The organism is Pseudomonas sp. E6002 (assembly GCF_013385565.1).
Classification (GTDB): Bacteria; Pseudomonadota; Gammaproteobacteria; order Pseudomonadales; family Pseudomonadaceae; genus Aquipseudomonas.
Genome location: NZ_JACAPT010000006.1, coordinates 1 through 57,421, shown reverse-complemented (window position 1 = coordinate 57,421; position 57,421 = coordinate 1). Strand labels below are relative to the sequence as shown.

At 61.7% G+C, this 57,421-nt stretch carries 51 protein-coding genes (1 of these 51 cut by a window edge); 27 read left to right on the top strand and 24 right to left on the bottom strand.

The features are described 5' to 3' along the window. On the bottom strand, positions 1-466 hold the 5' portion of the coding sequence (gene mltF, locus HX815_RS05250; protein WP_087695124.1) for a membrane-bound lytic murein transglycosylase MltF. 995 nt of this gene lie to the left of the window's left edge; 466 of the gene's 1,461 nt are visible here — the first part of the coding sequence; it begins with the start codon at positions 464-466; the stop codon falls past the left edge of the window. A gap of 287 nt (positions 467-753) precedes the next feature. Here mltF and purL point away from each other — a divergent pair, with 287 nt between their 5' ends. Together purL and HX815_RS05240 are read left to right on the top strand one after the other, a co-directional pair. After that, positions 754-4,650: a phosphoribosylformylglycinamidine synthase gene (purL, locus tag HX815_RS05245; RefSeq protein WP_008438262.1), complete on the top strand. Its 3,897-nt coding sequence runs from the start codon at positions 754-756 to the stop codon at positions 4,648-4,650. Between the two features lie 4 nt (positions 4,651-4,654). After that, the gene (locus tag HX815_RS05240) at positions 4,655-4,966 is read left to right on the top strand and encodes an NGG1p interacting factor NIF3 (RefSeq protein WP_177027904.1); all 312 of its coding nucleotides are present in this window, start codon (positions 4,655-4,657) and stop codon (positions 4,964-4,966) included. Positions 4,967-5,145: 179 nt separating this feature from the next. Here HX815_RS05240 and nagE read toward each other — a convergent pair whose 3' ends face one another. The 7 genes from nagE to HX815_RS05205 form a co-directional block, all read right to left on the bottom strand. Next, positions 5,146-6,804, bottom strand: coding sequence for an N-acetylglucosamine-specific PTS transporter subunit IIBC (nagE, locus tag HX815_RS05235; RefSeq protein ID WP_218168906.1), 1,659 nt, complete (start codon positions 6,802-6,804; stop codon positions 5,146-5,148). A gap of 74 nt (positions 6,805-6,878) precedes the next feature. Next, complete coding sequence (ptsP, locus tag HX815_RS05230; protein ID WP_177027902.1) at positions 6,879-9,386, bottom strand: phosphoenolpyruvate--protein phosphotransferase; 2,508 nt, start codon at positions 9,384-9,386, stop codon at positions 6,879-6,881. A 36-nt stretch (positions 9,387-9,422) separates the two neighbouring features. After that, entirely contained in the window at positions 9,423-10,445 is a 1,023-nt protein-coding gene (locus HX815_RS05225; protein ID WP_023659131.1) for an SIS domain-containing protein, read from the bottom strand. Continuing rightward, the gene (nagA, locus tag HX815_RS05220) at positions 10,426-11,532 is read right to left on the bottom strand and encodes an N-acetylglucosamine-6-phosphate deacetylase (protein WP_087695120.1); all 1,107 of its coding nucleotides are present in this window, start codon (positions 11,530-11,532) and stop codon (positions 10,426-10,428) included. The genes HX815_RS05225 and nagA overlap by 20 nt, the downstream gene beginning before the upstream one ends. Before the next feature lie 10 nt (positions 11,533-11,542). Further along, positions 11,543-12,301 carry a GntR family transcriptional regulator gene (locus HX815_RS05215; RefSeq protein WP_003209609.1) on the bottom strand — a complete coding sequence of 253 codons (759 nt, stop codon included), beginning with the start codon at positions 12,299-12,301 and terminating at the stop codon, positions 11,543-11,545. 263 nt (positions 12,302-12,564) lie between these two features. Beyond that, the gene (locus tag HX815_RS05210) at positions 12,565-13,068 is read right to left on the bottom strand and encodes a murein L,D-transpeptidase family protein (RefSeq protein WP_003209608.1); all 504 of its coding nucleotides are present in this window, start codon (positions 13,066-13,068) and stop codon (positions 12,565-12,567) included. A 42-nt stretch (positions 13,069-13,110) separates the two neighbouring features. Then, on the bottom strand, positions 13,111-13,659 hold the full coding sequence (locus HX815_RS05205) for an NUDIX hydrolase (protein WP_003209606.1): 549 nt from the start codon (positions 13,657-13,659) through the stop codon (positions 13,111-13,113). Between the two features lie 146 nt (positions 13,660-13,805). On the opposite strand from HX815_RS05205, the gene HX815_RS05200 reads away from it, so the two are divergent. From HX815_RS05200 to purT, 5 genes are all read left to right on the top strand, one after another. Next, positions 13,806-14,408: a CoA pyrophosphatase gene (locus HX815_RS05200; protein WP_003209605.1), complete on the top strand. Its 603-nt coding sequence runs from the start codon at positions 13,806-13,808 to the stop codon at positions 14,406-14,408. A gap of 39 nt (positions 14,409-14,447) precedes the next feature. After that, positions 14,448-14,972, top strand: a complete 525-nt coding sequence (locus tag HX815_RS05195) for a gamma carbonic anhydrase family protein (protein ID WP_008438249.1) — start codon at positions 14,448-14,450, stop codon at positions 14,970-14,972. Continuing rightward, positions 14,969-15,184, top strand: a complete 216-nt coding sequence (locus HX815_RS05190) for a DUF1289 domain-containing protein (RefSeq protein WP_087695119.1) — start codon at positions 14,969-14,971, stop codon at positions 15,182-15,184. Before HX815_RS05195 ends, HX815_RS05190 begins: the two co-directional genes overlap by 4 nt. A 164-nt stretch (positions 15,185-15,348) precedes the next feature. Continuing rightward, positions 15,349-15,816, top strand: coding sequence for a hypothetical protein (locus HX815_RS05185; protein ID WP_003209599.1), 468 nt, complete (start codon positions 15,349-15,351; stop codon positions 15,814-15,816). A gap of 69 nt (positions 15,817-15,885) precedes the next feature. Next, positions 15,886-17,067, top strand: coding sequence for a formate-dependent phosphoribosylglycinamide formyltransferase (purT, locus tag HX815_RS05180; protein WP_023659130.1), 1,182 nt, complete (start codon positions 15,886-15,888; stop codon positions 17,065-17,067). 126 nt (positions 17,068-17,193) lie between these two features. Here purT and HX815_RS05175 read toward each other — a convergent pair whose 3' ends face one another. From HX815_RS05175 to HX815_RS05165, 3 genes are all read right to left on the bottom strand, one after another. Beyond that, positions 17,194-18,504: an MFS transporter gene (locus HX815_RS05175; protein WP_003209595.1), complete on the bottom strand. Its 1,311-nt coding sequence runs from the start codon at positions 18,502-18,504 to the stop codon at positions 17,194-17,196. 221 nt (positions 18,505-18,725) lie between these two features. After that, positions 18,726-19,964, bottom strand: a complete 1,239-nt coding sequence (locus tag HX815_RS05170; RefSeq protein ID WP_177027901.1) for a transporter associated domain-containing protein — start codon at positions 19,962-19,964, stop codon at positions 18,726-18,728. Between the two features lie 12 nt (positions 19,965-19,976). Continuing rightward, a complete protein-coding gene (locus tag HX815_RS05165; RefSeq protein ID WP_010176828.1) occupies positions 19,977-20,789 on the bottom strand; it encodes an inner membrane protein YpjD in 813 nt (270 codons plus the stop codon). Between the two features lie 234 nt (positions 20,790-21,023). On the opposite strand from HX815_RS05165, the gene ffh reads away from it, so the two are divergent. The 12 genes from ffh to HX815_RS05105 all read left to right on the top strand — a co-directional run bounded on the left by ffh (position 21,024) and on the right by HX815_RS05105 (position 34,928). Then, positions 21,024-22,400, top strand: coding sequence for a signal recognition particle protein (gene ffh, locus HX815_RS05160; RefSeq protein WP_003209589.1), 1,377 nt, complete (start codon positions 21,024-21,026; stop codon positions 22,398-22,400). Between the two features lie 250 nt (positions 22,401-22,650). Continuing rightward, positions 22,651-22,902: a 30S ribosomal protein S16 gene (gene rpsP / locus HX815_RS05155; RefSeq protein ID WP_003209587.1), complete on the top strand. Its 252-nt coding sequence runs from the start codon at positions 22,651-22,653 to the stop codon at positions 22,900-22,902. Between the two features lie 5 nt (positions 22,903-22,907). After that, positions 22,908-23,444, top strand: coding sequence for a ribosome maturation factor RimM (gene rimM, locus HX815_RS05150; RefSeq protein ID WP_003175898.1), 537 nt, complete (start codon positions 22,908-22,910; stop codon positions 23,442-23,444). A 43-nt stretch (positions 23,445-23,487) separates the two neighbouring features. Next, positions 23,488-24,198: a tRNA (guanosine(37)-N1)-methyltransferase TrmD gene (gene trmD, locus HX815_RS05145; protein ID WP_236260845.1), complete on the top strand. Its 711-nt coding sequence runs from the start codon at positions 23,488-23,490 to the stop codon at positions 24,196-24,198. Positions 24,199-24,243: 45 nt separating this feature from the next. After that, positions 24,244-24,594, top strand: a complete 351-nt coding sequence (rplS, locus tag HX815_RS05140) for a 50S ribosomal protein L19 (RefSeq protein ID WP_003175895.1) — start codon at positions 24,244-24,246, stop codon at positions 24,592-24,594. A gap of 84 nt (positions 24,595-24,678) precedes the next feature. Further along, positions 24,679-25,092, top strand: a complete 414-nt coding sequence (locus tag HX815_RS05135; protein WP_016977715.1) for an acyl-CoA thioesterase — start codon at positions 24,679-24,681, stop codon at positions 25,090-25,092. 136 nt (positions 25,093-25,228) lie between these two features. Continuing rightward, a complete protein-coding gene (gene xerD / locus HX815_RS05130; RefSeq protein ID WP_003209584.1) occupies positions 25,229-26,125 on the top strand; it encodes a site-specific tyrosine recombinase XerD in 897 nt (298 codons plus the stop codon). Between the two features lie 154 nt (positions 26,126-26,279). Beyond that, entirely contained in the window at positions 26,280-27,011 is a 732-nt protein-coding gene (dsbC, locus tag HX815_RS05125) for a bifunctional protein-disulfide isomerase/oxidoreductase DsbC (RefSeq protein WP_003209582.1), read from the top strand. Positions 27,012-27,137: 126 nt separating this feature from the next. Further along, entirely contained in the window at positions 27,138-28,442 is a 1,305-nt protein-coding gene (locus tag HX815_RS05120) for a homoserine dehydrogenase (RefSeq protein WP_177027900.1), read from the top strand. Between the two features lie 67 nt (positions 28,443-28,509). Beyond that, positions 28,510-29,919 (top strand): threonine synthase, encoded by a 1,410-nt coding sequence (thrC, locus tag HX815_RS05115; protein ID WP_003209579.1) that lies wholly within the window; start codon positions 28,510-28,512, stop codon positions 29,917-29,919. Positions 29,920-30,028: 109 nt separating this feature from the next. After that, entirely contained in the window at positions 30,029-33,610 is a 3,582-nt protein-coding gene (locus tag HX815_RS05110; RefSeq protein ID WP_177027899.1) for a transporter substrate-binding domain-containing protein, read from the top strand. A gap of 73 nt (positions 33,611-33,683) precedes the next feature. Next, positions 33,684-34,928 (top strand): EAL domain-containing protein, encoded by a 1,245-nt coding sequence (locus HX815_RS05105; protein WP_003209575.1) that lies wholly within the window; start codon positions 33,684-33,686, stop codon positions 34,926-34,928. Here HX815_RS05105 and HX815_RS05100 read toward each other — a convergent pair. Beyond that, positions 34,897-35,550 (bottom strand): response regulator transcription factor, encoded by a 654-nt coding sequence (locus HX815_RS05100; RefSeq protein WP_003209573.1) that lies wholly within the window; start codon positions 35,548-35,550, stop codon positions 34,897-34,899. The two genes, HX815_RS05105 and HX815_RS05100, sit on opposite strands and share 32 nt — an antisense overlap. A gap of 150 nt (positions 35,551-35,700) precedes the next feature. Next, the gene (locus HX815_RS05095) at positions 35,701-35,901 is read right to left on the bottom strand and encodes a hypothetical protein (protein ID WP_003209572.1); all 201 of its coding nucleotides are present in this window, start codon (positions 35,899-35,901) and stop codon (positions 35,701-35,703) included. A gap of 302 nt (positions 35,902-36,203) precedes the next feature. Between HX815_RS05095 and HX815_RS05090 the strand changes: the two genes are divergently transcribed. Continuing rightward, on the top strand, positions 36,204-36,488 hold the full coding sequence (locus HX815_RS05090) for a DUF3509 domain-containing protein (RefSeq protein ID WP_003209570.1): 285 nt from the start codon (positions 36,204-36,206) through the stop codon (positions 36,486-36,488). Positions 36,489-36,659: 171 nt separating this feature from the next. On the opposite strand, the gene HX815_RS05085 is transcribed toward HX815_RS05090, so the two are convergent. Beyond that, positions 36,660-37,538, bottom strand: a complete 879-nt coding sequence (locus tag HX815_RS05085) for a TIGR02285 family protein (protein ID WP_003209569.1) — start codon at positions 37,536-37,538, stop codon at positions 36,660-36,662. After that, positions 37,538-38,737 (bottom strand): CaiB/BaiF CoA-transferase family protein, encoded by a 1,200-nt coding sequence (locus HX815_RS05080; RefSeq protein WP_177027898.1) that lies wholly within the window; start codon positions 38,735-38,737, stop codon positions 37,538-37,540. Before HX815_RS05080 ends, HX815_RS05085 begins: the two co-directional genes overlap by 1 nt. Before the next feature lie 145 nt (positions 38,738-38,882). Between HX815_RS05080 and HX815_RS05075 the strand changes: the two genes are divergently transcribed. From HX815_RS05075 to HX815_RS05050, 6 genes are all read left to right on the top strand, one after another. Beyond that, positions 38,883-39,425: a YaeQ family protein gene (locus HX815_RS05075; protein ID WP_003209567.1), complete on the top strand. Its 543-nt coding sequence runs from the start codon at positions 38,883-38,885 to the stop codon at positions 39,423-39,425. A gap of 186 nt (positions 39,426-39,611) precedes the next feature. Next, positions 39,612-41,321, top strand: a complete 1,710-nt coding sequence (gene recJ / locus HX815_RS05070; protein WP_177027897.1) for a single-stranded-DNA-specific exonuclease RecJ — start codon at positions 39,612-39,614, stop codon at positions 41,319-41,321. 151 nt (positions 41,322-41,472) lie between these two features. After that, positions 41,473-42,579 carry an NADH:flavin oxidoreductase/NADH oxidase gene (locus tag HX815_RS05065; protein WP_177027896.1) on the top strand — a complete coding sequence of 369 codons (1,107 nt, stop codon included), beginning with the start codon at positions 41,473-41,475 and terminating at the stop codon, positions 42,577-42,579. Positions 42,580-42,771: 192 nt separating this feature from the next. After that, the gene (locus tag HX815_RS05060) at positions 42,772-43,272 is read left to right on the top strand and encodes an ATP-binding protein (RefSeq protein ID WP_177027895.1); all 501 of its coding nucleotides are present in this window, start codon (positions 42,772-42,774) and stop codon (positions 43,270-43,272) included. After that, positions 43,256-43,792, top strand: coding sequence for a GNAT family N-acetyltransferase (locus HX815_RS05055; protein ID WP_102368201.1), 537 nt, complete (start codon positions 43,256-43,258; stop codon positions 43,790-43,792). Before HX815_RS05060 ends, HX815_RS05055 begins: the two co-directional genes overlap by 17 nt. A 197-nt stretch (positions 43,793-43,989) precedes the next feature. After that, a complete protein-coding gene (locus HX815_RS05050; RefSeq protein WP_003209560.1) occupies positions 43,990-44,175 on the top strand; it encodes a hypothetical protein in 186 nt (61 codons plus the stop codon). Between the two features lie 45 nt (positions 44,176-44,220). On the opposite strand, the gene HX815_RS05045 is transcribed toward HX815_RS05050, so the two are convergent. The 9 genes from HX815_RS05045 to HX815_RS05005 all read right to left on the bottom strand — a co-directional run bounded on the left by HX815_RS05045 (position 44,221) and on the right by HX815_RS05005 (position 56,460). Next, a complete protein-coding gene (locus HX815_RS05045; protein ID WP_177027894.1) occupies positions 44,221-45,846 on the bottom strand; it encodes a glucan biosynthesis protein D in 1,626 nt (541 codons plus the stop codon). A gap of 361 nt (positions 45,847-46,207) precedes the next feature. Continuing rightward, positions 46,208-48,070, bottom strand: a complete 1,863-nt coding sequence (locus HX815_RS05040) for an NAD(P)/FAD-dependent oxidoreductase (RefSeq protein ID WP_177027893.1) — start codon at positions 48,068-48,070, stop codon at positions 46,208-46,210. A 177-nt stretch (positions 48,071-48,247) separates the two neighbouring features. Continuing rightward, positions 48,248-49,672: a gamma-aminobutyraldehyde dehydrogenase gene (locus HX815_RS05035; protein WP_003209554.1), complete on the bottom strand. Its 1,425-nt coding sequence runs from the start codon at positions 49,670-49,672 to the stop codon at positions 48,248-48,250. A gap of 116 nt (positions 49,673-49,788) precedes the next feature. Then, entirely contained in the window at positions 49,789-50,598 is an 810-nt protein-coding gene (locus HX815_RS05030; protein ID WP_003209553.1) for an ABC transporter permease, read from the bottom strand. Next, positions 50,588-51,517 carry an ABC transporter permease gene (locus HX815_RS05025; RefSeq protein WP_003209552.1) on the bottom strand — a complete coding sequence of 310 codons (930 nt, stop codon included), beginning with the start codon at positions 51,515-51,517 and terminating at the stop codon, positions 50,588-50,590. Before HX815_RS05025 ends, HX815_RS05030 begins: the two co-directional genes overlap by 11 nt. Position 51,518: 1 nt before the next feature. Further along, complete coding sequence (locus HX815_RS05020) at positions 51,519-52,553, bottom strand: ABC transporter ATP-binding protein (RefSeq protein WP_003209551.1); 1,035 nt, start codon at positions 52,551-52,553, stop codon at positions 51,519-51,521. A 180-nt stretch (positions 52,554-52,733) separates the two neighbouring features. Then, entirely contained in the window at positions 52,734-53,885 is a 1,152-nt protein-coding gene (ydcS, locus tag HX815_RS05015) for a putative ABC transporter substrate-binding protein YdcS (protein ID WP_003209550.1), read from the bottom strand. 72 nt (positions 53,886-53,957) lie between these two features. Then, a complete protein-coding gene (locus HX815_RS05010) occupies positions 53,958-55,415 on the bottom strand; it encodes a gamma-aminobutyraldehyde dehydrogenase (protein ID WP_177027892.1) in 1,458 nt (485 codons plus the stop codon). Between the two features lie 133 nt (positions 55,416-55,548). Further along, complete coding sequence (locus tag HX815_RS05005) at positions 55,549-56,460, bottom strand: LysR family transcriptional regulator (RefSeq protein WP_177027891.1); 912 nt, start codon at positions 56,458-56,460, stop codon at positions 55,549-55,551. A gap of 168 nt (positions 56,461-56,628) precedes the next feature. Here HX815_RS05005 and HX815_RS05000 point away from each other — a divergent pair, with 168 nt between their 5' ends. Next, on the top strand, positions 56,629-57,342 hold the full coding sequence (locus tag HX815_RS05000; RefSeq protein ID WP_003209547.1) for a tellurite resistance TerB family protein: 714 nt from the start codon (positions 56,629-56,631) through the stop codon (positions 57,340-57,342). The last annotated feature ends 79 nt before the right edge of the window (positions 57,343-57,421 follow it).

The window sequence follows — 57,421 nt, the reverse complement described above, 5'->3', positions numbered from 1 at the left end:
CCTTGAGCACCATGATCTTCTTGCCCACCAGGTCTGCCGCGGTGGTCGGCCGGGACTGGCCGTTGCGGTAGATGATCTGCGGGGTGACTTCCAGATAAGGGTGGGAGAAACGCACTTGCTGGCGACGCTGCTCACTGCTGACCAGGCCGGCGGCGGCCAGTACCGGGCCGTTGGGTTTGCCGATCTGCGAGAACAGGTCATCCAGGTTGTCGGCCGCCTCGATCTCGAGCTTTACCCCCAACTCGTCGGCAAAACGTTTCACCAGTTCGTATTCGAAGCCGGTTTCGCCGTTACGGTCCTGGAAATAAGTGGCTGGACTGTTTCGGGTGACCACCCGCAATACGCCATCCTCCTTGATTCGCTCGAGCGTGTTGGGTTTATCCACACACGCACTGAGCAGCAGGAAGAGTCCGGTAACGAAGAGCCATTTGGCGCATCGCGGGCGTAAAGCAGTAGGGGAGAACATCTGCGCAGTATACGCAAAGGACCCTCGGCGCCATATCTCGACAGCGGGGCACTTGTCTGCTAGCGCCCGTAAACCTTGGCTGCAGCCCGCAGAAACGGGGCTTGGCAGCCGATTGTGACGGTTAAAATAACTGCCCGGAATCGCCTGTATGGCCATATGATATCGTGCGATTTATGCCAACTGACGTCCGGCTGCGGCCACTGGTGCCGTTTCGGGTGCCGTTGGCGACGGTTTACGCTAGAATGCACGGCCTCAAAGCACACCCCCTTCCCGAGGCTGTCCCGAAGATGTTGATCCTGCGCGGCGCTCCTGCCCTTTCTGCCTTTCGCCACAGCAAACTCCTTGAGCAACTGAGCCAGAAGGTACCTTCTGTCAGTGGCTTGTATGCTGAATTTGCTCACTTCGCCGACGTTACTGGCGTTTTGACCGCCGACGAACAGCAAGTGCTGGCGCGCCTTCTGAAGTACGGTCCCAGCGTTCCTGTTCAAGAGCCTAACGGCCGCTTGTTCCTGGTCCTGCCACGGTTCGGCACCATCTCGCCCTGGTCGAGCAAGGCCAGCGACATCGCCCGCAACTGCGGCCTGGACAAAATCCAGCGCCTGGAACGCGGGATTGCCTTCTATGTAGCAGGCCAGTTCAGCGAGGCCGAGGCCGAGCTGATCGCCAGCAGCCTGCACGACCGCATGACCCAGATCATCGTCAGCCAGCTGGAACAGGCCGCCGGTCTGTTCAGCCACGCCGAACCCAAGCCGCTGACCGCGATTGACGTGCTCGGTGGTGGCCGTGCCGCCTTGGAAACCGCCAACACCGAGCTGGGCCTGGCCCTGGCCGAAGACGAAATTGACTACCTGGTCAACGCCTTCATCGGCCTGAAGCGCAACCCGCACGACATCGAACTGATGATGTTCGCCCAGGCGAACTCCGAGCACTGCCGCCACAAGATCTTCAACGCCAGTTGGGACATCGACGGCCAAAGCCAGGAAAAAAGCCTGTTCGGCATGATCAAGAACACCTACGTGATGCACAGCGAAGGCGTTCTGTCGGCTTATAAGGACAACGCCTCGGTCATCGTCGGCTCTGTCGCCGGCCGTTTCTTCCCGGACCCTGAAACCCGCCAGTACGGCGCGGTGCAGGAGCCGGTACACATCCTGATGAAAGTCGAGACCCACAACCACCCGACCGCGATTGCCCCGTTCCCGGGCGCTGCCACCGGTTCCGGCGGCGAGATTCGCGACGAAGGTGCAACCGGTCGTGGCGCCAAGCCAAAGGCCGGCCTCACCGGCTTCACCGTGTCCAACCTGCAGATCCCGGGCTTCGAACAGCCGTGGGAAGTGCCGTACGGCAAGCCTGAGCGCATCGTCACCGCGCTGGACATCATGATCGAAGGCCCGCTGGGCGGCGCCGCGTTCAACAACGAATTCGGGCGTCCGGCCCTGACCGGTTACTTCCGTACTTTCGAGCAATCCATCACCACCCCGCGTGGCGATGAAGTGCGCGGTTACCACAAGCCAATCATGTTGGCCGGCGGCATGGGCAACATCCGCGCCGAACACGTACAGAAAGGCGAGATTCTGGTCGGCTCCAAGCTGATCGTCCTCGGTGGCCCGGCGATGCTGATCGGCCTGGGTGGCGGCGCCGCTTCCTCCATGGCCACCGGCACCAGCTCGGCCGACCTGGACTTCGCTTCCGTACAGCGTGAAAACCCTGAGATGGAACGCCGTTGCCAGGAAGTCATCGACCGTTGCTGGCAACTGGGTGACAAGAACCCCATCAGCTTCATCCACGACGTCGGCGCAGGTGGCTTGTCCAACGCCTTCCCGGAACTGGTCAACGATGGCGACCGTGGCGGCCGTTTTGAACTGCGCAACATTCCAAACGACGAGCCGGGCATGGCCCCGCACGAAATCTGGAGCAACGAATCCCAGGAACGCTACGTGTTGGCGGTAGGTCCTGCAGACTTCGAACGCTTCCAGGCGATTTGCGAGCGCGAGCGCTGCCCGTTTGCGGTAGTCGGCGAAGCCACTGCCGAGCCGCAACTGACGGTCACCGACAGCCACTTCGGCAACAGCCCGGTGGACATGCCGCTGGAAGTGCTGCTGGGCAAAGCCCCGCGCATGCACCGTTCGGCCGTGCGTGAAAACGAACTGGGCGACGATTTCGACCCGTCGACCCTGGCCATCGCCGACTGCGTGGAGCGCGTCCTGCACCACCCGGCCGTTGCCAGCAAAAGCTTCCTGATCACCATCGGCGACCGCACCATCACCGGTCTGGTTGCCCGTGATCAAATGGTCGGCCCGTGGCAGGTCCCGGTGGCTGACGTTGCCGTCACCGCCACCAGCTTCGACGTGTACACCGGTGAAGCCATGGCCATGGGCGAACGCACTCCGCTGGCGCTGCTGGACGCCCCGGCATCGGGCCGCATGGCCATCGGCGAAACCCTGACCAACATCGCAGCGTCGCGTATTGCCAAGATCTCCGACATCAAGCTGTCGGCCAACTGGATGTCCGCTGCCGGTCACCCGGGTGAAGATGCGCGCCTGTACGACACCGTGAAAGCGGTCGGCATGGAGCTGTGCCCTGAGCTGGGCATCACCATTCCGGTGGGCAAGGACTCCATGTCCATGGCCACCCGCTGGAACGATGAAGGCGTGGACAAGAGCGTCACCTCGCCGCTGTCGCTGATCGTTACCGGCTTTGCGCCAGTCACCGACATTCGCCAGACCCTGACCCCGCAACTGCGCATGGACAAGGGCACCACCGACCTGATCCTGATCGACCTCGGTCGCGGTCAGAACCGCATGGGCGCCTCGATCCTCGCCCAGGTGCACGGCAAGCTCGGCAAGCAGGCCCCGGACGTCGACGACGCCGAAGACCTGAAAGCTTTCTTCGCCGTGATCCAGGGCCTGAACGCCGACGGCCACCTGCTGGCTTACCACGACCGTTCCGACGGTGGTTTGCTGACCAGCGCCGTGGAAATGGCCTTCGCCGGTCACTGCGGCCTGAGCCTGAACCTCGATGGCCTGGCAGAAACTTCCGCCGACATCGCAGCAATCCTGTTCAACGAAGAGCTGGGCGCCGTGATCCAGGTTCGCCAGGACGCAACCCCGGACGTACTCGCACAGTTCAGCGCCGCTGGCCTGGGCGACTGCGTGGCCGTGATTGGCCAGCCGATCAACAACGGTGAAATCAACATCGTCTTCAACGGCGAAACCGTGTTTGAAGGCCAGCGCCGCTTGCTGCAACGCCAGTGGGCCGAGACCAGCTACCAGATCCAGCGCCTGCGCGACAACGCCGACTGCGCCGAGCAGGAATTCGACGTGATCCTGGAAGAAGACAATCCGGGCCTGAGCACCAAGCTCAGCTTCGACGTCAACCAGGACATCGCCGCGCCTTACATCAAGAAAGGCATCCGCCCACAAGTGGCCGTACTGCGTGAGCAGGGCGTCAACGGCCAGGTGGAAATGGCGGCGGCGTTCGACCGTGCCGGCTTCAATGCGATCGACGTGCACATGAGCGACATCCTCGCCGGTCGCGTCGACCTCAATGAGTTCAAAGGCCTGGTTGCCTGCGGTGGTTTCTCCTACGGCGACGTACTGGGTGCCGGTGAAGGCTGGGCCAAGTCGGCCCTGTTCAACAGCCGTGCCCGTGACGCGTTCCAGGGTTTCTTCGAGCGTAACGACAGCTTCACCCTGGGTGTGTGCAACGGTTGCCAGATGATGTCCAACCTCAGCGAACTGATCCCGGGCAGCGAGTTCTGGCCGCACTTTGTGCGTAACCGCTCCGAGCAGTTCGAAGCGCGGGTTGCGATGGTCCAGGTACAGGAATCCAACTCGATCTTCCTGCAGGGCATGGCCGGTTCGCGCATGCCAATCGCCATCGCCCACGGTGAAGGCCATGCCGAGTTCGCCAGCGAAGAAGCACTGCTGGAAGCCGACCTGTCCGGTACCGTGGCCCTGCGTTTCGTCGACAACCACGGCAAGGTCACCGAAGGCTACCCGGCCAACCCGAACGGCTCGCCGCGCGGGATCACCGGGCTGACCAGCCGCGACGGTCGCGTCACCATCATGATGCCGCACCCGGAGCGTGTGTTCCGCGCCGTGCAGAACTCGTGGCGCCCGGAAGAGTGGAACGAAGACGGCGCGTGGATGCGCATGTTCCGTAACGCTCGCGTCTGGGTGAACTAAGTCGGTGTACAAGCTCAGCTTCTTTGTGCCCGACAGCCACGTGGAGACGGTGAAAGCCGCCGTCTTCGCAGCCGGCGGCGGGCGCATCGGCAACTACGACAGCTGCGCCTGGCAGGTACTGGGCCAGGGCCAATTCCGCGCGATGGACGGCAGCCAGCCGTTTATCGGGCAGGTGGGGCAGGTTGAAGTGGTTGAAGAATGGAAGGTTGAGCTGGTGGTGGCAGATGAGTTGATCGTGGCTGTGGTGGCTGCGTTGAAACTGAGCCATCCGTATGAGGCACCGGCGTATGAGGTGTGGCAGTTGGCGGATTTTTGATTCGCTGGCTGCAAAACAAGAAACCCGCTGGGCCAGTTTGGTCAGCGGGTTTTTTGTTGCCTGTCACGGCCATTCGCGAGCAAGCCCGCTCCCACATTTGACCGCGTTGCCATGACGGGCACCGATCAAAATGTGGGAGCGGGCTTGCTCGCGAAGAGGCCCTGATGCTCAGCAAGGATTCAGGCTTTTACCCCAACCTCACGGCCACTGACCAACCGCTCCAACGCCTCACCCAACCCCGAAGCCTTGTCACCAATCAGCAAGTGCCAAACCCCACTCTCAAGCTGGCTCACACCCTGGCAACCCAGCGCCGTCAGTTGAGATTCCGACAACACCGAACCATCCCCCAACTCCACCCGCAGCCGCGTCATCGCCACCGCATCCAATTGCAAAACATTGGCCCGACCGCCCAGCGCACTCAGCCATTTCTCGGCCTCATGCACGTTCACTGGCGTGCTCTTCTCAACCGGTGCAGCAGCGACCGGAGTGACGCCAACATACGAAGGCATCGCCAACCGAATCTCATCGGCAATGCTGTCCGCCATCGGCCCGACCACCACCTGCAAACTCCCGCCATTACCCGGTCGAACCACCGCCATCGCACCCAGCGCCTTCAACTCGGCATCCACCGCCTTGTTGCGATCCACCATGTCCAGCCGCAGACGCGTCGTGCAAGCACCCACACTCAGTAGATTCTCCGCACCACCCAGCGCGCGAATGTAAGCGCCGGCCCGCTGGTTATCAGTCATGGCCTCAGCCTGCACCACCTGAATATCCTCACGCCCGGGCGTCTTCAAATTGAAGCGACGGATGCAGTAGTTGAACACGCTGTAGTAGATCACCGCATACGCCAGCCCAACCGGGAATACCAACCAGCCGTTGGTGGATTTACCCCAACCCAGCACCATGTCGATAAACCCACCGGAGAAGGTAAAGCCCAGGTGAATGTTGAGCATGTTGGTGATCGCCATCGACAACCCGGTCAGCAGCGCATGCACCAGGTACAGGAACGGCGCGAGGAACATGAAGGCGAATTCGATCGGCTCGGTGACCCCGGTCAGGAACGAGGTCAGCGCCATCGACAGGAAAATCCCGCCCATGATCTTGCGCCGCTCCGGCAGTGCATTGCGGTACATCGCCAGGCACGCCGCCGGCAGGCCGAACAGCATTACCGGGAACATGCCGGTCATGAACTGCCCACCTTTCGGGTCGCCGGCAAAATAGCGAGTCAGGTCGCCGGTCACTACCGCGCCGGTCGTCGGGTCGGTGAAGGTGCCGAACACAAACCACGCCATGTTGTTGAGGATATGGTGCAAGCCGGTGACGATCAGCAGGCGGTTGAACACGCCAAACACGAACGCACCAAAACTGCCGCTTTCCATCAGCAGCACGCCGAAGCTGTTGATGCCTTGCTGCACGGGTGGCCAGATCAAACCAAAGATCACCCCCAGCGCCACTGCGGAGAACCCGGTGACGATCGGCACAAACCGTCGCCCACCAAAGAATGCGAGGTACTCCGGCAGCTTGATGTCCTTGAAGCGGTTATACAGCGCACCGGCCATCAAGCCGCTGGCGATGCCCGCGAGCATGCCCATGTTGATGCTGGCGTCCATCACCTTGAGGGTGGAGACCATCACCAGGTAACCGATGGCGCCTGCCAGGCCCGCCGTGCCGTTGTTGTCGCGGGCAAAACCCACGGCAATGCCGATGGCGAAGATCAGCGCCAGGTTGGCGAAGATCGCCTGCCCGGCGTCGTGCATCACCGCGATGTTCAGCAGGTCAGTGTCGCCCAGCCGCAGCAGGAGGCCGGCGATCGGCAGAATCGCGATCGGCAGCATCAGCGCACGGCCCAGGCGTTGCAGCCCTTCGATAAAATATTGGTACACGGCGTGTCTCCCTATTCTTGTTGTTTTCAGCTCAGCGGCCAGTGGTGTTGACAGGCTTGGCGAACGGCTTTGGCGCTGCTCAGGTTAAGCAGGCTTTGGCTCAGTTGCCGGCATTGGGCTGCGTCCAGGTGACGGACACGGTCCTTGATTTCTCCGATTTGCGGCGGGCTGACGGACAGCTCGCTGATGCCCAGACCGATCAGCACCGGCGTGGCCAGCGGGTCGGACGCCAGCGCGCCGCACACACCGACCCAGCGCCCATGCTTGGCTGCGCCGATGCACGTCTGGGCGATCAGCCGCAGCAGCGCCGGGTGCATGGCATCGACCCGGGCGGCGAGGCCGGCGTGGTCGCGGTCCATGGCGAGGGTGTACTGGGACAGGTCATTGGTGCCGATGGACAGAAAGTCCGCGTGCTCGGCCAGTTGTTCGGCCATCAGCGCCGCCGCGGGCACTTCGATCATCACCCCCAGTTCCGGGCGTTGGGTCAGTTCCAGCTCGGCGCACAGTTCATCGAGGCGCTGGCGAATGTGCAGCAGTTCGTCGACTTCGCTGACCATTGGCAGCAGGATGCGGCAACGTTCCAGCGGGCTGACCTGGAGAAGGGCACGCAGTTGCTGGTCCAGCAGTTCCGGGCGTACCTGGGCCATGCGAATGCCCCGCAGGCCCAGCACCGGGTTGGTCTCGAACGGCAGCGGCAGGTAGTCGAGTTGCTTGTCGCCGCCGACGTCGATGGTGCGGATGATCACTGATTTGTCGCCCATGGCATCCAGCACGGCTTGGTAGGCCTGGCGCTGCTCTTGCTCGTCGGGCGCGGTGCGGCGGTCGACGAAGAGAAATTCTGTGCGCAGCAGGCCGACGCCATCGGCGCCATTCTCGAAGGCCAGTTGCGCTTCGACGCTGGAGGCGACATTCGCGGCCACTTCAATACGCACGCCATCCTGAGTGCTGGCGGTGCCTTGAGCCTGCGCGTGCTGCTGTTGGCGCCGCAGTTTCTGTGCATCGCGCAACTGGTGAACCTGGGCGTGGCGCGCATCATCCGGCGTCAGCTCCAGGCGGCCGTTGGCGGCATCCAGCACCACGCGTTGGCCTTGGGGCACATCAAGCAATTCAGTGCCCAGTGCAACCACGCACGGCAAGCCTTTACCCCGCGCCAGAATCGCCACATGAGACGTCGCGCCGCCTTCGGCCATGCAGATACCGGCGGCGTGTTGATTGCTCAGTTGCAGCAGATCCGATGGGGTCAGCTCATGGGCCGAGACGATAGCGCCGGCCGGCAAATCAAAATTCCAGGCCTCGCCCAGCAACGCCCGCAGCACGCGTTGCTGCAAGTCGCGCAGGTCGTTGGCGCGTTCGGCGAACAACGGTTTACCCAGTGCCAGCAGCACCGCGCATTGGGCCTGGATCGCATCACGCCAGGCGTGAGTGGCGGCGCTGCCCTGTTCGATGGCGGCGGTGGCGGCCTCCAGCAACGTAGGGTCTTCCAGCAGGGCCAGGTGGGCGGCGAAGATCTCTTCTTCCTCCACATCCTTGCGCTGACGGGCCTGGTCCAGGGTGTGGCGGATTTCGCTACGCACCTGTTCCAGGGCGCTGTCCAGGTGCTGCAATTGTTCATCCGGCACGTTGTTGCCCGGGTCCACCGGCAGCTCGATTCCGTTCAGGCGGAACAACGGGCCGCAGACCAACCCCGGCGCGGCACACACGCCTTGCAGTACTCCGGCTTCGGTATTCGCGCGGCGTGGGGCGACGGCCACTGGAGCGTGATGCGCTTCGCCAACTTCCACCGACAGCGCAGCGATCAGTGCTTGCAGCGCCGCTTCACAATCCTTGCCACGACAGGTGACCTGCACCTCGTCCTGCTCACCAATCCCCAGGCCCATCAAGCCGATCAGGCTGTCGCACGAAGCCGACTTGCCGGCGAAATGCAGCTGCGACTGGCTGCTGAATGCCTGTGCGGTCTTGCGGATCAAGGCAGCGGGGCGCGCGTGCAGGCCGCCACGATGGGTGATGCGAATAGTCGCGCTGGCTTCGGTGACCGACTCATCAATCACTTTCGCTGCACCGGCCAACCGTGCAACCACATGCAGCAGCGGCTCGCCGACCTTCACTGTTTTCAAGGTGATCGGCCGTAGCTCAAACAGCTCGTTGTTGGTCAGGATAATCAGGCTGACCAGGCTTTTGCACTGGCGCGCAATCAGGTCCAGGTCAAACTGCACCAGTGCCTGGCCCTTGCTGACCCGCGCACCTTGCTTGACCAGCAGCGCAAAGCCTTCGCCATTCAATTCCACCGTGTCGATGCCCACGTGCATCAGCAATTCAGCGCCATTATCGGCGCGAATGGTCAGCGCATGCCCGGTGCGGGCGACGTGGATGATCACGCCATCACACGGCGCGTGCAGGCAATCGTTGAGCGGGTCGATGGCAATGCCGTCGCCCATGGCGCCACTGGCGAACACTTCGTCGGGAACGTCGCCCAGGGTCAGCACCGGCCCACTGAGGGGAGCGCTGAGGGTGAGGTCTTTATTATTGTGGGACATGGGCACGGTACTCATCAGGAAAACGCTGCAATCAACTCAGTGGGTGCGGGTCACTTTGCTCAAGTGACGCGGTTGGTCCGGGTCCATGCCCCGGGCCTCTGCCAAACCGGCGGCCATCACGTAGAAACTCTGGATCGCCAGGATCGGGTCCAGGGCCGGGTGTTCGGCGCGGCTCAGAGTCAGGTCGCGCTCGGCGATGTCATCGGGAGCGGCCAGCAGCACGCGGGCACCGCGCTGGCGCATATCGGCGGCCAGGCTCAGCAGGCCGGCTTGTTCGGCACCACGGGGCGCGAAAACCAGCAGCGGGTAGTTGTCATCGATCAGAGCCATCGGGCCATGGCGCACTTCGGCGCTGCTGAAGGCTTCGGCCTGGATCGCCGAGGTTTCCTTGAGCTTGAGCGCGGCTTCCTGGGCAATGGCAAAACCGGCGCCACGGCCGATCACCATCAGTTGCTGGCAGTCGCGCAGGGCGTCGATGGCCAGGCTCCAGTCTTGCCTGGCGGCTTCACGCAAACCTTCGGGCAGTGCCTTACAGGCTTGCAGCAACTCGTCTTCCTGATTCCAGTGGCCGATCAGCTGGGCGCTGGCGCTCAGGGTCGCGATAAAGCTTTTGGTGGCGGCGACGCTGCGTTCCGGCCCGGCGCACAGCGGCACATGGAATTCGCAGGCGGCTTCCAGTGGCGAGTCTTCGGCGTTGACCATCGAGATGCTCAAGGCGCCGCGCTTGCGCAACAGGCGCAGGCTGTTGACCAGGTCCGGGCTCTGTCCCGACTGGGAGAAACCGAACGCCACTTGCCCGCTGACCTTGAGCGGCGATTGCAGCATGGTCACCACCGACATCGGCAGCGACGCCACCGGAATCCCCAGGTGTTGCATGGTCAGGTAGGCGAAGTAACTGGCGGCGTGGTCCGAGCTGCCACGGGCGATGGTCATCGCCACTTGCGGTGGCTGGCGACGCAGGCGGCCGGCGACTTCCACCAGCAGCGGGTCCAGGCGTTGCAGTTGAGCCTCGACGGCCTCACAGGAGGCCAGGGCCTCTTCAAGCATTTTTGAAGTCAATGGTTTCTCCTTCGACCATTACGTCGGTGAGGTGCAGGGAGCGGTCCAGGCGCACGCAGTCGGCAAAGCTGCCGGGTTGCAGGCGACCGCGTTCTTCGAGGCCCAGGTAGTCCGCAGGAAATTGCGACAGGCGTTGTGAGGCTTCGCTGATCGGCAGGCCGATCTTCACCAGGTTGCGCAACGCCTGGTCCATGGTCAGGGTGCTGCCGGCCAGCGTTCCATCGGCCAGGCGGACGCCGCCCAGGCACTTGGTCACGGTGTGGCTGCCCAGCTTGTATTCGCCGTCGGGCATGCCGGCAGCGGCGGTGGAATCGGTGACGCAGTACAGGCACGGGATCGAGCGCAGCGCCACGCGCATGGCACCGGGGTGCACGTGCAGCAGGTCGGGAATCAACTCGGCGTATTTGGCGTGGGCCAGGGCCGCGCCGACGATGCCGGGCTCGCGGTGATGCAGCGGGCTCATGGCGTTGTACAAGTGGGTAAAGCTGGTGGCCCCGGCGGCGAGGGCGGCGACACCTTCTTCATAGCTGCCCAGGGTGTGGCCGATCTGCATGCGCACGCCACGTTCGCTGAGGGCGCGGATCAGGCCGTCATGGCCGGCGATTTCCGGAGCAATGGTGATCACCCGGATCGGCGCCAGGCGCAGGTATTCTTCGACTTCGGCCATCAAGGCGGTGTGGGCGAAGTTCGGTTGTGCGCCGAGTTTTCCCGGATTGATGTAGGGGCCTTCCAGGTGCACGCCCAGGACACGAGCGGTGCCGGTCGGGCGGCTTTCGCAATAGGTGCCGATTTCGCCGAGCACGCGGGAAATCTCATCCACCGGCGCGGTCATGGTGGTGGCCAGCAGCGAGGTGGTGCCAAACCGCACGTGGGTGCGGGTGATGGTGTGGAAGGCGTCGGTGCCTTCCATGATGTCTTTGCCGCCACCGCCGTGCACGTGCAGGTCGATAAAGCCTGGCAGCAGGTACGGCAGGTCGTTGTCAGCCGGGTTGCACGGGCTGCCTTCTACGGCAGTGACCTTGCCGTGCTGGTGCACCAGGCGGCCGCGAATCCAGCCGTGTGGCGTGAGGATATTGTCTTCGGACATGGGCAGTTCTCTAAATTCGCAGTTCAGCGGAATAGTCGTGGCGGCGCAGTTCTGCGACGAAGTCGTAGTAGTCGTTGCGGCAGTAGGTGTCGGTGATTTCAATCGGGGTGTTGTCGGCGGTGTAGCCCACCCGGGTCATCAGCAGCATGGCGGTGCCAGGGGCGATGCCCACCAGGGCTGCGAACTCGTCCGAGGCGTTGATCGCCTGGATGTGTTGCAGGGCGCGCACGATGGGCTTGCCGATGCTTTCCAGGTATTCGTACAGCGAATTGCCGATGGCCTGCGGGTGGGGGAGGACGGAGGCGGGCATGGCGGTCATTTCAATCGCCATCACCGTGTCGTCGGCCTTACGCAAACGCTTGAGCCGCGCGACTTTGTCGCTGGGTGACAGGCCCAGGCGAATCAATTCTTCATGGGTCGGCGGGGTGATGTCGCGCTCCAGCCACTGGGACGTCGGCACAAAGCCCTTGAGCCGGAGCATTTCGCTGAAGCCCGAGAGGCGCGACAGCGGTTGTTCCAGGCGTGGCGTGATGAAGGTTCCGGAGCCTTGGCTGCGACGGATCAGACCTTGTTCGAACAGCACTTCCAGCGCCTTGCGGGCGGTCACCCGGGAAATGCTCAGTTGCTCGCTGAGGGCACGTTCCGACGGCAAAGCCTGCTCGGATTTCCACTGGCCGGCATGAATCGCGGCTTCGAGGTTGCGGGCCAGTTGCAGGTACAGCGGCGTCGATTGTTTATCGTCGGGGCGCAGGGCCAGGATGGGGTTCATCGTGTCGGTTTCCGATGCGGTTATTGGAGTGTTGTCGCCCGGTAGTGATCGCAAGCTAATACCACTTAAATACCATGTCAATGCAGCGAAAACGGTGCAGGCGAGCGTTTACGGGCGCCTTAATAGTGCGCCAGTTCAAGTGGTATTAGAGAGGTCTTTGTGTCGGGCAGAAGCACGCAGCTTGCCGGGGTGAACTGGTATTCACCGGCAAGCGCCGTGTGGGGCGGGATTTTTTTTCGAATTATTTTACGAGCGGCAGGAAATTACGGACGAATCTCGATCATCGTGCCGTCTTTCACCAGGTTCCAGACTTCGCGCATGTCGACATTGCGCATGCCGATGCAGCCGTCGGTCCAGTCCAGGGTGTGGAACAGCTCTTCGGGGTAGTCCTCGGCGTCGGGGGTGCCGTGGATCATGATCATGCTGCCGGGCTTGACCCCTTCGCGGCGGGCGCGCGCGGAATCGCTGATATTGGGGTAGGAGATGTGCATGGCCAGGTTGAAGCGGTCGCTGGTCTTGCGCCAGTCGATCCAGTAGAAACCTTCCGGGGTGCGGCGGTCGCCTTCCATCAGCTTGGTGCCCTTGGGGTTCTTGCCCAGGGAAATGCGGTAGGTCCTGAGGGGCTTGCCGTCATTAATCAGTTGCAACTGATGGGCCGACTTGAGCACCAGGATTTTCTCGACGGGTTTGCCCCCCAGGATCACTTGGGTGGAGGCTGGCGACAGCGTGGCAAACGACAGGCAGATCAGAGCAAGCAACCAACGCATTGAAACGGTATCCCCTGAAAAGACTACGTGCCGCCTGGATTGTTATTTGGCCAACTGGGTCAGCGGCGGCACCGATTCGCTGCGCACCGGATACGACTGTTGCCGGCGGTCAGCAAAAAAGCATTCTAAGGTACGCCCGACCGTGCGGAAAGCCAGCTCGGACCAAGGGATGTCGGCTTCATCGAATAAGCGCACTTCAAGGCTTTCGGGGCCGGCGGCAAAATCCAGGTCGATCAGTTCGGCCCGGTAGAAGATGTGCACCTGGCTGATGTGCGGCACGTCGATCAGGGTGTAGATGCTCAGGTTGCGCACCCGGGCGCAGGCTTCTTCCAGGGTTTCGCGCATCGCGGCCTGCTCGACGGTCTCGCCGTTCTCCATAAAGCCGGCGGGCAAGGTCCAGAAACCCAGGCGCGGCTCGATGGCGCGCCGGCACAGCAGCACCTGGTCGCCCCACACCGGTACGGTGCCCGCGACGATATTGGGGTTCTGGTAGTGAATGGTCTGACAGTGATCGCAGACATAACGCAAGCGTGCGTCGCCTTCGGGAATGCGCTGAGTGACCGGTTTACCGCACTGGCTGCAGAAGTTCATGCTGGGGTTCCTGGAGAGTGCGCCTATCTTGGCGTGACCGGGTATGGGCTGCAAGTCGTCGTTTAGCGACATGGCCAGGGTTTTGGGGTTGGGCGTGCGCAAGGTTTGGTGCATGATGCAAGGTAGCCAACAGACCGAGATGACTCATGCTGGACGAGCTACTTCGCCGGGTAAGCAATCATACGCCCCACACGCTGGAGACCGACGGTCGTTTCCCGGAAGCGGCGGTACTGGTGCCGATCACCCGCAGTGACGAACCCGAGCTGATCCTGACCTTGCGCGCCAGCGGGTTATCCACCCATGGCGGCGAAGTGGCATTCCCTGGCGGGCGGCGCGACCCGGAAGACCCGGACCTGATCTTCACCGCGCTGCGCGAAGCCGAAGAAGAGATCGGCCTGCCGCCGGGCCTGGTGGAAGTCATCGGGCCGTTGAGCCCGCTGATTTCCCTGCACGGTATCCGTGTCACGCCTTATGTAGGCGTTATCCCCGATTACGTCGAATACCTGGCCAATGACGCCGAGATCGCCGCGGTTTTCAGCGTGCCCCTGGAGTTTTTTCGCCAGGACCCGCGCGAACATACCCACCGTATCGATTACCAGGGCCGCAGTTGGTACGTGCCCAGTTACCGGTTTGGCGAATACAAGATCTGGGGCCTGACGGCGATCATGATCGTCGAGCTGATCAATCTGCTCTATGACGATGCCGACATCAGCCTGCATCGACCGCCGAAAAGCTTCATCAATACCTAAGAGCCAGATGGCCATCGTTCCTGCCGTGAGGATCCACCTATGAAATACCGCCTGGGCGACGCCCGAGTCGAAACCCATCCCAACAGCTGGGTGGCCCCCAATGCCACGCTGGTGGGCAAGGTCAAGCTGGAGGAGGGCGCCAACGTCTGGTTCAACGCGGTGTTGCGCGGCGACAACGAGCTGATCCTGATCGGCAAGAACAGCAACGTGCAGGACGGCAGCGTGATGCACACCGACATGGGTTACCCGCTGACCCTCGGCACCGGCGTGACCATCGGCCATAACGCCATGTTGCATGGCTGCACCGTCGACGATTACAGCCTGATTGGCATCAATGCGGTGATTCTTAACGGGGCGAAGATCGGCAAGCACTGCATCATCGGCGCCAATTCGCTGATCGGCGAGGGCAAGGAAATTCCCGATGGTTCGTTGGTGATGGGCTCGCCGGGCAAGGTGGTGCGGGAACTGACCGACGTGCAGAAGAAAATGCTCGAGGCCAGCGCTGCGCACTATGTGCATAATGCCCAGCGGTATGCCCGTGATCTGGTTGAGCAGGAAGAATGAACCCGGTAGAACGACCCGTCGCCTCGCCGTGCGTGAGCATTTGTGCGCTGGATGACGATGATATCTGCACGGGATGCCAGCGCACGGTGGATGAAATCACCCGCTGGAGTCGCATGGACAACGCCGAGCGCCGGGTAGTGCTGGGGTTGTGCCATGAGCGGGCGAAGGCGAGTGGGCTGGTGTGGATGATTCCGGGGAAGTCCGGCGCCTGATAGACCGCTTTCGCGAGCAAGCCCGCTCCCACATTTGATTGCGTTTATCTTGGAGGAATGCGTTCAAAATGTGGGAGCGGGCTTGCTCGCGAAAGGGCCCGCCCAGACGACATATTTCCAAATGTGAAGTACCCTGTGCCCCTTGTTCACAGGTCCCTCGCCCCATGTTCTTCCTGATTGCCTACATCAGCAGCGTCGTGCTGATCAACTTTGCCTTTTCCACCGCTCCGCACCTGGATGTGATCTGGTCTGCCTGGGGCGGCCTGGTATTTGTCCTGCGGGACATGGTGCAAACCCGTTTCGGCCATGGCGCGATCATCGCCATGCTGGCGGCGCTGGTGCTGTCCTATATCACCTCCGATCCGTCCATCGCCCTGGCCAGCGCCACGGCGTTCGCGGTGTCCGAATGCATTGACTGGCTGGTGTTCAGCATCACCAAGCGCCCACTCCACGACCGCCTGTGGATAAGTTCGGCGCTGAGTATCCCCCTCGATACCTTCATCTTTTTCGGCCTGATCGGCGCCTTGACGCCCGCGGTCGCCGGCACTGCCCTGGTGTCGAAATTCGCCGGCGTTACCGTGGTGTGGCTGGCCATGGCCTGGCGTTTGCGCCGGCAGCGCGTCGCCAACTGAAGCCAATCCTTACAGTTCATGTAAAATGCCGGCCTTTCTCCCCACGATCCGCTCCCCTGAGGACCTGAGATGACCCGAATCGGAACTCCATTGTCGCCAACCGCGACCCGCGTAATGCTGTGTGGCTGCGGTGAGCTGGGCAAGGAAGTGGTAATCGAACTGCAACGCCTGGGCGTTGAAGTGATTGCCGTGGATCGCTACGCCAACGCGCCGGCCATGCAGGTTGCCCACCGCAGCCATGTGATCAACATGCTCGATGGCGCCGCCCTGCGTGCCGTGATCGAAGCCGAAAAGCCGCACTTCATCGTGCCGGAAATCGAAGCGATCGCCACCGCCACCCTCGTGGAGCTGGAAGCCGAAGGCTTCACCGTGATCCCGACCGCCCGCGCGACGTTGCTGACCATGAACCGCGAAGGCATCCGTCGCCTGGCCGCCGAAGAGCTGGACCTGCCGACCTCGCCGTACCACTTCGCCGACACCTTCGAGGACTACAGCAAGGCCGTCACCGACCTGGGCTTCCCGTGTGTGGTCAAGCCGGTAATGAGTTCGTCGGGCAAGGGCCAGAGCTTGCTGCGCAGCGCCGATGACGTGCAGAAAGCCTGGGATTACGCCCAGGAGGGCGGGCGTGCCGGCAAGGGCCGCGTGATCATCGAAGGCTTTATCGACTTCGACTACGAGATCACCCTGCTGACCGTGCGCCACATTGGCGGCACTACCTTCTGCGCGCCTGTCGGTCACCGTCAGGAGAAGGGCGACTATCAGGAATCCTGGCAGCCACAGGCCATGAGCCCGATTGCACTGGCGGAGTCCGAGCGCGTTGCCAAGGCGGTAACCGAAGCGTTGGGTGGTCGTGGTCTGTTTGGCGTCGAGCTGTTTATCAAAGGCGATCAGGTGTGGTTCAGCGAAGTATCGCCGCGCCCCCATGACACTGGCCTGGTGACCCTGATTTCCCAGGACTTGTCGCAGTTCGCCCTGCATGCGCGGGCAATTCTCGGCCTGCCGATCCCGTTGATCCGTCAGTTCGGGCCTTCGGCTTCGGCGGTGATCCTGGTGGAAGGCAAGTCGACCCAGACGGCGTTTTCCAACCTGGGTGCAGCCTTGAGCGAGCCGGATACGGCGTTGCGTCTGTTCGGCAAGCCGGAAGTAAATGGCCAGCGCCGTATGGGCGTGGCGCTGGCGCGGGATGAGTCGATTGAGGCAGCGCGGGCTAAAGCGACCCGTGCTTCGAAAGCGGTTGTTGTCGAGCTGTAACCCCCCGCCGATCGTTCCCACGCTCCGCGTGGGAATGCCGCGCTGGACGCTCCGCGTCCGCTCTTAAGGGCGTGACGCAGAGCGTCACCGGATGCATTCCCACGCAGAGCGTGGGAATGATCATCATTAGGCGACCTTGTTCAAATCGTTATTGCGCGTCTCTTTCAGGCACAACACAGCAATCAAGCTGATCACCGCTGCCGCCGACACATACCCGCCGACATAACTCAAACCGCCCATCGCCACCAGCTTGGTCGCGAAGAACGGTGCCGCCGACGCACCCACGATCCCACCCAGGTTATACGCCGCCGAAGCACCGGTATAACGCACGCGGGTCGGGAACAGTTCCGGCAACATCGCGCCCATCGGGGCAAACGTCACGCCCATCAGGAACAGCTCCAGCGCCAGGAACAGTGCCACGGCCCAGGTTGAACCGTGGGTCAGCAACGGCTCCATGGTGAAGCCGGAAAGGATGGTCAGGATCGCACCGACAATCAGCACCGGCTTACGCCCGTAACGGTCGCTGGCCCACGCCGCCAGCGGCGTTGCCGCGCCCATGAACAGCACTGCGAAGCACAGCAAACCCAGGAACGTTTCACGGCTGTAGCCCAGCGTAGACACGCCGTAGCTCAGGGAAAACGCGGTGGTGATATAGAACAGCGCATAACACACCACCATCGAGGCCGCACCCAGCAGGACCGGCAGCCAATGCTGGCTGAACAGTTCCACCAGCGGCACCTTCACCGGCGCTTCCTTGGCCACGGCGTTCGCGAACACCGGCGTTTCATGCAGTTTGAGCCGCGCATACAGCCCCACCATTACCAGCGCCGCGCTGAGAATGAACGGAATGCGCCAGCCCCAGCTGCGGAACTGTTCGTCGCTCAGGCTCATGGCCAGGATCAGGAACAGCCCGTTGGCCGCCAGAAAGCCAATCGACGGGCCCAGTTGCGGGAACATGCCGAACCAGGCGCGTTTGCCCTTCGGGGCGTTCTCGGTGGCCAGCAACGCCGCGCCGCCCCATTCGCCGCCAAGCCCGAGGCCCTGGCCGAAGCGCAGTACGCAGAGCAGGATCGGTGCCCAGGCCCCGATGCTGTCATAACCGGGCAGCAAGCCGATCAGCGTGGTGCACACGCCCATCAGCAGCAGGGAAGCCACCAGTGTCGACTTGCGGCCAATCCGGTCACCAAAGTGGCCGAACAGCGCCGAGCCCAGTGGCCGCGCGATAAACGCGATACCGAAGGTCAGGAACGAGGCGAGCATCTGCGCCGTGCCGGAGGTTTGCGGGAAGAACACCGGGCCGATCACCAGCGCGGCGGCAGTTGCGTAGATATAGAAGTCGTAGAACTCGATGGCGGTGCCGATGATGCTCGCGGTGGCGACCCGGGCCGTCGAGTTGGTCGGGGCGGCGGTCGCCGTCTCGTTATAGGTGGTGCTCATTGAGGTATCCCTGGCGGTCATTGCGCGTTTGGACGCGGATTATTATTGGTCGAACACCCATGGATCAGGGTTGTGCGCGGGGCGGCTCGGGATGGGAGCAAACACCGGTCAGACACGGTAAAGCGGTGCCTGGACGCGCTCAGTGCGGGTAGCACGCGGTCGGGCGGGGCTTGGGTAAGCCGCCCGATTATAGGAAGGGGTTTGCGGATCCAACAAGGGGCTTAAGCGGCGACCGGCACCGTGCTGGTGTGCCAGATCAGTACCTTGGCGACGCGGTTGTCCTCGGTCTCGAGGATTTCCAGGCGATAACGGCCGATTTTCAGGCACACGGCGCAGTCCGGGATGGTCTCCAGCGCTTCGGTCACCAGGCCGTTGAGGGTCTTGGGGCCGTCGCTGGGCAGGTGCCAGCCGAGGGTTTTGTTCAAGTCACGGATCGAGGCGGCGCCGTCGATCACGTAGCGGCCATCCAGTTGGGGCTGGATGTGCGGGTTGTCGAGGTGCTGCTCGTTTTCGAACTCACCGACGATTTCTTCAAGAATGTCTTCCAGGGTCACAATGCCCAGCACTTCGCCGTATTCATCCACCACCATGCCCAGGCGGCGCTGTTGCTTGTGGAAGTTCAGCAATTGCAGTTGCAGCGGTGTACTTTCCGGGACGAAGTAGGGCTCGTGGCAGGCGGCCAGCAGGGCTTCCTTGGTCAGGCTGGCGTCCGGCAGCAGGTGGCGGATCTGCCGGGTGTTGAGCACCGCCTCGACCTGGTTGATGTCGCTGTGAAACACCGGCAGCCGGGTGCGCGTGGAAACCCGCAGTTGCTCGATGATTTCCTCTACCGGGTCATCCAGGTTGATGCCGTCCACTTCGCTGCGGGGCACCAGGATGTCGTTGACGGTGATGTTGTCCAGGGCGTGGATGCCCGGCATGCCCGGCGCGCGGGTGTTGGGGATTTCGGCTTCCGGCTCGTCGTCCTGGTCCGGCTGCGGCTCGTCGCTCTTCTTGACCAGCCCGGGCTTGCGGGTGAACGGGCGCAGCAGCAACAGGCTGACACCGTTGAGCAGCCAGGCCAGCGGATAAAGGATTTTCAGCGGCACGCTCAGCAAGGTATTGCCGAAGCCAAGGATGGTTTGCGGGTGGCGAGTGGCCAGGGCACGCGGCAGATAGTCGGCCAGCACCAGCAGCACCGCGCTGGAGATCACCCAGCCGAGCCACGGGCCGTTTTGCGCCCAGGCGTAGATCGCCAGCAGGGTGCAGAGAATCACCACCACGGCGCGGCACAGGGTGTTGCAGAGGATCAGGCTGTTGCGCGGGAAGTTCAGGCGGGCGGCGGCTTTGTCACCCTGGCGGGTGCCGGGGCGCAGGGCCAGCAAATGTTGCTGGGCGGCTTCGATGGCGGTAAACAGCGCCGACCATAAAACCAGCAAGGCTACTACCGCAAGCATCGGCCCCAAGGGCAAGTTGTCCATGTCGGCTGCCCGTCAGATATGCAGGATGTATTCGCGAACCAGCTTGCTGCCGAAATAGGCCAGCATCAGCAGGCAGAAACCGGCCAGGGTCCAGCGGATCGCCTTGTGCCCGCGCCAGCCGAGACGGTTGCGGCCCCACAGCAGCACGCTGAACACCACCCAGGCCAGGCACGCCAGCAGGGTTTTATGCACAAGGTGCTGGGCAAACAGGTTCTCGACGAACAGCCAGCCGGAGATCAGCGACAGCGACAGCAGCGTCCAGCCGGCCCAGAGGAAGCCGAACAGCAGGCTTTCCATGGTTTGCAGTGGCGGGAAGTTCTTGATCAGCCCCGACGGGTGCTTGTGCTTGAGCTGGTGGTCTTGCAACAGCAGCAGCAAGGCCTGGAACACCGCGATGGTGAACATGCCGTAGGCGAGGATCGACAGCAGGATGTGGGCGAGGATGCCCGGCTCTTCATCAATGACCTGCACGGTGCCGGTCGGTGTGAATTGCGCCAGCAGCACCGTCAGCATCCCGAGCGGGAACAACAGCACCAGCAGGTTCTCCACCGGGATCCGGTAGCAGGCCATCAGGGTCAGCGCGATCACCGCGGCGGCAATCAGGCTGGCAGCGCTGAAGAAATCCAGGCCCAGGCCGACCGGCGTCATCAAGTGCGTGAACAGGCTGGCGGCGTGAGCCAGCAGGGCGAGGACGCCAAGGCCTACCAGCAGGCGTTTGTCGGCCTTGGCGCCTTGGGCCAGACGAGTGCCCTGATAGAGGGTCGCAGCGGCATACAAGATGGCGGCGGCGAGGCTGGGTAGCAAACTGGGTGACAAAGGGAGCATAAATCCTGTTAAGCAGGCCCGAAAGGCGCTGAGTTTGGCATACACCTGCGTAACACGAAAGACTCTCAGGCCAGACAGCGGGTGTGCATGGCGACAGTCTTCGCTATAATCCGCGACCTGCCCACGCCGCAGGCTCGCCGAGCGCTGTTTTTAATAGCGATTTACCACAGCCTGGGCCGCCATTACCTCGGTCTAACAATGCATTTCGATGAATAGGGCCTGAAAGGATCGCGCATGTTTGAAAATCTGACTGACCGTCTCTCGCAGACGCTGCGCCATGTCACCGGCAAGGCCAAGCTGACCGAGGACAATATTAAAGACACCCTGCGTGAAGTGCGCATGGCGTTGCTGGAAGCCGACGTCGCCTTGCCGGTGGTGAAGGACTTCGTCAACTCGGTCAAAGAGCGCGCGGTCGGCACCGAAGTGTCCCGCAGCCTGACGCCGGGCCAGGCCTTTGTGAAGATCGTCCAGGCCGAACTCGAAAGCCTGATGGGCGCGGCCAACGAAGATTTGAACCTCAGCGCCGTGCCGCCAGCCGTTGTGCTGATGGCCGGTCTGCAAGGTGCGGGCAAGACCACCACCGCCGGCAAACTGGCGCGCTTCCTTAAAGAGCGCAAGAAGAAGTCGGTGATGGTGGTGTCTGCCGACGTTTACCGTCCGGCGGCTATTAAACAGCTGGAAATGCTTGCGGGCGAAGTGGGCGTGACCTTCTTCCCGTCCGACCTGAGCCAGAAGCCGGTCGATATCGCCCAGGCGGCTATTAAAGAAGCCAAGCTGAAATTCATCGACGTGGTCATCGTCGATACCGCCGGTCGCCTGCACATCGACGAAGAGATGATGGGCGAGATCAAGGCGCTGCATGCCGCGATCAACCCGGTAGAAACCCTGTTCGTGGTCGACGCCATGACCGGCCAGGATGCGGCCAATACCGCCAAGGCCTTTGGTGATGCACTGCCGCTGACCGGTGTGATCCTGACCAAGGTCGACGGCGATGCCCGTGGCGGTGCCGCCTTGTCGGTACGCGCCATTACCGGCAAGCCGATCAAGTTCATCGGTATGGGCGAGAAGAGCGAAGCGCTCGAGCCGTTCCACCCTGAGCGTATCGCCTCGCGTATCCTCGGCATGGGCGACGTGCTCAGCCTGATCGAGCAAGCGGAAGCGACCCTCGACAAGGACAAGGCCGACAAGCTGGCTAAAAAGCTGAAGAAGGGCAAGGGCTTCGACCTCGAAGACTTCCGCGACCAGCTGCAACAGATGAAGAACATGGGCGGCCTCGGCGGCCTGATGGACAAGCTGCCGAACATCGGCGGCGTGAACCTGGCGCAAATGGGCAATGCCCAGGGCGCGGCAGAGAAGCAATTCAAGCAGATGGAAGCCATCATCAATTCCATGACCCCGGCCGAGCGCCGCGACCCTGAGCTGATCAGCGGTTCGCGCAAACGTCGGATCGCCATGGGTTCCGGTACCCAGGTGCAGGACATCGGTCGCTTGATCAAGCAGCACAAGCAGATGCAGAAGATGATGAAGAAATTCTCCGCAAAAGGCGGGATGGCCAAGATGATGCGCGGCATGGGCGGTATGTTGCCCGGCGGCGGCATGCCAAAAATGTAAAGAATTCGAGCAGAAGTTCGCTTCTGCTCCGACCCGCAGGGATGCGGGATCTCCAGCAAACCCGCCATTGGCGGGAGCTGACTTGCCGTTTTAACCGACGGCTCTATAGCAGATCTGAATGGCACGCTGATAGGCGCCAGAAAAAGACATTTGCAAAAGTCCGGATATTCCTTAGAATATGCGGCCTTTCGGGCACCTATGCCCGCTGTGCATTTAGATTTGCAGCACCGACTACAGGAACGATGTTCACATGCTAACAATCCGTCTTGCCCTTGGCGGCTCCAAAAAGCGCCCGTTTTACCACTTGACCGTAACTGACAGCCGCAACCCACGTGACGGCTCTCACAAGGAACAAGTTGGCTTCTTCAACCCGATCGCTCGTGGTCAAGAAGTCCGTCTGTCCGTGAACCAAGAGCGCGTAGCCTACTGGCTGAGCGTTGGTGCACAACCTTCTGAGCGCGTTGCTCAGTTGTTGAAGGATGCATCTAAGGCTGCGGCCTGAGCAATATGAACGCGACGCCAGCGGTAGCTGATGATTTGATCGTTATCGGCAAGATTTATTCTGTTCATGGCGTTCGCGGCGAAGTGAAGGTGTATTCCTTTACTGATCCGACTGAAAACCTGTTGCAGTACAAGACCTGGACGCTCAAGCGCGAAGGTAGTGTGAAACAGGTAGAGCTGGTCAGTGGACGCGGGAGCGACAAGTTCCTGGTCGCAAAGCTCAAGGGTCTTGATGATCGTGAAGAAGCTCGTCTTCTGGCCGGTTATGAGATCTGCGTGCCGCGCAACCTGTTCCCTGAATTGACCGACGGCGAGTACTACTGGTACCAGCTGGAAGGTCTGAAGGTCATTGATCAACTCGGGCAATTGCTCGGGAAAATCGATCATCTTCTGGAAACCGGCGCCAATGATGTAATGGTGGTCAAGCCTTGCGCTGGCAGCCTGGATGATCGCGAACGCCTGTTGCCCTATACCGAGCAATGCGTGTTGGCCGTCGACCTGGCAGCGGGCGAGATGAAGGTGGAATGGGACGCGGACTTCTAACGTGGCTAACCTGCGCGTTGAAGTGATCAGTTTGTTTCCCGAGATGTTTTCCGCCATCAGCGAGTACGGCATCACCAGTCGGGCGGTGAAACAGGGGCTCTTGCAGCTCACCTGTTGGAACCCGCGAGACTACACGACGGATCGACATCACACTGTGGACGATCGCCCATTTGGCGGTGGCCCGGGCATGGTGATGAAGATCAAGCCCCTGGAAGATGCGTTGGTTCAGGCCAAGGCAGCCGCCGGGGAGAAGGCGAAGGTAATTTACCTGTCCCCTCAAGGCCGTCAGCTGAATCAGTCGGCGGTACGCGAGTTGGCGAATCTGGAAGCATTAATCCTGATTGCCGGTCGCTATGAAGGCATTGACGAGCGGTTTATTGATGCTCATGTCGATGAAGAGTGGTCGATTGGGGACTATGTCCTGTCTGGCGGCGAGCTGCCGGCGATGGTCCTGATAGATGCGGTTACACGACTGCTGCCTGGAGCTTTAGGGCATGCGGACTCCGCGGAGGAAGATTCCTTCACGGATGGTTTGCTGGATTGCCCGCACTACACCCGACCGGAGGTGTATGCGGATCAGCGTGTTCCCGACGTATTGCTAAGTGGCAATCACGCACACATCCGGCGTTGGCGTTTACAGCAGTCCCTCGGGCGGACCTATGAACGACGCGCCGATCTTCTGGAAAGCCGCTCGCTTTCTGGAGAAGAGAAGAAGCTGCTCGAGGAATACATCCTCGGGCGGGACGATAGTTAACAACGTATCGATGGTAGGTCCGACGACTTACCTTAGGAGCACAGCATGACTAACAAAATCATCCTTGCACTCGAAGCAGAGCAGATGACCAAAGAGATCCCTACCTTTGCCCCGGGCGACACCATTGTCGTTCAGGTGAAAGTGAAGGAAGGCGACCGTTCGCGTCTGCAAGCGTTCGAAGGCGTGGTAATTGCCAAGCGTAACCGTGGTGTGAACAGTGCTTTCACTGTTCGTAAAATCTCCAACGGTGTTGGCGTAGAGCGTACTTTCCAGACCTACAGCCCGCAAATCGACAGCATGGCCGTTAAACGTCGCGGTGACGTACGTAAAGCCAAGCTGTACTACCTGCGTGACCTGTCCGGTAAAGCAGCTCGCATCAAGGAAAAACTGGCTTAAGTCCAGCTTCCCGATGCAGAAAAAAGCAGCCTACGGGCTGCTTTTTTGTTGCCTGAAATTTGTCTATTTCCCCGGTACTTATTCATGACTACTCGCCTCGAAGAAATTCAGCGTCGTACTGACCTCTCCGTTACCCATGTGACCAAAGCCGTTTTTCCACCGACTACCAACCATCACAACACGCTGTTCGGCGGCACCGCACTGGCATGGATGGACGAAGTGTCGTTCATTACGGCTACGCGTTTCTGCCGCTTGCCGCTTGTAACGGTCTCCACCGACCGTATCGATTTCAATCACGCGATACCGGCGGGCTCCATCGTTGAATTGATCGGACGGGTGATCAAGGTGGGCAACACCAGCCTCAAGGTCGAGGTGGAAGTGTTTGTCGAAAGCATGAGCGCTGACGGACGAGAAAAGGCCATCCAGGGTGTGTTCAGTTTTGTCGCGATTGATGCTGACAAACGACCGGTGCCCGTGCTGCCAGGGTTTGCCGACTGATCCTGGATCGAGTCGCTTTTGTGGCAAGGGAGCAAGCTCCCTTGCCACAGATTATTTGCCCGCTTTCATTGATGTGTAGCGGCCCGTGCTGCGATAGGATCTACCCGACATCGCCATTTTCCCTGCTTGAGCCCTCATGTCCGCCATCGACCACCCCCAGATAGACCGCTTCCTCGACGCCCTCTGGCTGGAAAAAGGCCTGTCGGACAACACCCGCCAGGCTTACCGCAGCGACCTCGCGTTGTTCAATGGCTGGCTGCAGGAGAAAAACCTCGAGCTGCTCGACGCTGGTCGCGAGCTGATTCTCGACCACCTGGCCTGGCGCCTGGAGCAAAACTACAAGCCTCGCTCTACTGCGCGTTTTCTCTCAGGCGTGCGTGGCTTCTATCGCTACCTGCTGCGGGAAAAGCTGATCGCTGTCGACCCAACCCTGCAAATCGACATGCCACAGTTGGGCCGGCCACTGCCCAAATCCCTGTCGGAAGCCGACGTCGAAGCCCTGCTCGCAGCCCCCGACCTGAGCGAAGCCATCGGCCAGCGCGACCGCGCCATGCTGGAAGTGCTGTATGCCTGCGGCCTGCGGGTCACCGAGCTGATCAGCCTGACCCTGGAACAGGTCAACCTGCGCCAGGGCGTATTGCGCGTAATGGGCAAGGGCAGCAAGGAGCGCCTGGTGCCCATGGGTGAAGAGGCGATCGTGTGGATCGAACGCTACATGCGCGACGCCCGAGCCGAGTTGCTCAACGGTCGGCCCAGCGATGTACTGTTTCCCAGCCAGCGCGGCGAACAGATGACCCGCCAGACCTTCTGGCATCGCATCAAGCACCAAGCCAAGGTTGCCGGCATCGGCAAGTCGCTGTCGCCCCACACCCTGCGCCACGCGTTCGCCACGCATTTGCTCAACCACGGCGCGGATTTGCGCGTGGTTCAAATGCTCCTGGGCCACAGCGACTTATCCACCACCCAGATCTACACCCACGTGGCGCGGGCACGTTTGCAGGAGATGCACGCCAAGCACCATCCCCGTGGATGAAAAACACTTCGGAAAAAGCCCAATTTCCCCGCGACTGGCTGCCCTGCGGCCCAACTGTGGTAGGCTTTGCCGGTTCGCAAAGGGGACGGCCCAAACCCGTGTTTGAAGATCGGTGTTCCTGCTCCCGTCCCTGCATCTGCCTTCAGGAGTTCCCATGCGCTTGACCCAGATTTTTGCCATCGCAGCCATTGCGTTGGTCTCAACCTTTGCCGTCGCCGACGACGCCGCAGAGAAGACAATCCGCAAGAGCCTGGAAGCCCTCCAGCTCGACACCCCGATTGAAAGCATCAACGCCAGCCCGATGGCCGGCCTGTACGAAGTCAAGCTCAAGGGCAGCCGCGTGCTGTACGCCAGTGCCGATGGCCAGTACATCGTCCAGGGCTACCTGTTCCAGCTCAAAGACGGCAAGCCGGTGAACCTCACCGAGAAAGCCGAGCGCCTGGGCGTGTCCAAGCTGATCAACGGTATTCCGGTGGCTGAAACCGTGGTTTACCCGGCCATCGGCGAAACCAAGACTCACATCACCGTGTTCACCGACACCACCTGCCCGTACTGCCACAAGCTGCATGCCGAAGTGCCTGAGCTGAACAAGCTCGGTGTTGAAGTGCGCTACGTGGCGTTCCCGCGCCAGGGCCTGGGTTCGCCGGGTGACGAGCAGTTGCAAGCCGTCTGGTGTTCGGCCGACAAGAAAGCGGCCATGGACAAGATGGTCGATGGCAAGGAAATCAAGGCCGCCAAGTGCGCCAACCCGGTTTCCAAGCAGTTCGCCCTCGGCCAGTCGATTGGTGTGAACGGTACGCCGGCCATCGTTTTGGCTGACGGCCAGGTGATTCCGGGCTACCAGCCTGCGCCGCAAGTTGCCAAACTGGCACTGAACGCAAAGTAAGCATTATCGTCGAGCCTTGACGATCATGATCCGCCGACAGTTCGGCGGGTCATTAATAGAGAGCCGCAGTTGTGCGGCTGTTTTCACGGCCGACCTTGAGTCGGCCGTTTCATGGGGAGTTCTTCAGTGAAACCGGTCAAAGTAGGCATCTGTGGGTTAGGGACCGTCGGTGGCGGCACCTTCAACGTACTTCAGCGTAACGCTGAAGAAATTTCCCGCCGTGCAGGGCGTGGGATTGAAGTGGCACAAATTGCCACGCGTACGCCAAAGCCTCAGTTCCAAACGACCGGTATTGCGATTACCAACGATGTCTTCGAAGTCGCCACCAACCCTGAAATCGATATCGTCATCGAGCTGGTAGGCGGCTACACCGTGGCCCGCGAGCTGGTGCTCAAGGCTATCGAAAACGGCAAGCATGTGGTCACTGCCAACAAGGCGCTGATTGCCGTGCACGGTAACGAAATCTTCGCCAGGGCCCGCGAGGAGGGCGTGATCGTGGCATTCGAAGCCGCCGTGGCCGGTGGTATCCCGGTGATCAAGGCGATCCGTGAAGGCCTGTCCGCCAACCGTATCAACTGGGTGGCCGGCATCATCAACGGCACCGGTAACTTCATCCTCACCGAAATGCGCGAGAAGGGCCGTACCTTCGAAGACGTGCTGGCCGAAGCCCAGGCCCTGGGTTACGCCGAAGCCGATCCGACCTTCGACGTGGAAGGCATCGACGCTGCCCACAAGCTGACCATCCTGGCGTCCATCGCCTTTGGTATCCCGCTGCAGTTCGACAAGGCCTACACCGAAGGCATCACCAAGCTGACCACCGCCGACGTGAACTACGCCGAAGCCCTGGGGTACCGCATCAAGCACCTCGGTGTGGCGCGCAGCACCCCGGCCGGTATCGAGCTGCGTGTGCACCCGACACTGATCCCGGCCGACCGCCTGATCGCCAACGTCAATGGCGTGATGAACGCCGTGATGGTCAACGGTGACGCTGCCGGTTCCACCCTGTTCTACGGCGCCGGCGCCGGCATGGAGCCGACCGCTTCGTCTGTGATCGCCGACCTGGTGGACGTGGTGCGTGCCATGACCAGCGACCCGGAAAACCGCGTACCGCACCTGGCCTTCCAGCCGGACTCGCTGTCGGCCCACCCGATCCTGCCGATCGAAGCCTGCGAAAGTGCCTACTACCTGCGCATCCAGGCCAAGGATCATCCGGGCGTGCTCGCTCAGGTGGCCAGCATCCTGTCGGAGCGCGGCATCAACATTGAATCGATCATGCAGAAGGAAGTCGAAGAACAAGACGGCCTGGTGCCCATGATCCTGCTGACCCACCGTGTGCTGGAGCAGCACATCAACGACGCCATTGCCGCGCTTGAAGCGTTGCAGGGCGTGGTTGGGCCGGTGGTGCGGATTCGCGTCGAACACCTGAACTAATCGTTTTGCGGCAAGGGCCCCACGCGTTCGGCGGCCCTTGTTCAAGCATGCTCTAGAGGAGCCAGTCATGCGTTATATCAGCACCCGCGGCCAGGCACCGGCCCTGAATTTCGAAGACGTTCTGCTGGCCGGTCTGGCCACTGACGGCGGCCTGTACGTGCCGGAAAACCTGCCACGCTTCACCCAGGAAGAAATCGCTTCGTGGGCCGGCCTGCCGTACCACGAGCTGGCGTTCCGGGTCATGCGCCCGTTCGTCACCGGCAGCATCCCGGATGCGGATTTCAAGAAGATCCTGGAAGAAACCTACGGCGTGTTTTCCCACAGCGCCATCGCCCCGTTGCGTCAACTGAACGGCAACGAATGGGTCCTGGAGCTGTTCCACGGCCCAACCCTGGCGTTCAAGGATTTCGCCCTGCAACTGCTGGGTCGCCTGCTGGACTACGTGCTGGAAAAACGCGGTGAGCGCGTGGTGATCATCGGCGCTACTTCCGGTGATACCGGCTCGGCGGCGATCGAAGGCTGCAAGCACTGCGAAAACGTCGACATCTTCATCCTGCACCCGCACAACCGCGTGTCGGAAGTGCAGCGTCGGCAGATGACCACGATCTTCGGCGAGAACATCCACAACATCGCCATCGAAGGCAACTTCGATGACTGCCAGGAAATGGTCAAGGCCAGCTTCGCCGACCAGAGCTTCCTCAAGGGCACCCGCCTGGTAGCGGTGAACTCGATCAACTGGGCGCGGATCATGGCCCAGATCGTCTACTACTTCCATGCGTCCCTGCAGTTGGGCGGCCCGGCGCGTTCGGTGTCGTTCTCGGTGCCAACCGGCAACTTCGGCGACATCTTCGCCGGTTACCTGGCACGCAACATGGGCCTGCCGATCAACCAGTTGATCGTCGCCACCAACCGCAACGACATCCTGCACCGCTTCATGAGCGGCAACCAGTACGTCAAGGAAACCCTGCACGCCACACTGTCGCCTTCGATGGACATCATGGTCTCGTCGAACTTCGAACGCCTGCTGTTCGACATGCACGGTCGCAACGGTGCTGCCCTGGCCGGCCTGATGGACAGCTTCAAGCAAGGTGGCGGTTTCAGCGTCGAGCAGGAGCGCTGGACCGAAACCCGCAAGCTGTTCGACTCCCTGGCGGTGGACGACGCAGAAACCTGCGAGACCATCGCTGAAGTCTACGCCCAGACCGGCGAGCTGCTGGACCCGCACACCGCCATTGGCGTCAAGGCCGCGCGCGAATGCCGCCGCAGCCTGGACATCCCGATGGTGATTCTCGGCACCGCGCACCCGGTCAAATTCCCGGAAGCGGTAGAGAAGGCCGGGGTTGGCAAGGCGCTGGAATTGCCGCCGCACCTCACCGACCTGTTTGAGCGTGAGGAGCGTTGCACGGTATTGGCCAATGACCTGAAAGCGGTACAGGCGTTTGTCAGCCAGCATGGCAATCGCGGCAAGCCACTCTGAGCCAACGGCTTTGCGTGGTGGATCAAGCCCGTCTTCGTGACGGGCTTTTTCATTCTGGCGAGCCATACTTGCGCGGCGACCAACAAGAATAATCAAGGAAACCCAACCGGTGTATTTATCGACCCGAGCACACGCGTGGCTGGCATGTGTGCTGCTGCTTGGCCATGGTTCGGCAAGCCTCGCGGCTGTCAGCCTGCCGTTCAAGCTGGTGCCGGCGTTCATTGCCCTGGAGCCCATGCCCCTGACGGCCAGCGAGCAGCAATGGCTGGCGGCCCATCGGCCACTGAGAGTGGGCATTTCGATTGATGACTATCAGCCGATCGATATCACCCGCGACCGCAATCGCTACCAGGGCATCAGCGCCGATTACCTGAGCCTGATCGGCGCGCGTCTGCATGCACCGATGCAAGTCCTGGGTTTTGCCGAGCGGGCGCAGGCGGTGGAGGCCCTGCGGAGCGGCGCCATCGATATTCTCACCAGTGCCAACGGTTACGAGCGTGATGTGTCGGGGTTGCGCTTTACCGAAGACTACATGCCGGACCGCTCGGTGGTGGTCGTGCGCCGGGATGACAGCACCCAGAACGAGGACCTCAAGGACAAGAAGCTGGTGTTGCTGGACGGTTACGCCAACGTCAAGAACGTCCATCAGGCGTATCCCGGCAGCCACATCATGCTGGCACCGAATCTCTACAGTGGCCTCGAAGCGCTGAAGCAAGGTGATGCCGATGCGTTTATCGGCAACGAAGTGATCGTGCGCGCCTATAAATCGCTACGGCCCTACCTGGGCTTGCAGATCAAGGTGGAAAGCCGGCTGGCGCCCATCGGCTTTGCCTTTGCCACGCGGGAGGCCGACCCGCTGTTGGGGACGCTGATGGACCGGGCGCTGGCGAGTATTGATGAGTCTGTGCGGCGGGAGATCCTTGCGCGCTGGACCACCGGACTGGGGGTGGGCATTGCCGCCGAGCGCATCGCCTTGTCGGCCCCGGAGCGGGCCTGGGTACTTCAGCATCCGCATGTGGTGGTGGCGTCCCAGCAACTGTCTCCCTATGTATTCAAGGACAAGGACGGCCAGTGGGTGGGGCTGAATGTGGACTTGCTCAACCGCATTTCACGCATGACCGGCCTGCAGTTCGTGATGGAGGAAGTGTCCTCCACGGCACAGACCCTGGGGTTGCTGGAAACGGGCAGGGCGGACATGAACACCACCCTGGCCGAAAATCAGGAGCGCAAGGCCTTTCTCGATTTCAGCCATGGGTTCGGGGGCTCAGGCTGGGTGTTTATCCAGCGCGCTGACGCACCGCCAGTGGCCAGTTTGAGCGAGCTTTCAGGCAAGGTGCTGGCGCTGCCGGCACGCCATGTCCTGGAGGGGTACATTCGTCGCGAGCACCCCGGGATCAAGCTGCAATCGGTGGATAACTACGTCCAGGCCCGGGAGCTGGTAACGCAGGGGCGCGCGGCGGCGACTATCCAGAGTGAAGTGGAAGTGCAGAGTTACCCGGCCGATGAGTTGCGCATCGGCCGCAGTGTCGAGGGCAAGTGGTCGGCCAACAGCCTGTCGGTGCGCAAGGATCAACCGGAACTGCTGAGCATTTTGAACAAGGCGCTGGAAGCGCTGCCGGTCGCGGAATTGAGCGCCCTGCGTTTGCGTTGGCTGGGGAGCGTACCCGTCCCGGTGCCGGCCTGGCAGCGTGTGCCGCCATGGGCCTACTGGACGGTCGCCATGGCGCTGCTGTTTGTGCTGGTGTCCCTGGCCTGGAACAGCCGGCTCAAGCGCCAGATTCGCCAGCGCCTCCAGGCCGAGCAGCGGCTCAACGACCAGTTGGCGTTCAAGCGCGCGCTGCTGGACGGCATGCCCAACCCGGTATTTGTGCGTGATCTGGAAGGACGCCTGGTGACCTGCAACACCAGCTATGAACAACAGTTGAACACCCGGCGCGAGCAGATCCAGGGCCTGACGCTGATGGAAAGCGGGCTGATGCCTGACGCTACGGCCGCGCGCCTGCATGCCGGCCACATGGAGCAATTGGCGAGCCAGCAGTCGCTGTTCGTCGACCGGCAGCTGGAGTTCAATGGCGGGGCGTTTCATGTGTATCAGTGGACGGTGCCGTTCTTCGACGCCAAGGGCCAGCTCCAGGGTTTGCTCGGTGGCTGGGTCGATATCAACGAGCGCAAGGTCCTGGAGCTCCAGCTGATGGATGCGCGGCAGGCCGCTGACGAAGCGAACTACGCAAAAAGCGCGTTTCTCTCGACCCTGAGCCACGAGATTCGCACGCCGATGACCGCCATTATCGGTCTGCTCGAGCTGGAGCAGGAGCGTGCCCAGGCTGAAGGCAAGACAGTGTCTGAAGCCCTGCGAGTGGCCCATCGCTCGGCGCGTGAGTTGATTGCCCTGATGGGTGACAGCCTCGACCTGGCCAAGATTGAAGCCGGTCATCTGCAACTGGCGCCGCAGGCCACTGACTTGAAAGGTTTCTTCGAGGGCATACAGCGCTTGTTCGAACCCATGGCGCAGAAAAAGGGCCTTCACCTGACCCTGGCATTCGACCCGAGCGCGCAAGGGTATTACTGGTTCGACCCGCTGCGCCTGCGTCAGGTTATCCATAACCTGTTGGGCAACGCGCTCAAGTTCACCTCGCGCGGCGAGGTTCGGGTCAGTGTTGTGCGCAAGCTTGACCCGGCGGGGGCCGAATATTTGCACCTGTGTGTGGAGGACAGCGGGCCGGGCATTGGCGTCGAGCAGCAGGCGCGAGTGTTCAAGCCGTTTATCCAGGTCAGCGCGCGGACGGCTGCCGAGCACGGCGGCACGGGACTGGGCTTGAGCATCTGCCAGCAACTGGTGGAATTGATGGGAGGCAGCATCACCCTGAGCAGCGTGGTGGGAGAGGGCACGGTGGTGTGCATCGACCTGTACCTGGATCGGGTCAGCAGTGACGACGTGCCAGCATCTGCCGGTGTACCGCTGCTGGTGGCCGGCCGCAACCTGTCGGTGTTGGTGGTGGATGACCTGCCGGCCAATCGGCTGGTGCTGGTTCAGCAGTTGCAGTTCCTGGGTCATCAAGTAGTGGCCGTCGACTCGGCCGAAGCGGCCTTGCAGCGTTGGCATCATGAGGTGTTTGACGTCATGGTCACCGATTGCAATATGCCGGGCATGTCCGGCTACGCCTTGAGTGAGGCCATCCGCCGGCTTGAAGCCCAGGAGCAACGGCCACGCCTGGCGCTGGTGGGTTGCACGGCGAATGCCCTGGATGATGAACAGCAGCGCTGCCGGGAGGCGGGAATGGATGAACTGCTGGTCAAGCCCGTGACCCTTGAGCACTGGACGCGTGTGCTCGCCCGCGTCGTGCCTGCACGCTCTTTCAGCATCCAGACCCTGCGCACCATGACCCAGGCCGACGGACCGGTTTTGCAGCGGATGCTGCAGGAGCTGGCGAGGAGCCTTGAGCAGGAGCATAACCTGATGGCCTCCGCCATGGCGGACCACGACCAGGTCCGGCTGGCCGCCTCGCTGCACCGCCTGAAGGGCATATGCTGCCTGGTGGATGCGTTGCCGCTGGCCAAGGCCTGTATGGCGCTGGAAGGGTGTATTCGGGAGCAGCGCAACGCTGAGATTGAAATGCATTGGTTAGCGCTGCGCGAAGCATTGATCGAATTCCAGGTCGAGCTTGAGGCTTATCTGGACCCGTCCGAATAAGACATGTCCTATGGGGAAGGCGCGGGGTTTTTATTAGTCTGTGCACCCTCGCTTCTCCCCGGTAACGTTTTTCATGCGCTCCCTCAACGTCCTGATCCTCGAAGATAACCCGTTCCAACTGATGGCCCTGCATCAGATGCTCAACGCCAACGGCGTATTCAATGTACGCACGGCCGAAACGGTCGACGCCGCTCGCCAGTCACTGGAGAGCAAGGGCGCGGTGGACATCGCGATTTGCGATCTGTACCTGGAGCAGGGTGATGGCCTTGAGCTGATTCGGGAAATGGCCGAGCGCCGCCAGGCTCAGGTGTTGATCCTGCTGAGCAACGCCGAGCCGGATGTGCTGGAAGGCGTGGCGCACATGGCCCGACAGTTGGGGCTCAACGTGCTCGGCTGCCTGCCCAAACCGGCGTCGGCAACGCTGATCGGGAAAGTCCTCGAGGCGTGCCGGGAACGCTTGCGGCCCGGGCCGCCGGTGGTGTCCTGGGAGCGGGTGCGCCAGTTGCTGGACTTGAGTGAGTCCGAGCAGTTGCCGCCTTCGGCGGATCTGAGCCAGGTCGCTATCGCCCGCTGCGGCACGGTCTGGTATCAGCCCATTGTCAGCCAGGCGGGCGCGTTGCAAGGTGTCGAAGCGCTGGCCCGCTGGCAGCTTCCTGACGGCGAGTTGCTGTTGCCTGACGCGTTTCTGCCGGTGCTGGAGTTTGCCGGAATGGAAGAGGCGTTTACCTGGCACGTGCTGGAACAAGCGCTGGGCCAGGCGGCACACGTCATGCGCGAAACCGGGCAGGTGCTGCCGGTGGCGGTGAATATCCCGGGGCGGATGCTGGAGCGTCCGCACTTTCCCCAAGTGCTGCAAGGCTTGCTGCAACTTCACGGCGTGCCCGCCCGTGGCCTGACCCTGGAACTGGTGGAAACCTCGCGCCTGAACACCGACAGCGCCCACGTCACCGGCTTGCTGCGTTTGCGGATGATGGGGTGCAAGCTGTCCATCGGTGATTTCGGCGTGGGCGGCACCAGCCTGCAACGCTTGCTGGAATTGCCCTTCAGCGAATTGAAGATCCCGCCGGCGTTTGCCAGCGGCATGGCCAGGGACGATCGCAAGGCGGCAGTGGTTGCCGGCGCCATGAGCATGGCGAGGCGACTGGGTGTGGGTGTGGTGGTGACCGGGGTTGAAAGCGCCGCCGACTATCACGCGGTAAGTGAACTGGGGGCTGCGTGGTTGCAAGGCTGCTTTATCGCCGGCCCCATGGACGCCGAGGCGCTGAAGCAGTGGATCGCGTTTCAGGCTAGGCCAGCCCGTGTTCCTGCACATAGATAAACAGCGCGGCGTCGTTGCTCAGGCCCAGCTTGCGCATGGCGCTGACCTTTTGTGCACTGACGGTTTGCTTGCTGCGATGAAGATTCGCGGCGATCTCGCCTACCGTCAGGCCGCCGGCCAGCAGGCGGATGACTTCCAGTTCACGGGGTGATAGTTGATCCTGGGAGTGCACACGCTCGACGCCTGCCAGGTTCAGTGACTGACTGATGGTCTGGGCCACATAACGTCGCTGCTGGCGCACCTGACGGATTGCTTCAGGCAATTCGTCTGCGAGACTGGCCTTGCTCAGCAGGCCCATGACACCCAACTCCAGGATGGCGTGGAACAGGCCGGCGTTGTTCAGCATGGTCACCACCACGATGGGCAGGCCCGGGTGATGCCGGCGCAGTTGTTCGATCAGGCGCAAGCCGTCGGCCTGGGGCTCGGCGGGCATCATGAAGTCGGTCACCAGAATGTCGCAGGCACAACGTTGCAGCAGTTCGCCAAGGGCCTGGGGTGAGTTGGCTTCACCGACGATGGTTAGCCTCTCGTCACGTTCCAGGACCGCCCGCAGACCGATGAGGAAAATCGGGTGGTCGTCGGCGAGGACGATGCGCAATGGCTTGTCAGACGTTTCGTTCAATACAGGCTCCCGGGGTAATTCGGGGATTCTAGCCTGTTAACGCAGGAGAGGCTCTGAAGGTGGGTTCTACAAAGGCGTAAAAAACGCCGCGTCCCCGTCCGTGGGGCAGCGGCGTTTTTCGTTTCTGGCAGGCCCGGCCGGAGCGATCGTTTAGGCGAGTAGTTTTTGCGCCACTGCCATTACGGTTCCGACAGCCGTGAAGAAGCCGATGGCGATACCAACGGGATACCAGAAATTCTCTCGGGTTATCTTGTGGGACTCTGCGTTTAGCTTGCGTTGCTCGGCATAAATTCTGGATATGTCGGCGTGAATCTTCTCTAGTATTGCCTGCTCTTTTTCGTGTTCCAGCATGGTCTTCGTCCTTCGCAACGGGGCCTCTTGGTATGCGCTGTTTATCGATGTGCCGGCATGATCAGCACTCACCGAGTATAGGATTCACCCTCGGCATCAGCGCCAAAACGGCAACTCATTGAGTAAGCAGTTATGTGCTGCCGTTTTTTGCTTGTCATGTTGCAAGCGCATGCTGGACACGTCATCCCCCGGCAACCCTTGAAAGACGAAAAAGCGAACTTTCCTACGACGCAAATAGTCACTTAGGATAGATGCAGCTCCCGTTTACACGATTGTTTCCGAACTATTGAGTGGTGATCGAGATGGAAAGTATCAGCCTATTGCTCGGTGAAGCACTGAGCCCTTATCAGGTCACGCTGACCACCTCGGGTGTGCAGGGCGAATGCCTGGTGACCGTAAAGAATCCGGCCGGTGCCATCGTGGTCGAACGAGAAGTCGACCAGGCACAATTGACCGACAAGCGTGCATTGGTGGATGTGGTGGACTGTTTGCACCGCGACTTGATGATTGCCGAAGGACGCCTGGAACCCTCGGTCATGGCGGCCCTGCGCAATGCGGCCCTGACTCGGCCGATCGCCTGCGCATGAAGATTTATTTTTGTTGGGAACCTTCCTACGGCAAGGTGAGTCAGATTTTGTAACAGCGAGATCAAGCATTGTGCTCCGGTGCTTGTGGCTCGTTGTTACTGGTCTTTTTAGGCCCTTATTAACCCCGAGTTGTCTCCCCACTGCTCGGGGTTTCTTTTTGCCTGCGATTTGTCATGGGCTCGGGGCATCCTGGAAAAACGTCGGGTGGTCTTGCAGGTATTGCTCACGCATGACCGGGTCGAGCCATGAGGCGTAGGACTGTCGCAGTTGCTCCTGCGGGATCTCGCGCAGCACCTGATTGATCCGCTCGATAGCCGTGCGGCCTGAGGCGTTATCCGTGCAGGCAATCCGGGTCAGTTGATAGGGCGGGGTGCCTTTGATGGGGTAGAAGATCAGCTCTTGTGGATCAATGCCTTGTTGCAGCGCCTGGTAGCGCACTTCTGTCCAGTAACCCAGCACCGCTTCCAGCCGCCCCTTTCGTTGCATCTGCAGCAGGCTGCCGAGGGCGTCATTGCCGTAATGCGGTGCCAGTTTGTGAGCACTGGTGTGCTTCAGCGCTTCATCGATGATGGCGCCGTAGCTGCGTTCGGCGATGATGCCAAGGCGCGCATCCCGTGCATTCAAAAATGCCTCCAGGTCGAACCGTCCATCCACCACAAACGGCGCCAGCAGCGCCCGCTGACCCTGGCGGATCGTCACCCCGTTGCTCACGGCCGCGAAGGCCTGGGCGGAAAACACGATGGTTTTAGCGCGCTCCGCCGTCCATAGCAGGGACGGGTCGCAGGTAAGCGTGCCGGGGTCGCGGAGCATCTGCATGCCGCGCGCGCGGTTCACGTGGAGGATCTGATGTCGATACTCCGGCATGTGTTCGGCGAGTATCGGCAGCAGTTGGTCGAGGGCGCCCTGGCCTTTTTGCGGGCCTTCGAAAATCGTCACTGGCGGCAGGTCACGCAACAGCCAGATCAAGGTTTCCTGGGCCTGGCTCGACAGTGGCCAAGTCCCGAGCAGTGAACCCAGGAGGCAGAGTCGAATGATGAAGCGCCGGCCCATCAGATCGCGCCGTTCTCACGCAGGCGAGTAACGGCGGCCGCATCGTAGCCCAATTCAGCGAGCACCACGCTGTTGTGCTCGCCCAACTGCGGTCCGACCCATTCACAACTGCCCGGTGTGTCCGACAGTTTGGGCACGATGCCGGGCATCTTGAAGTCCTTGCCGCCCGGGAGCTGCGCCTTGAGGAACATCTCGCGGGCCAGAAACTGCGGGTCTCCCAGCATGTCTTGCGCGCTGTAGATGCGGCTGGCGGGCACTTCGGCCTTGTTCAGCTGTTCCACCACTTGCTCAAGCGGCAGCGAGTTGACCCAGCGATCAATCACCCCGTACAGCTCATCGCGCCGGCTGTCGCGGCCATCGTTGCTGGCCAGTGCCGGGTCGTTGGCCAGGTCGTCGCGACCAATGGCTGACATGAAGCGCTTGAAGATCGCGTCGCCATTGGCGCCGATCTGCACATGCTTGCCATCTTTGCTGGTGTGGATCGAGGAGGGCGTGATGCCGGGCATGATGTTGCCGGTGCGCTCGCGGATAAAGCCGAACACGTCGAACTCCGGGATCATGCTCTCCATCATCGCGAAGATCGCCTCATACAGCGCCACATCCACCACCTGGCCGAGCCCGCCATTCACTTCACGATGACGCAGGGCCATCAGCGCCCCGATCACGGCCCACAACGCCGCGATCGAGTCCCCGATGGAAATCCCGGTGCGCACCGGCGGGCGGTCCTCGAAACCGGTGATGTAACGCAGGCCCCCCATGGATTCGCCCACCGCGCCAAACCCTGGCAGGTCCTTCATCGGCCCGGTCTGGCCAAAGCCCGAGAGGCGTACCATCACCAGTTTCGGGTTCAGGGCGTGCAAGGTTTCCCAGCTCAGGCCGAGCTTTTCCAGCACGCCAGGGCGAAAGTTCTCAATCAAAATGTCGGCATCCGCCAACAGTTGCTTGAGGATCGCCAGGCCGTCCGGGTGTTTCAGGTTCAGGGTCAGGGATTTCTTGTTGCGCGCCTGCACAAACCACCACAGCGAGGTGCCTTCATACAGCTTGCGCCACTTGCGCAGCGGGTCGCCGCCATCCGGGGATTCGACCTTGATCACCTCGGCGCCGAACTCGGCGCAGATGCGCGACGCAAACGGGCCGGCGATCAAGGTGCCGAGTTCGATGACTTTCAGGCCGGCAAGTGGTTTGGCGGTAAACGACATGAGGAACCTTTCGGGCAGGGCAGGGATGTGAGCCTTTTAACATAGGCGAGTGGCGCAGTGATAAGGATGATGCAGCGCAGTATTCGTTGAATCACCTCGCCATCGGTTAGACTTGCCGCCTTTCCCTGTCTCTAGAAGTCCGTTCATGGCCCAGCCGTCCACGACCTACAAGTTTGAACTCAACCTCACCGACCTTGACCGTTCGGTGTACGAGAGCGTCAAGCAGACCATCGCCCGCCACCCTTCGGAAACCGAAGAGCGCATGACCGTGCGTTTGCTGGCCTACGCGCTTTTCTACAACGAGCAGCTGTCTTTCGGTCGTGGCCTGTCAGATGTAGACGAGCCGGCGCTGTGGGAAAAAAGCCTGGATGATCGCGTCCTGCACTGGATCGAAGTCGGCCAGCCGGACGCGGACCGCCTGACCTGGTGTTCCCGCCGTACCGAACGCACGACCTTGCTGGCCTACGGCAGCTTGCGCGTCTGGGAAGGCAAAGTGGTGCCGGTGGCGAAGAACCTGAAAAACGTGAGCATCGCCGCCGTACCCCAGGAAATCCTGGAAGTGCTGGCCAAGGACATGCCCCGGGTGATCAAGTGGGACGTGATGATCAGCGAAGGCACGATCTTCGTGACCGATGACCGTGGGCAGCACGAAGTCCAGCTGGAATGGCTGGCTGGCGAGCGCGGCTGAAACGTCGATAACTGATTGGACGCTGGTCGAGTGTGGGAGCTGTCGAGCTTCAGCGAGGCTGCGATGCAGGCGCTGCGGTCTGACAGGTACACCGAGGTGATCCCATCGCAGCCTCGCTGGGGCTCGACAGCTCCTACAAGGGATCACCGCTAATTTTCAACATTAAAGAGAAGCTTCCGTCACCCCATGCGTATCGATCCTCGCCCGTTGCCCGCCGTCCTGCCATTCCTCGGTGAATTGCCACCGTTGTTGACCCGTCTCTACGCCGCACGCGGGGTGCAATCGGAAGCCGAGCTGGATAAAAGCCTGGCGCGGCTGATCCCGTATCAGCAGCTCAAGGGCATCGATGCCGCGGTGGACTTGCTGGTGACGGCCCTGGAGCAGCGCCAGCGGATCCTGATCGTGGGTGACTTCGACGCCGACGGCGCCACCGCCAGCACCGTGGGCACCCTGGGCCTGCGCTTGTTGGGCGCCGCCCATGTCGACTACCTGGTGCCCAACCGTTTCGAATACGGCTACGGCCTGACCCCGGAAATCGTCGCCGTGGCCCTGCAGCGCCAGCCACAGCTGCTGATCACCGTGGACAACGGTATCTCCAGCGTCGAAGGCGTGGCGGCCGCGAAAGCGGCGGGGCTCAAGGTGCTGGTTACCGACCACCACTTGCCGGGCGACGAACTGCCCGCAGCCGACGCCATCGTCAACCCGAACCAGCCGGGCTGTGAATTCCCCAGCAAGGCCCTGGCGGGTGTGGGCGTGATCTTCTACGTGCTGATGGCCCTGCGTGCGCGCTTGCGCAGTTTGGGTTGGTACGAGAACAAGCCGCAGCCGAATATCGGCGAACTGCTGGACCTGGTGGCCCTGGGCAGCGTGGCCGACGTGGTCCCGCTGGACGCCAACAATCGCATCCTGGTCTACCAGGGCCTGGAACGCATTCGCGCCGGTCGCGCCCGGCCGGGGATCAAGGCGATCCTCGAAGTAGCCAAGCGCGATCACGCCCGCATCACCTCCACCGACCTTGGTTTTATCCTCGGCCCGCGCCTGAACGCCGCCGGGCGCCTGGATGACATGAGCCTGGGCATCGAGTGCCTGCTCACCACGGATTTCGCCGCCGCCCGGGAAATGGCCGCGCAACTGGACGGCATGAACCAGGACCGCAAGTCCATCGAACAAGGCATGCAGCGCGAGGCCCTGGCCCAGCTCAAGGACTTGCCGGTGGAGTCGATGCCGTATGGCTTGTGCCTGTTCGACCCGGAATGGCACCAGGGCGTGATCGGCATCCTCGCCTCGCGCATGAAAGAGCGTTACTTCCGCCCGACCATCGCCTTTGCCGACGCCGGTGACGGCCTGCTCAAGGGCTCCGGGCGCTCCGTGCCGGGTTTTCATATCCGTGACGCGCTGGCCGTGGTGGCCAGCCAGCATCCGACGCTGATCGCCAAGTACGGCGGCCACGCCATGGCGGCGGGTCTTACCTTGCCCGAGGCCAACTTCCCACTGTTCGCCGAGGCCTTTGACGCCGAAGTGCGTCGGCAACTGCGCGAAGAAGACCTGACGGGCCGGCTGCTGTCCGACGGCACCCTGGCGATTGAAGAGTTTCACCTGGAACTGGCCCGCGCCCTGCGCAACGCCGGGCCGTGGGGCCAGCATTTCCCAGAGCCGTTGTTTCACGGGGTGTTCCAACTGGTGGAGCAGCGCGTCGTCGGCGAGCGCCATCTGAAGGTGGTGCTCAAGAGCGAGTGTGGATCGGTGAAGCTCGATGGCATTGCTTTCGGCATCGACCGTGAGATCTGGCCCAACCCCACCATTCGTTGGGTGGAACTGGCCTACAAGCTCGACGTGAACGAGTTCCGTGGCCAGGAAACCGTGCAACTGATGATCGCGCATATCGAGCCGCGCTGAACCCTGTGCAATCCTCTGTTGTCGACTAGTCTCTAAGCACTGTGTGATCGGTCTTGTGACCTTGTCTTATTTCAGCCCGCCGGGGACGGGTTTTTCGTCGACCTTTCAAACAGAACCCTGGAGCCTGCCCACTGCATAAAAGAGGTGCCCCATGAGTCTGCTGCTTGAACCCTATACCCTGCGCCAACTGACCCTGCTCAACCGCATCGCCGTTTCGCCGATGTGCCAGTATTCCAGCGTCGATGGCCTGGCCAATGACTGGCACCTGGTGCACCTCGGCAGCCGTGCCGTCGGTGGCGCCGGGCTGATCTTTACCGAAGCCACCGCCGTGACTGCCGATGGCCGCATCACCGCCCAGGACCTGGGCCTGTGGAACGACGAACAGATCGAACCGCTGCAACGCATCACGCGCTTTATCAATGCCCATGGCGCGGTGGCGGGCATTCAACTGGCCCACGCCGGGCGCAAAGCCAGCACGCACCGGCCATGGATCGGCAAGCACGGCAGCGTCAAGCCGGAAGATGGCGGCTGGGTGCCGGTGGGCCCCTCGCCGATTGCCTTCGATCCGCAGCACACTTCCCCCAAGCAACTCGATGAAGGGCAGATCCAGCAAGTGATCGCTGACTTCGTCGCTGCCGCCAAGCGCGCGTTGACCGCCGGTTTCAAAGTGGCGGAAATCCATGCCGCCCATGGCTACCTGTTGCATCAATTTCTTTCGCCCCTGAGCAACCAGCGCCAGGACCAGTACGGCGGCTCGTTCGAAAACCGCATCCGCCTGGTGCTGCAAGTGACCACGGCGGTGCGTGAGGCCTGGCCGCAAGAGCTGCCGCTGTTTGTACGGGTCTCGGCCACCGATTGGGTCGAGGACGGCTGGAACCCGGATGAAACCGTCGAACTGGCGCGCCGCCTGAAAGACCTGGGCGTCGACCTGATCGACGTCTCCTCGGGTGGCACCGCGGCCAATGCGGAAATTCCTACCGGGCCCGGCTACCAGACCCGCTTTGCCGAGCGTGTGCGCAAAGAGTCGGGAATCGCCACCGGCACCGTGGGCATGATTACCGAGCCCGCCCAGGCCGAGCACATCTTGCGTACCTGTCAGGCCGATATCATTTTCCTCGCCCGTGAACTGTTGCGTGACCCGTACTGGCCACTGCATGCCGACGATGACCTGGGCGGGCGCAAAGCGACCTGGCCGGCGCAGTATCAGCGGGCTACGCATCGCGACCAGCCGATTCATGAGTCGGACTTGCGGGATTAACCTTGCGTAGGAAAACGCCTGAAGCTAATGTCGAAACTATGACTCTATTACTGAACGCCTCGATTATTCCCACCCTCCAGGAGAGGGTGGGCTGACGCGTGCTGGAAAAGCATGAAAAACCCGCCCTTGATCCGGCGGGTTTTTTATTGCCCGCCGATCACCGGCCAAGCCCTGCGACACAAGGAGAAGCTCATGTTGCACCTGATCTGCGGCAAAATCGCAGCCGGTAAATCGACCCTGACCCAACAGTTGTCGCAGGGCTCCCAGGCGATCCTGATCAGTGAGGATGAGTGGCTGTCACACCTCTATCCCGGACAAATTCACGCCCTGGGCGACTACGTGCGCTGCACCGGCCACCTGCGTGATGCGTTGACGGCGCATATCATCGCGTTGCTCGGGGCCGGCCTGTCGGTGGTGCTGGATTTCCCGGCGAACACGTTGGCCAGTCGCCGCTGGATGCGCTCACTGTTCGAAGGCGCAGGCGCTGACCATCAATTGCACTACCTGGATGTGCCGGACGAGGTCTGCAAGGCACGCCTGCGTGCGCGCAACGCGGAGGGTACCCACGCGTTCGAAACCAGTGACGCCCAGTTCGACTTGATCACCGGCTATTTCGAAGCACCGACACCTGCGGAAGGCTTCAACCTTGTTCACCATCAACCCTTGGAAGCACAGCATGTTGATCAAGCGTGACCTGACCGAAAAGGACCTGCCGTTGCTGGCGCTGATTGACCGTACCGAACGGATCGAGGCGTGCTATCGCGTGGAGCACGGGGAGTTGCTGCTGTACCCCGAGCACCACGACATGCGCGGCTGGCCCGAAGGCGAAGCCGAGCAGGATGCCGTGGCCTTGCAGGCGTGCCTGAAGCGCGGAGGGTGGCTGCACGGAGTGTTTGACGATGAGAAGCTGCTGGCGGCCGTGGTGCTGGACAACCGGGTTATCCTCAACCAGGGCCTGCGTATGCGCCAGCTCAAATTCCTGCATGTGAGCCATGGGGCCCGTGGCCTGGGCCTGGGTGGCCAGCTGTTTGCCCTGGCCTGTGAACACGCCCGCGCAGCCGGGGCCGAGGCGTTGTACGTATCGGCCACGGAATCGCGCAATACGGTGGAGTTCTATCTGCGGCTCGGCTGCCGGTTGCTCAAGCAGCCGGATCCCGAGCTGTTTCAACAGGAGCCGCACGACATCCACCTGTACCGGCCGCTTGTGGGATAACGCTGTAGGTCATTGCCCTGCAAGCGTTTTTTTAAGTGATTACTCTAAAAAAGTCCCACGCCCGGCAAGATAGTTTCTACGCTTAAGGTAAGCATGATTTCTGGCCCAGGAAATCAGCTTGTTGATCCTCGCAGGTCGCATCGCGGGATGGGGTTATGGGCAACCAGGAGCAGTTGATTGATACGAGGAGACAGTCCATGGCCAAGTCTTATGGTGTAGCGGGGGTGTTGTCGTCTTTTCTGGCCCGCAGGATGTCGCTGCGCAGCCGACGCCTGAGTTCGGACGAAGAGCAATTGCTGGAACAGTACCGCGCCCTGACCGAGAGTGATCAGGTGGCGATGCGGTACTTGATTGGGGCGATGAAGAGTATTTCGCGGTTCTGAAGATCCCGAAGGGGCGTTCCCACGCGAGCGTGGGAACGTTCGGTATCAGGTGTACTTGCGCTTGTCTGGTGCAGGTGGGAAGTATTGGTACAGCCAGGTTTCGCTCAAGGTGCGGTCCTGGGTGCGGATGAACAGCCGCAGTTCAACCGGCTCGACGCTGTCGCTGGTCGGGTACCAGTCAAACAGAATTCGATAGCCCTTGATGGCATCCAGTACCAACACGCTGAAGTCTTTGACCTCACCATGGGAGCAGGTCACCACCGGCTCGATCCCGGTGCCTTCAGGCAAACGATCCAGCCCGCCGCCGTTGAAGTCCACGGCAAAACGCCGCGCCCAGACTTCGGGGTAGTGCTCGCCCGGTGCCCAACCTTCGGTGAAACCGCCCATGCCCGAACGGGTGGCATTGACCTGCGCCAGTGGCGTGCTGACCGGCGGCAGGGCGCTCCAGTAGAGCTTGTAGCCGTAGTTCAGGGATTCGCCGGCAGCGACGGGCTTCTTCGGGGTCCAGAAGGCCACGATGTTGTCCAGGGTCTCGCCGGTTGTAGGAATTTCCAGCAGATCGATAGAGCCTTCGCCCCACGCAGTAGTAGGTTCTACCCACAGGCTTGGGCGTTTGCTGTACCAGTCCACCGTGTCCTGATAGCTGGCGAACTCATGATCGGTCTGCACCAGGCCGAAGCCTTTCGGGTCGGTGTCGGCAAACGCGTTGAATTGCAGGGTAGCCGGGTTGTTCAGCGGGCGGCAGATCCACTCGCCATTGCCGCGCCACATGGCCAGGCGATCCGAGTCGTGGATTTGCGGGTGAATGGTGTCGCACATCCGCCGCTCAACGGTGCCGCAGCTGAACATGCTGGTCATCGGTGCGATGCCCAGTTGCTCGATGGCGGTACGCGCATTGATATGGGCGTCGATGGCCATTACCACCTGGTTGGCCTGGCAGTCGATATCGAAGCGATAGGCACCAGTGGCGCTCGGCGAATCCAGCAGGGCGTAGACCACGAAGCGGGTGCTGTCCTTGTTCGGGGTTTCGAACCAGAACTTGGTGAAGTCCGGGAATTCCTCGCGCTTTTTCGCGTAGGTGTCGATGGCCAGGCCGCGTGCGGAAAGGCCGTACTGGCCGGTGGAATCAACCGCACGGAAGTAGCTGGCGCCGAGGAAGGACAGCACGTCGTGGCGGTCCAGTTCCGGGGCCTTGAACAGCTTGAAGCCGGAGAAACCCAGGTCGCCGGTCAACTGCTTGGTGTCTACCGTGGTTTTTTCATAGTTGAACAGCGAAGGGCGGAAGTGCACCTCGCGGGCCTGGCGGGTTTTCGGGTCGACGCTGTACATGCGCACCGGCGTCTTGAAGCCCATGCCGACGTGGAAGAACTGCACGTCCAGTTGGCCGTTCAATTCTTTCCACAGCGAATGCTTGCCGTCGTAGCCGATGGCGTTGAAATTCTGCGGGGTCATGGTCGCCAGGGTCGGCGGCAATACCTGCTTGGTGTCCTGGTAGCGATTGCTTGCCAACTGCTTGGCCTGGATCTTCAGGGCCTCGAAATCGAAGGACTGGGCCTCGCCATCAGCGGCGCGGTTGCCCGCCCAGGCCTGGGCGGCCAGCAGGCCACTGGCCGACAGACCGGTGTAAGCCGCGATGGCCATGGACGCTTTGAGCAAATTCCTGCGGTGCATAAATACAACCTGTCGTGAACAATCCCGCGCCGTTCCTGGCACGTGCTGGATCAAGGAAAACGGTTCGGACATGCCTTCGGCCAAACGCAACGGACATTAAACAGATACCAAATAGCTTAAGCGGTTCGGTGCGCAAGGAAAAATGATTGATGGCGGGTTGATGGCGCTGCATATGAAACAAGACGTTTCTGTGGAAACCGTGTGGTGAGGGAGCTTGCTCCCGTTGGGGCGCGAAGCGACCCCAGCTCAGGCGATGGAGATCCTTCAGGGATATCTCGATCGCCTGGTTTGGGGCTGCTGCGCAGCCCAGCGGGAGCAAGCTCCCTCGCCACAATAATCTCTTCCTTCAGGAATGCCGGGATCAGCCCACTTCGCCTACCGCTCGATATGCCTCATCAATCGCCGCATGGGCATACGCGCTCCACGCGGCATCCGAGTTGGCGATGCTCACATGTCCCACCGGCTGGCGCGCCAGGTCCTTCAGTTTTTCGCTTTCATCGGCATCGTCAAACAAGCTGTTGGAGAAGGTCGCATAGCCGTGTGACCAACGGTTGACAGTGATCGCCAGAATGTCGGTCTGGTGGTTGAAACCGCCCGGGCCGAGCATGCGCTGCAGCTGATCCCGCAGTTGCGCTTCCAGTTGTTCAAATGTCTGCCCATACAACTTGCCCCGCCCGGCGCGGGCCTGGTCGCGGCCGTTCATGCCGCTGTTGGGGCTGGTGGGCACGTACACCATGTGCAAACCAATCGGCTGCGTCGGGTCGCGCGGGTGCTCGTAGCCGCCCATGCTCACCGGGTAATCCAGCTTGATCCGACTGTAAGGCTGGGTCGCTGCATAAATCTCGTGCACCCCCAGCTTCTGGAACGAGGTCCAGTTGCGCACCACCACTTTGGTGTAGACCAGCGGGTACTTCACGTTCTGGCTCAGGGCCTGGGCTTGTTCTGCCGGCAGATCGCGCAGCAGGTACGGGATCATCATGTTGTAGCAGGCCAGGATGCAGCGTTTGCCGCGTACCTGTGCGAGTTGGCCGCCACGGCTGTAGCCGATGTGCACACCGTCACCGACGTTACGCACACTGACCGCAGTGCTGTTCAAACGCACCCGCACCGGCGTCCTGGGCTGATCAAGCCTGGCGTAGTCAAACGGCGCCAGCACGATGTCATCCATGGTGTGCCCCGGTGCCACTGCCGGAATCAGGCTGCGCACCAGCAAGCGTGCCAGCGAGGCGTTGCCGTCGGGGAAATGGTAGATGTAGGGTTCTTCCATTTCTGCGGCGGCTTCTTCGCTGATCGGTGCCAGGTTCATTCCGCCGAAGCCAGGGAAACCCACGCTATAGGCATCAGCCGACGCCACCGCGTCGATACTCAAGGCCATGAAGTCGTTGGTGCGGCTTTGGAAGTACTTCACCGCGCCTTCCGAGAGTCCTACGTTCTTGAGCAGGAAATCGCGGTAGCTGGTGGCCGCGAGGTACTCGGCCTTTTCCTCGGCAGTCTTGCCCGGCAGGTAATCCTTGGGCGCGACGTGCAAGGCAATCAGCGCCTGACGGTCGGTTTCCGGCAGCGGGAAATCATTGATGAAGTCGCTGATGGAGCGCGCATGCAACTGGTCCGGGGCGATGTCGTCGGCGACCATCGGCGTCGGGTCGCCGGTCACCAGTTTGTCTTCGCCAAAGTTTTCCTTGTCGAAGAACACCCCACGGGACAAACCCATGCCCGGGTAGAACTGGCGGTCGAAGGCGGTCTCGAAGCGCTTGATGTTTACCCCGAGTTTTTTCAACAGCCCGTTTACTTCCTTGCTGTAAAGATGATTCGGTGACTGGAACGCTTCGCTGCCGCCGTAGCCGATGATCAGCCGGCCACCGGCCTGGAACTCATTGCGCTTGGCATGGCCGCCGAAGTCGTCGTGGTTCTCCAGGATCAGGATCTTCGCCTTCGGGTGCTTCTCACGGTAGAACCACGCCGCCGACAAACCGCTCAAGCCACCGCCGACCACCACCAGGTCGTAGTCTTCGGTGATCGGCAGTTTATCGGTGTCGAAGGCCTTCTTTTCCCAGCCCATCTGGTGGGCAACTTCGAATGAGCCGACATGGCTGCCGCGCAAGCCGGTGAGGGCGGGCGGGTAGTAGCGGCCATCGGGAGCGGCCTGGAGGATTTGCAGCGGGGTCATACCGGCGGCAATCGTGATAGCGACGCCGTTGAGGAAGTCGCGGCGGGTGATGTCCATGGGAACCTGCGAATTATTTATTGTTATTAGGAGAGCCCCTGTGGGAGCGGGCCGTTGTGGCGAGGGAGCTTGCTCCCGCTGGAGTGCGAAGCGCTCCCAGGATTTTGGGGCCGCTACGCAGCCCAGCGGGAGCAAGCTCCCTCGCCACAGTGAGCTCGCTTCGACAGGGGTAAGGGGTCAGTGCTTGAACATCACATGGCGAACGGTGGTGTAGTCCTCCAGGCCGTACATGGACATGTCCTTGCCGTAGCCGGACAGTTTCTGACCGCCGTGGGGCATTTCGCTGACCAGCATGAAGTGGGTGTTCACCCAGGTGCAGCCGTACTGCAACCGTGCAGCCAGGCGATGGGCGCGGCCGACATCGGCGGTCCACACGGAAGAGGCCAGGCCGTAGTCCGAATCGTTGGCCCAGGCCAATACCTGGGCCTCGTCGTTGAATTTGGTTACCGACACTACTGGCCCGAACACTTCGCGGCGCACGATTTCATCGTCCTGCTGCGCGTCGGCCAACACCGTCGGTTCGAAGAAGAACCCGTTGCCTTCCACCGCCTTGCCACCCGTGATCAGGCGGATATGAGATTGCGCCACGGCACGCTCCACAAACCCGGCCACACGGTCACGGTGCTGTGCGGTGATCAGCGGGCCCAGCTCGGTGGCCGGGTCATCCTGCAAACCGTATTTGATGCTGGCAACCGCCGCGCCGAGCTTTTCGACGAACGCGTCGTAGATATCGGCCTGTGCATAAATCCGGCACGCAGCGGTGCAATCCTGCCCGGCGTTGTAGAAGCCGAAGGTGCGAATGCCTTCCACCGCCGCGTCGATATCGGCGTCGTTGAAGATGATCACCGGCGCCTTGCCGCCCAGTTCCATGTGCATGCGTTTGACGCTGTCGGCAGTGCTGGAAATGATATTGGCCCCGGTGGCAATCGAACCGGTCAGCGACACCATGCGCACTTTCGGGTGATTCACCAGCGGGCTGCCCACGGTTGGCCCACGGCCAAACACCAGGTTGAGTACACCGGCCGGGAAAATTTCAGCGGCCAGTTCCACCAGGCGCAGCGCGGTCAGCGGGGTTTGTTCCGAAGGCTTGAGCACCACGGTATTACCGGCGGCCAGGGCCGGGGCGATTTTCCAGGCGACCATCATCAGCGGGTAGTTCCACGGCGCGATGGAGGCAATTACGCCCACCGGGTCACGGCGGATCATCGAGGTGTGGCCCGGCAGGTACTCGCCGCCGGCCGAACCGCTCATGCAGCGGCTGGCGCCGGCGAAGAAGCGGAACACATCGGCCACCGCCGGGATCTCGTCGTTCAGCGCCGCGCTGTAGGGTTTGCCGCAGTTGTCCGACTCAAGCTTGGCCAGCTCTGCGCCGTGGGCTTCGATGGCGTCGGCGAGTTTGAGCAGCAGCAGCGAGCGATCCTTCGGTGGCGTTTGCGACCAGCCTTCAAAAGCGCTGTCGGCAGCACGCACCGCGGCGTCGACCTGGGCTTCGCTGGCTTCCTTGATTTCCACCAGTACCCGACCCAACGCCGGGTTGAACACCGGCTGCGCCGGGCCTTCGCCTTCGACCAGATGGCCGTTGATCAGCAGTTTGGTTTGCATGGTTCAGTCCTCTTAAAGCTGCATCGTTTCCCCTGCCGAAACCGGTTCAAGTATGGGAGCGAGCAAGCCCGCTCCCACATTTGAATCTCATTCCTTCAGTGGCAATGTGTTGTCAGTTATTTACCGCCACTACCGGCCACGCTTTCGCCGCCGCGGGTCAGGTAATAGGCACCCAGGATCGGGAACATCGTCACGATCATCACCAGCATCGCCACCACGTTGGTCACCGGCACATCCCGTGGCCGGCTCAACTGGTTGAGCAGCCACAGCGGCAAGGTGCGCTCGTGGCCGGCGGTGAAGGTGGTGACGATGATTTCGTCGAACGACAGCGCGAACGCCAGCATGCCGCCGGCCAGCAACGCCGAGCCGAGGTTGGGCATGATGATGTAGCGGAAGGTCTGCCAGCCGTCGGCGCCGAGGTCCATCGAGGCTTCGATCAGGCTGTGGGAAGTGCGGCGCAAACGGGCGATCACGTTGTTGTAGACGATCACCACGCAGAAGGTCGCGTGGCCGACGATGATGGTGAACATCCCCGGCTCAATCCCCAGGGTCTTGAAGGTCGCCAGCAACGCGATACCGGTGATGATCCCCGGCAGTGCAATCGGCAGGATCAGCATCAGCGAGATGCCTTGCTTGCCGAAGAACTCCCGGCGATACAACGCCGCCGAGGCCAGGGTGCCGAGCACCATCGCAATCAGCGTGGCGATGGCCGCGATTTGCAGCGACAGCTTGATCGCTTCCAATACGTCCGGCCGCGAGAAGGCCACGCTGAACCACTTCAGGGTGAAGCCCTGGGGTGGAAAGCTGAACGCCGCCTCTTCGGTGTTGAAGGCGTAGAGGAAGATGATCAGGATCGGGAAGTGCAGGAAAACCAACCCGCCCCAGGCCGCGATTTTTAGACTGAGTGAGGCTTTTTCAGAGTGCATCGAAGGCCCCCAGACGTTTGACGATGGACAGGTAAACCGCGATCAGCACGATCGGCACCAGGGTGAACGCCGCGGCCATGGGCATGTTGCCGATAGCGCCTTGTTGCGCGTATACCATGCCGCCGACGAAGTAACCCGGCGGGCCCACCAGTTGCGGCACGATGAAGTCGCCCAGGGTCAGCGAGAACGTAAAGATCGAACCCGCCGCAATCCCCGGCACCGACAGCGGCAGAATCACCTGCATGAAGGTCTGGCGCGGCTTGGCGCCGAGGTCTGCCGAGGCCTGCAGCAACGATGGCGGCAAACGCTCCAGCGAGGCCTGGATCGGCAGAATCATGAACGGCAGCCAGATGTACACAAACACCATGAACCGCCCCAGGTGCGAGGTGCTCAAGGTGCTGCCGCCCACGCCGGGAATGCCCATGATGAATTGCAGCGCCGGCTCCAGGCCCAGGTGCTGCACGAACCACTGCGCCACGCCGCCCTTGGCCAGCAGCAGGGTCCAGGCGTAGGCCTTGACGATGTAGCTGGCCCACATCGGCATCATCACCGCGATGTAGAAAAACGCCTTGGTCTTGCCGGTGGTGTAGCGCGCCATGTAGTAGGCGATCGGGAACGCGACGATGGCACTGGCGATGGACACCACCACCGCCATGCTCAAGGTGCGCACGATGATGTCGAAGTTCGACGGCTGGAACAGCGCGGCGAAGTTGGCCAGGGTCAGGTCCGGGGTGACCGCCATGGTGAAGTCATCGAACGTATAGAAGCCTTGCCACAGCAAGGTCAGCAGCGAACCCAGGTAGATCGCGCCGAACCAGATCAACGGCGGCACCAGCAGCAGCGACAGGTACAGGTTGGGCTTCTTGTACAGCAGGTTGGAAAACCTGCGCATCGGGGGTTGGGACAGGGCCAGGCTCATGTCACACCTCGCCTGCGATGTCGGTCAACGGCGTCATGGCTTCCCGCGCCCAGCGCGCGGTGATGGACTGGCCGACTTGATGCCCGGCGGTGGTGTCCAGCCATTGGTTGTTGGCCTGGCTGATGTTCAGGGCCTGGCCGTTTTCCAGTTTCAGTTCGTAGCGGGTGGCGCTGCCCTGGTACTGGATGTCATGCAGAAGGCCGCTGACTTCCACCTCGCCGCTGCCCAGCGGGCCTTCGGCGAAACGCACGTGTTCCGGGCGGATCGAGAACGGCTGCGGGTTACCGCTCAAGCGTTGCGCCAATTCGCCGCGAATCACGTTGGAGGTGCCGACGAATTCCGCGACGAAGGTGGTGGCGGGCTTCATGTACAGGTTGCGCGGGGTGTCGACCTGTTCGATGCGGCCCTTGTTGAATACGGCCACACGGTCGGACATCGACAGTGCTTCGGTCTGGTCGTGGGTGACGAAGATGAAGGTGATGCCAAGTTGGCGTTGCAGTTTCTTCAGCTCGCTTTGCATCTGTTCGCGCAGCTTCAGGTCGAGAGCGCCGAGGGGCTCATCCAGCAGCAATACGCGCGGACGATTGACCAGTGCGCGGGCCAGGGCCACACGTTGACGCTGGCCGCCGGAGAGTTGCACCGGCTTGCGGTCGCCGTAACCGCCGAGGGCGACCATGCCGAGCGCTTCTTCGGCGCGGTTGAGGCGTTCGGTCTTGCCTACGCCTTTGACTTTCAGGCCGTAGGCCACGTTGTCCCGCACGTTCATGTGGGGGAACAGCGCGTAATCCTGGAACACAGTGTTCACGTCGCGCTGATACGGCGGCAAGCCGGCGGCTTCCTCACCGTGGATGCGGATGGAGCCGGCACTGGGTTGCTCGAACCCGGCGATCAGGCGCAGGCACGTGGTTTTGCCCGAGCCGGAAGGGCCGAGCATGGAAAAGAACTCGCCGTCCTGGATATCGATGGAAACCCGGTCAACGGCTTTCACTTCGCCGAACTGACGGGAAACGTGGGTGAATTGGACTGCAAGCGTCATGGTGCGGTGCTCCAAAAAGGCGCGTCTTGTAAAAATTAAATCGGAGGTAGAGGTGATCGTTCCCACGCTCTGCGTGGGAATGCAGCGCTGGACGCTCCGCGTCCGCCCTTAAAGTCGTGACGCGGAGCGTCACAGGAGGCATTCCCACGCGGAGCGTGGGAACGATCAACTAGGGAGTGCTTAGCGCCCGCCCATGATCGCGATGTAATCCTGGGTCCAGCGGCTGTATGGCACGAACTTGCCGCCTTCAGCCTGCGGGGTTTTCCAGAAGGCGATCTTCTCGAACTGGTCGAAACCGTTGGTCTTGCAACCCTCGGCGCCCAGCAGTTCGCTTTCCTTGCACGCCGCGGGAACCGCCGGCAACGAACCGAACCACGAGGCCACATCACCCTGGACCTTCGGCTGCAGCGACCAGTCCATCCACTTGTAGGCGCAGTTCGGGTGCTTGGCATCGGTGTGCAGCATGGTGGTATCCGCCCAGCCGGTGGCGCCTTCCTTCGGAATGGTCGAGGCAATCGGCTGCTTCTCGTTCACCAGGCCGTTGACCTGATACGGCCATGCGCTGGAGGCCACCACGCCTTCGTTCTTGAAGTCGCTCATTTGCACGGTGGTGTCATGCCAGTAGCGGTGGATCAACGGCTGCTGGGCGCGCAACAGGTCGAGCACGGCCTTGTACTGGGTTTCGGTCAGCTCGTACGGGCTCTGGATGCCCAGTTCCGGCTTGGTGGCCTTGAGGTACAGCGCCGCATCGGCGATGTAGATCGGGCCGTCATAGGCCTGCACGCGGCCTTTGTTCGGCTTGCCGTCCGGCAGGTTCTGCGCATCGAACACTACGTTCCAGCTGGTGGGCGCGGTCTTGAACACGTTGGTGTTGTACATCAACACGTTCGGGCCCCACTGGTACGGCGTGCCGTACGTTTGCTGGCCGACCACGTACCACGGCGCATCTTTCAGGCGTGGGTCGATGTTCTTCCAGTTGGGAATCAGCGAGGTGTTGATCGGCTGTACGCGCTTGCCGACGATCAACCGCAGCGAGGCATCGCCCGACGCGGTGACCAGGTCGTAGCCGCCCTTGGCCATCAAGCTCACCATCTCGTCGGAGGTGGCGGCGGTCTTGACGTTGACCTTGCAGCCGGTCTCTTTCTCGAAACCGGTGACCCAGTCGTAGTTCTTGTCGCTTTCGCCACGTTCGATATAGCCGGGCCAGGCGACGATATCCAACTGGCCTTCACCGGCACCCACCGCCTTCAGCGGTTCGGCGGCCTGGATGCTGACACTGGCCAGCAGCGCGGTGGTCAGGGCACTGAGCAGTGCGGTCTTGTGCGCAGACATGGGGGTTCCCTCTTCTTTAATTATGGTCGGGGCAGTTTTTGCAGCAGGTGGTGCGTGAGCGTAGTTGTTGTTTTAAAGATGTTGGCCGTGGCGCGCCATGATGTGCCGCACCACGCTGTAGTCCTGTAGCGAATCGCTGGACAGATCTTTGCCATACCCCGAGCGCTTCAAGCCGCCGTGGGGCATTTCGCTGACCAGCATGAAATGACTGTTGATCCAGGTGCAGCCGTATTGCAGGCGCGACGCCACTTGCATCGCCTTGTCCAGATTCTGGGTCCACACGGAGGAGGCCAGGCCGTATTCCGAGTCGTTGGCCCAGTCCACCGCCTGTTCCAGCTCGTCGAAGCGGGTCACGGTGACCACCGGGCCGAACACTTCGCGCTGCACGATTTCATCATTCTGTTTACAACCGGCCAGCAAGGTTGGCTGGTAGAAGAAGCCAGCACCGGAATGCACGGCGGCGCCGGTGATGCGTTCGATATGCGGCTGGCCGAGGGCGCGTTCGACAAAACTGGCGACGCGGTCGCGCTGGCGGGTGCTGATCAGCGGGCCGAGTTCGTTGTCGGCATCGCGCTTGCCGGCAAACCGCAGGCTGCTGACGGCGGCGCCGAGCTCGGCCACCAATTTGTCGTGGATGCCGGCCTGGGCGTAGATGCGGCACGCGGCGGTGCAGTCCTGGCCGGCGTTGTAGTAACCGTAGGCGCGCACGCCTTCGACCACGGCTTGCAGGTCGGCGTCGTTGCACACGATCACCGGTGCCTTGCCGCCCAGCTCCAGGTGCGTGCGCTTGAGTGTCTTGGAGGCGGCCTGGAGGATCTTCTGCCCGGTGACGATATCGCCGGTCAACGAGACCATGCGCACCTTCGGGTGGCTGACCAAATGGCTGCCGACCCCTTCGCCGCCGCCACACAGGATGTTGATCACCCCGCGCGGCAACAACTGGCTCAGTACGGGCGCCAGAGCCAGGATCGACAGCGGGGTATGTTCCGACGGCTTGAACACCAGGGTATTACCGGCCGCCAGGGCCGGGGCGATTTTCCAGGCGGCCATCATCAGCGGGTAATTCCACGGCGCAATGGAGGCCACCACGCCAATCGGATCGCGACGCACCATGCTGGTGTAGCCCGGCAGGTATTCACCGCTCAGTTGCCCGGTCTGGCAGCGCACGGCGCCAGCGAAGAAACGGAACACATCGACGGTTGCGCTCAAATCGTCCTGACGTGCCAGGTGCAGCGGCTTGCCGCAATTCAGCGATTCCAGGCGGGCGAGGTAGTCGGCTTGTTTTTCGATTGTCTCGGCGATGCCCAGGAGGATGTTCGAACGCTGCTGGGGCGTGGTCCGCGACCAACCGGCAAAGGCCCGGTGGGCGGCGAGGATTGCGGCTTCGACCTGCTCGGTACTGGCTTCGGCGATATGGGTGAGGATTTCACCGGTGGCCGGGTTGATGATCGGCTCGACAAACCCCTGGCCCAGGACCAGTTCGCCGTCGATCAGCAACGCAGTGAGCAGCGGTGTGGGCGCGCCAGACATTTTTCGCGATCTCTTTTCTTGTGTGGTCATGGCTGTTCTCGTGCGAGACGCCTGACCTTCTCTTATGGGATGAGCAGAGACTAGAGGTCAGGCGCGAGGTCAACAAATACTAAATACTGAAAGCAGCATTCGATTAAATAGATGGCTTGCGTGGGTGGGGCTGTTCGCGGGCCACCGTCAGGAATGGGTCCACCAGCGCCGGGCGCGCCGTGCCCCGGCGCCAGGCCAGGCCCACGTCGAGGGTCTGGCTGAGGTCGGCAATCGGCCGGGCCTCGATGATGTCGCCTTCCAGGGACCAGGGGCGGTAGGTCATGTCCGGCTGGATCGACACGCCCAGGCCGGCGGCGACCAGGCTTCGCACGGCTTCCGTCGAGGCGGTGCGCAAGGTGACGCGGGGTTGCAGCCCGGCGCCGGTCCACATGCGTTGGGCGTTGTGGCCCATTTCGTCGACGTTCAGCTGAATCAGCGGCTCGCGCGCCACATCCGCCAGGTTGATGCTGTCGTGTTCCAGCAGCGGGTGCTGGGCGGGCAGCCATAAACGGTGGGGCGAGTGGGTGAGCACTTCGGTTTGCAGGGCGTGGCGGTCTTCGAGGTTGGAGAGGATCAGCACGCCGACGTCGATTTCACCGCTGACCAGCAGGTGTTCGATGTAGGGGCGTTCGTCCTCCATCACGCGGATTTCGACATTGGGGTAGGCGCGCTGGAAGCGGGTAAGCAAGTCCGCCAGGTAGTAGCCGGCGACCAGGCTGGTTACGCCGATGATCAACTGCCCGGCCACCTGGTCGGTGCTCTGTTGCAGGCTGCGCTTGGCGTTGTCGACGGTGGCGAGGATGAGGTGCGCCTGGCGCAGGAACTGGTGGCCCTGGTGGGTCAGGGTCATGCCCTTGGCGTGGCGGTTGAACAGGGTGACGCCGATTTCCTGTTCCAGTTGCTGGATCGCCAGGGTCAGGGTGGACTGGGAGATGAAGGCGGTCTGGGCGGCGGCGGAGATCGAGCCGGTCTCGGCCACGGCGATGAAGTGACGGATCTGACGCAAGGTCATCATGCTGGAATTACCAGTGGGGTGTTTTTATAGATTTGTTCGAGTGTATATCGTTTTAATTGAGGGGTAAGCGCGTTACATCTGGAAGCACTCTAGATCGGGGGTTTTTGGCACTTAGTTTTACGCTGGGGGCCTATTGGTCCTGTGAACTTGAGTTTCTGGAGGTTGTGAATGAATACCCGTGGATTGCTCGATCAACTGCTCAAATCCGGCCAGGACATGTTGCAGAACAAGGCTGGCGGGCAGCGCAAGTCAGATGACAAGGGTGCCCTTGGCGGACTGCTGGGTGGCGGCGGGTTGGGTAGCTTGCTTGGCGGTGCCGGTGGTGGGGCCCTCGCGGCCGGCGCCATGGGTCTGTTGCTGGGCAACAAGAAAGCCCGCAAGTTTGGCGGCAAGGCGCTGACCTATGGCGGGTTGGCTGCTTTGGGGGTGATTGCCTACAAGGCCTACGGTAATTGGCAGGCGCAGCAGGCCAGTGCGCCTCAAGGGGAGCCGCAGACCATTGATCGGTTGCCACCGGCCCAGGTCGAGCAGCACAGCCAGGGGATTTTGAAGGCGCTGGTGGCTGCGGCCAAGGCTGACGGGCATGTGGATGAGCGTGAGCGGGCGTTGATCGAAGGGGAGTTTGTGAAGCTGGATAACGATCGTGAGTTGCAGCAGTGGTTGCATGCCGAGCTGAACAAGCCGCTGGATCCGGCAGATGTGGCTCGGGCTGCCAGTACTCCGGAATTGGCCGCCGAGATGTATATCGCCAGTGTGATGTTGGTGGATGAGGAGAACTTCATGGAGAAGGCTTACCTCGATGAGTTGGCGCGGCAGCTTAAGTTGGAGCCAGGGTTGAAGGCTGAACTGGAGAAGCAGGTGCGGCAGGCTGAGGTGGTTTGATTGTGTACATATCCGTTTCTGCGGTAACGGCTACTTATGGTAAAAGCAAAGACCAGAACGAAAGCAGAGCCGCTTTTCT

Excerpts from the sequence above, each read along its gene's own strand:
- purL (WP_008438262.1), top strand. The coding sequence starts at position 754 with ATGTTGATCCTGCGCGGCGCTCCTGCCCTTTCTGCCTTTCGCCACAGC.
- nagE (WP_218168906.1), bottom strand. The coding sequence starts at position 6,804 with ATGCTGCCGATCGCGATTCTGCCGATCGCCGGCCTCCTGCTGCGGCTG.
- ptsP (WP_177027902.1), bottom strand. The coding sequence starts at position 9,386 with ATGTCCCACAATAATAAAGACCTCACCCTCAGCGCTCCCCTCAGTGGG.
- nagA (WP_087695120.1), bottom strand. The coding sequence starts at position 11,532 with ATGTCCGAAGACAATATCCTCACGCCACACGGCTGGATTCGCGGCCGC.
- HX815_RS05215 (WP_003209609.1), bottom strand. The coding sequence starts at position 12,301 with ATGAACCCCATCCTGGCCCTGCGCCCCGACGATAAACAATCGACGCCG.
- HX815_RS05210 (WP_003209608.1), bottom strand. The coding sequence starts at position 13,068 with ATGCGTTGGTTGCTTGCTCTGATCTGCCTGTCGTTTGCCACGCTGTCG.
- HX815_RS05205 (WP_003209606.1), bottom strand. The coding sequence starts at position 13,659 with ATGAACTTCTGCAGCCAGTGCGGTAAACCGGTCACTCAGCGCATTCCC.
- HX815_RS05200 (WP_003209605.1), top strand. The coding sequence starts at position 13,806 with ATGCTGGACGAGCTACTTCGCCGGGTAAGCAATCATACGCCCCACACG.
- HX815_RS05195 (WP_008438249.1), top strand. The coding sequence starts at position 14,448 with ATGAAATACCGCCTGGGCGACGCCCGAGTCGAAACCCATCCCAACAGC.
- HX815_RS05190 (WP_087695119.1), top strand. The coding sequence starts at position 14,969 with ATGAACCCGGTAGAACGACCCGTCGCCTCGCCGTGCGTGAGCATTTGT.
- HX815_RS05185 (WP_003209599.1), top strand. The coding sequence starts at position 15,349 with ATGTTCTTCCTGATTGCCTACATCAGCAGCGTCGTGCTGATCAACTTT.
- purT (WP_023659130.1), top strand. The coding sequence starts at position 15,886 with ATGACCCGAATCGGAACTCCATTGTCGCCAACCGCGACCCGCGTAATG.
- HX815_RS05175 (WP_003209595.1), bottom strand. The coding sequence starts at position 18,504 with ATGAGCACCACCTATAACGAGACGGCGACCGCCGCCCCGACCAACTCG.
- HX815_RS05170 (WP_177027901.1), bottom strand. The coding sequence starts at position 19,964 with ATGGACAACTTGCCCTTGGGGCCGATGCTTGCGGTAGTAGCCTTGCTG.
- HX815_RS05165 (WP_010176828.1), bottom strand. The coding sequence starts at position 20,789 with ATGCTCCCTTTGTCACCCAGTTTGCTACCCAGCCTCGCCGCCGCCATC.
- ffh (WP_003209589.1), top strand. The coding sequence starts at position 21,024 with ATGTTTGAAAATCTGACTGACCGTCTCTCGCAGACGCTGCGCCATGTC.
- rpsP (WP_003209587.1), top strand. The coding sequence starts at position 22,651 with ATGCTAACAATCCGTCTTGCCCTTGGCGGCTCCAAAAAGCGCCCGTTT.
- rimM (WP_003175898.1), top strand. The coding sequence starts at position 22,908 with ATGAACGCGACGCCAGCGGTAGCTGATGATTTGATCGTTATCGGCAAG.
- trmD (WP_236260845.1), top strand. The coding sequence starts at position 23,488 with ATGTTTTCCGCCATCAGCGAGTACGGCATCACCAGTCGGGCGGTGAAA.
- rplS (WP_003175895.1), top strand. The coding sequence starts at position 24,244 with ATGACTAACAAAATCATCCTTGCACTCGAAGCAGAGCAGATGACCAAA.
- HX815_RS05135 (WP_016977715.1), top strand. The coding sequence starts at position 24,679 with ATGACTACTCGCCTCGAAGAAATTCAGCGTCGTACTGACCTCTCCGTT.
- xerD (WP_003209584.1), top strand. The coding sequence starts at position 25,229 with ATGTCCGCCATCGACCACCCCCAGATAGACCGCTTCCTCGACGCCCTC.
- dsbC (WP_003209582.1), top strand. The coding sequence starts at position 26,280 with ATGCGCTTGACCCAGATTTTTGCCATCGCAGCCATTGCGTTGGTCTCA.
- thrC (WP_003209579.1), top strand. The coding sequence starts at position 28,510 with ATGCGTTATATCAGCACCCGCGGCCAGGCACCGGCCCTGAATTTCGAA.
- HX815_RS05105 (WP_003209575.1), top strand. The coding sequence starts at position 33,684 with ATGCGCTCCCTCAACGTCCTGATCCTCGAAGATAACCCGTTCCAACTG.
- HX815_RS05095 (WP_003209572.1), bottom strand. The coding sequence starts at position 35,901 with ATGCTGGAACACGAAAAAGAGCAGGCAATACTAGAGAAGATTCACGCC.
- HX815_RS05090 (WP_003209570.1), top strand. The coding sequence starts at position 36,204 with ATGGAAAGTATCAGCCTATTGCTCGGTGAAGCACTGAGCCCTTATCAG.
- HX815_RS05085 (WP_003209569.1), bottom strand. The coding sequence starts at position 37,538 with ATGGGCCGGCGCTTCATCATTCGACTCTGCCTCCTGGGTTCACTGCTC.
- HX815_RS05080 (WP_177027898.1), bottom strand. The coding sequence starts at position 38,737 with ATGTCGTTTACCGCCAAACCACTTGCCGGCCTGAAAGTCATCGAACTC.
- HX815_RS05075 (WP_003209567.1), top strand. The coding sequence starts at position 38,883 with ATGGCCCAGCCGTCCACGACCTACAAGTTTGAACTCAACCTCACCGAC.
- recJ (WP_177027897.1), top strand. The coding sequence starts at position 39,612 with ATGCGTATCGATCCTCGCCCGTTGCCCGCCGTCCTGCCATTCCTCGGT.
- HX815_RS05065 (WP_177027896.1), top strand. The coding sequence starts at position 41,473 with ATGAGTCTGCTGCTTGAACCCTATACCCTGCGCCAACTGACCCTGCTC.
- HX815_RS05060 (WP_177027895.1), top strand. The coding sequence starts at position 42,772 with ATGTTGCACCTGATCTGCGGCAAAATCGCAGCCGGTAAATCGACCCTG.
- HX815_RS05055 (WP_102368201.1), top strand. The coding sequence starts at position 43,256 with ATGTTGATCAAGCGTGACCTGACCGAAAAGGACCTGCCGTTGCTGGCG.
- HX815_RS05050 (WP_003209560.1), top strand. The coding sequence starts at position 43,990 with ATGGCCAAGTCTTATGGTGTAGCGGGGGTGTTGTCGTCTTTTCTGGCC.
- HX815_RS05045 (WP_177027894.1), bottom strand. The coding sequence starts at position 45,846 with ATGCACCGCAGGAATTTGCTCAAAGCGTCCATGGCCATCGCGGCTTAC.
- HX815_RS05040 (WP_177027893.1), bottom strand. The coding sequence starts at position 48,070 with ATGGACATCACCCGCCGCGACTTCCTCAACGGCGTCGCTATCACGATT.
- HX815_RS05035 (WP_003209554.1), bottom strand. The coding sequence starts at position 49,672 with ATGCAAACCAAACTGCTGATCAACGGCCATCTGGTCGAAGGCGAAGGC.
- HX815_RS05030 (WP_003209553.1), bottom strand. The coding sequence starts at position 50,598 with ATGCACTCTGAAAAAGCCTCACTCAGTCTAAAAATCGCGGCCTGGGGC.
- HX815_RS05025 (WP_003209552.1), bottom strand. The coding sequence starts at position 51,517 with ATGAGCCTGGCCCTGTCCCAACCCCCGATGCGCAGGTTTTCCAACCTG.
- HX815_RS05020 (WP_003209551.1), bottom strand. The coding sequence starts at position 52,553 with ATGACGCTTGCAGTCCAATTCACCCACGTTTCCCGTCAGTTCGGCGAA.
- ydcS (WP_003209550.1), bottom strand. The coding sequence starts at position 53,885 with ATGTCTGCGCACAAGACCGCACTGCTCAGTGCCCTGACCACCGCGCTG.
- HX815_RS05010 (WP_177027892.1), bottom strand. The coding sequence starts at position 55,415 with ATGTCTGGCGCGCCCACACCGCTGCTCACTGCGTTGCTGATCGACGGC.
- HX815_RS05005 (WP_177027891.1), bottom strand. The coding sequence starts at position 56,460 with ATGATGACCTTGCGTCAGATCCGTCACTTCATCGCCGTGGCCGAGACC.
- HX815_RS05000 (WP_003209547.1), top strand. The coding sequence starts at position 56,629 with ATGAATACCCGTGGATTGCTCGATCAACTGCTCAAATCCGGCCAGGAC.